The organism is Phenylobacterium sp. (assembly GCF_030645195.1).
In the GTDB taxonomy this organism is placed as follows: domain Bacteria; phylum Pseudomonadota; class Alphaproteobacteria; order Caulobacterales; family Caulobacteraceae; genus Phenylobacterium.
In genome coordinates, this window is record NZ_JAUSLW010000128.1 from 1 (window position 1) to 57,671 (window position 57,671).

The window sequence follows — 57,671 nt, forward strand, 5'->3', positions numbered from 1 at the left end:
CTCGGCGACCCAGGTCCGGGCGCTGGACACCACCGATGTGGCTGAACTGTCCTCGACCCAGGTCGGCGCCATGTCGGCGGCCCAGATCGGGGCCCTGTCCTCCACCAGCCTGGCCAGCCTGGACTCCACCCAGCTGGGCGCCCTGACGGCGGCCCAGGTCGGCGCCCTGTCGGCCACCAGCCTCTCGGGCCTGGACGGAACCCAGATCGGCTCACTGACCACCACCCAGGTGGGCGGCCTGACCACCAGCCAGCTCAAGTCCCTGAGCACCACGGACTTCGGCGAGCTCACCTCCACCCAGATCGGCGCCCTGAGCGCCAATCAGCTCGGGGCCCTGTCGGCCACCAACATCTCGGCTCTGGACGCCACCCAGACGGCGGCCTTGTCCACGACCCAGGTCAAGGGCCTGGCCACCACTCAGCTCTCCGCCCTGAACGCCACCGACATCGGCGAATTCACCGCCACCCAGATCGGCGCCCTGTCCAACGCCCAGATCGCGTCGCTGACGGCCACCAACATCTCGGCCCTCGACGCCACCCAGACGGCCGCGCTCTCCACCACCCAGGTCAAGGCGCTGTCGGTCAGCCAGCTGCGGGGCCTCGACGCCACCGACGTCGCTGAGCTCGCCGGCACCCAGATCGCGGCCATGGCCACGACCCAGATCGCGGCCCTGAGCTCCACCAATATCGGCGCGCTGGACGCCACCCAGCTGGGCGCCCTTACGGCTGCCCAGATCGGCGCCCTGTCGACCACCAGCCTCTCGACCCTGGACGCCACCCAGACCGGCTCGCTGACCACCACCCAGGTCGGCGGTCTCACCACCACCCAGCTCAAGAGCCTGTCGACCACCGACTTCGGCGAACTGACCTCGACCCAGATCGGCGCCCTGTCGGCCGCCCAGATCGGGGCCCTGTCGGCCACCAACGTCTCGTCGATGGACGCCACCCAGACGGCGGCCCTGACCACCACCCAGGTGAAGGGCCTGGCGACCACCCAGCTCTCGGGCCTCAACGCCACCGACATTGGCGAACTGACCACCACCCAGATCGGCGCGCTCGGCGGCAGCCAGATCGCGGCGCTCTCGGCCACCAACATCTCGGCCCTCGACGCCACCCAGGTCGCGGCGCTCTCCACCACCCAGGTGAAGTCCCTGACCACCGGCCAGCTCGCCGGCCTGTCCACCACCGACATCGGCGAGTTCGCCGACACCCAGATCGGGGCCCTGGCCACCGGCCAGCTGGCCTCGCTGACCGCCACCAACCTGTCGGCGCTGAACGCCACCCAGGTGGCGGCCATCAGCACCACTCAGATCAAGGCGCTCACCTCCACGCAGCTGAGGGCGCTGGACACCACCGACGTCAGCGAACTGTCCTCGACCCAGGTCGCGGCCATGTCGGCGGCCCAGATCGGCGCCCTGTCCTCCACCAGCCTCGGCAGCCTGGACACCACCCAGCTCGGCGCGCTCTCGGCGGCCCAGATCGGCGCCCTGTCGGCCACCAGCCTCTCGGGCCTGGACGCCACCCAGATCAGCGGTCTGACCACCACCCAGGTGGGCGGTCTGACCACCACCCAGGTGAAGGGGCTCTCCGCCACGGACTTCGGTGAGCTGACCTCGACCCAACTGGGCGCACTCTCGGCCGCCCAGGTCGGCGCCCTGACCACCACCAATCTCTCCAGCCTGGACGCCACCCAGACGGCGGCGCTCTCCACCACCCAGGTCAAGGGCCTGGCGACGACCCAGATCTCCGCCCTGAGCGCCACCGATATCGGTGAGTTCACCGCCACCCAGATCGGGGCCCTGGCCGGCACGCAACTGGCCGCCCTGACGGCGACCAACGTCTCCAACCTCGACGCCACCCAGGTCGCGGCGCTGTCCACGACGCAGGTGAAGTCCCTGACCACCGGCCAGCTCGCCGGCCTGTCCACCACCGACATCGCCGAGTTCGCCGACACCCAGATCGGCGCCCTGACTCCGAGCCAGCTCGGCGCCCTGACCGCCACCAACATCTCGGCGCTCGACGCCACCCAGGTGGCGGCGATCAGCACCACCCAGATCAAGGCGCTCTCGGCGACCCAGGTCCGGGCGCTGGACACCACCGATGTGGCTGAACTGTCCTCGACCCAGGTCGGCGCCATGTCGGCGGCCCAGATCGGGGCCCTGTCCTCCACCAGCCTCGGCAGCCTGGACACCACCCAGCTCGGCGCCCTGACGGCGGCCCAGATCGGGGCCCTGTCGGCCACCAGCCTCTCGGGCCTGGACGCCACCCAGATCAGCGGCCTGACCACCACCCAGGTGGGCGGCCTGACCACCAGCCAGCTCAAGTCCCTGAGCACCACCGACTTCGGTGAGCTCACCTCCACCCAGATCGGCGCCCTGAGCGCCAATCAGCTGGCCTCGCTGACCTCGACCAATCTCTCGGCCCTGGACGCCACCCAGGTCGCGGCCCTCTCCACCACCCAGGTGAAGGGTCTGGCGACCACCCAGCTCTCGGCCTTGAGCGCCACCGACATCGGGGAGTTCACCGCCACCCAGATTGGCGCGCTGTCGAACGCCCAGCTCGCGTCGCTGACCGCCACCAACATCTCGGCCCTCGACGGGACCCAGGTGGCGGCGCTCTCCACCACCCAGGTCAAGGCGCTCACCACGACCCAGCTGAAGGGCCTGGAGATCACCGACATCGGTGAATTCTCCGGTGAGCAGATCGGCGCCATGACCGCCACCCAGGTCGGCGCCATCACCTCCACCAACCTGGCGGCGATCGATGCGACGCAGATCGGCGCCCTCACCGCGGCCCAGGTCGGCGCCCTCTCCACCGCCAGCCTCTCGGCCCTGGATGCGACCCAGATCAGCGGCCTGACCACCACCCAGGTGGGCGGCCTGACAACCACCCAGTTGAAGAGCCTGTCGACCACGGACTTCGGTGAGCTGACCTCGACCCAACTGGGCGCGCTCTCGGCGGCTCAGGTCGGCGCCCTGACCGCCACCAATATCTCCAGCCTGGACGCCACCCAGACAGCGGCGCTGACCACGACCCAGGTCAAGGGTCTGGCGACGACCCAGCTGTCGGCCCTGACCTCCACCGACATCGGGGAACTCACCTCGACCCAGGTCGGCGCGCTCGGCGGCAGCCAGCTGGCGGCGCTGACGGCGACCAATGTGTCGGCCCTGGACGCCACCCAGGTGGCCGCGCTCTCGACCACCCAGGTCAAGGCGCTGACCGCGGTCCAGCTGAAGGGCCTGTCCACCACCGATATCGCCGAGTTCGCCGACACCCAGATCGGGGCCCTGACGCCCAGCCAGATCGGCGCCCTGACGGCCACCAACATCGCCGCGCTCGACGCCACCCAGGTGGCGGCGATCTCGGTGACCCAGGTCAAGGCTCTGTCGACCACCCAGCTCAAGGCGCTGGACACCACCGATGTGGCCGAACTGTCCTCGACCCAGGTCGGCGCCATGTCGGCGGCCCAGATCGGCTCCCTGTCCTCCACCAGCCTGGCCAGCCTGGACACCACCCAACTCGGCGCCCTCACGGCCGCCCAGATCGGCGCCCTGTCCAACACCAGCCTGTCGGGCCTGGACGCCACCCAGATCAGCGGCCTGACCACCACCCAGGTGGGCGGCCTCACCACCAGCCAACTCCGGGGCCTGAGCACCACCGACTTCGGGGAGCTGACCTCGACCCAGATCAACTCGCTGTCGGCGGCCCAGCTGGGGGCGATCACGGCCACCAACATCGGCTCTCTGGACGCCACCCAGGTCGCGGCCCTGTCGACCACCCAGGTCAAGGGTCTGGCCACCACCCAGCTCAGCGCGCTGAGCGGAACCGACGTCGCCGAATTCACCGCCACCCAGATCTCGGCGCTCAGCACCGCCCAGATCGCGGCGGTGACCTCCACCGGCATCGCGGCCCTGGACGCCACCCAGACGGCGGCCTTGTCCACCACCCAGGTCAAGGCGCTCACCACGACCCAGCTCAGGGGTCTGGACAGCACCGACATCGGGCAGTTCACCAGCACCCAGGTGGGGGTGCTCACCAGCAGCCAACTCGGCGCCCTGACCACCACCAACATCACCGCCCTGGACGCGACCCAGGTCGGCGCCCTCACGGCCGCCCAGATCGGTTCGCTCTCGGCGACCAACCTCTCGGCCCTGGACGCAACCCAGACCGGCGCCCTGACCACCACCCAGGTGGCCGGCCTGACCACGACCCAGCTGCGGTCGATGTCCACCACCGACTTCGGTGAGCTGACCTCGACCCAGATCGGCTCGCTCTCGGCTGGCCAACTCGGCGCCCTGACGGCCACCAACCTGGCCAGCCTGGACGCCACCCTGGTGGGGGGCCTCTCCACCACCCAGGTCAAGGGTCTGGCGACGACCCAGCTCAGCGCGCTGTCGGCCACCGATATCGGCGAGTTCACCTCGACCCAGATCGGCGCCCTGGCGGCGAACCAGGTCGGCGCCCTGACGGCCAACGCCTTCTCGGCTCTGGACGCCACCCAGGTCGCGGCCCTCTCCACCACCCAGGTGAAGGGCCTCACCACGACCCAGCTGAAGGGCCTCGAGACCACAGATATCGCCGAACTCTCCGCCGACCAGGTCGGGGCCCTCAGCGCGACCCAACTCGGCTCGCTGACCGCCACCAACATCTCGGCCCTGGACGCGACCCAGGTGGCCGCGCTCTCCGTCACCCAGGTCCGCGGCCTGAACGCCACCCAACTGAAGGGCCTCGACACCACCGACATCGGTGAGCTCTCGGCCACCCAGGTGGGCGGCCTGACGGCGGCCCAGATCGGGGCGCTCTCGGCCACCAGCATCCAGACTCTCGACACCACCCAGATCGGCGCCCTGGCCACCACCCAGATCTCGGCCCTGACCAAGGAAGCCCTGTCGGCTCTCGACGCCACACAGACCGCCTCCCTGACCACCACCCAGGTCGGCGCCCTGACCACCAGCCAGGTGGCCAACCTCTCGGCCACCGACTTCGGCGAGCTGACCTCGACCCAGATCGGGGCGCTGTCGGCCAACCAGGTCGGCGCCCTGACCAGCACCAACCTCTCCAGCCTGGACGCCACCCAGGTGGCGGCGCTCTCCACCACCCAGGTCAAGGGCCTCACCACCACCCAGCTGAAGAGCCTGCAGGCCACCGACATCGGCGAGTTCACCGCGACCCAGGTGGGCGCGCTGAGCACCGCGCAGGTCTCGGCCCTGACGGCCACGGCGCTCTCGACCCTGGACGCCACCCAGGTCGCGGCGCTCTCCACCACCCAGGTGAAGGCGCTGACCACCAGCCAGCTGGCCGGCCTCTCCACCACCGATATCGGCGAGTTCGCCGCCACCCAGATCGGGGCCCTCAGCGCCAGCCAGTTCGCGGCTCTGACCGCCACCAATATCGGAGCCCTGGACACGACCCAGATCGAGGCCCTCTCCACGGCGCAGATCGGGGCCCTGTCGGCCGCCAGCCTCTCGACCCTGGACGCCACCCAGGTGGGCGCGATCTCCACGACCCAGGTCGCGGGCCTGACCACCACCCAGCTGAAGACCCTGACCACGACGGACTTCGGCGATCTGAACTCGACCCAGATCAACGCCCTCTCGGCGGCGCAACTCGGGGCGCTGACGGCGACGAACATCTCGTCGCTCGACACGACCCAGTTCCAGGCGCTCTCCACCACCCAGGTGAGGGGCCTGACCTCGACCCAGCTTTCGGGCCTGAGCGTCACCGACGTGGCCGAGTTCGCCGACACCCAGATCGCGGCCCTGACGGCGGCCCAGATCCCCGGCCTGACGGCGACGGCGGTCTCCGCCCTCGACTCGACCCAGACCGCGGCCCTGAGCACCACCCAGGTCAAGGCCCTGACCACCACCCAGCTCAGGGGCCTGTCCATCACCGACGTCGGCGAACTGGCCACCACCCAGTTCGGGGCGCTCTCCTCGACCCAGGTGGGCGCGCTGTCGGCCACCGTGATCGCCGGCTTCGATGCGACCCAGGCCAACGCGCTGGCGACGACCCAGATCACCGGGCTTACCGCCACCCAGCTCGATGGACTGTCGGCGACCAGCATCTCGGGCATGGACGCCACCCTGCTGAACGCCATGACCGCCACCCAGGTGCAGAGCCTGGATAACGATCAGGTCGCCGCCTACATCGCCTCCACCTGACCAAGGCGGGCGTGATCTTCCGCGCCGGGCCTTCGGGCTCGGCGCGGATGGTCGCATTGCGGTTCCCGGTCTGGAATCCAGGCTCCGGAGGCGCCACAACAGGGTGACGGGATCCCCTGGCCGAGTCGCCGGCCGAGCGGGTCCGGCACGGCTGGAAGGGCAGGCGCGAGACCATAATGTCCCAGGATCTCTTCCTCGCAGCGCTGCAGAAGGCCACGGCGGAGACCCTCGGTCTGGCCGAGCTGATCAATACCGCCAATGCCCTGAGCGGGGCGGGCAGGGGCGACCTGGCCCAGCAGCTCTACAAAGTCTGGGCCGCCCTCAACCCCACCCATCCGCAGCTCTATGTGGCCCATTTCAACCGGGGCTGCCTGCAGACCCAGTCCGGCGACCTGCCCGGCGCCATCGAGGCCCTGACCGCCGCCATCACCCTCGATCCGGACTTCATGCCGGGCTACATCAACCTGGGCGGCGTGCTGGAGCGCAGCGGCCAGCCCGACGAGGCCATCGCCCTGTGGCAGACCGCCCTACAGAAGGTCTCCGCCATCACCGGCCAGGGGTTCGGCTACAAGCTGTCGACCCTCAAGCAGCTGGCCCGCATCCTCGCCGACACCCAGAAGATCGAGGCCGCCGAACAGGTCCTGCGCGAGACCCTGACCCTCGATCCCACCCAGCGTGACGTGATCGAGCAGTACCTGGCCATGCGGCTGGTCCAGTGCAAATGGCCGGTGGTGGAGCCGCTGCCGGGCCTGGAAAGCGCCGACCTGGTCACCAACATCCACCCCCTCTCCATGGCGGCCTATACTGACGATCCCCTGCTGCAGCTGGCCGCCGCCGCGCGCTATGTCGGCCTCACCGCCGAGACGCCCCTGGCCTCGGCGGGCGAGGATCGCCGGCACGCGCCCATCGACGTCCAGGGCCGCCGCCTGCGGGTGGGCTACATCTCCTCGGACCTGCGCGACCACGCGGTGGGCTATCTGATGGCCGAGCTGTGGGAGCTGCACGACAAGGCCAAGGTCGAGGTCTTCGCCTATTACTGCGGCATCCCCTCGGTGGACGCCCTGAGCCTGCGCACCCGCGCGGCGGTGGAGCACTGGACCGACATCCGGCCGATGAGCGACGCCCAGGCGGCGGCGAAGATCGCGGAAGACGGCATCGACATCCTGGTGGACGTCAACGGACACACCCGCGAGTGCCGCACCGGCGTCTTCGCCCTGCGGCCGGCCCCGATCCAGGTCAACTGGCTGGGCTATCCCGGCACCATGGGCAGCCCCTACCACCACTACATCATCGCCGATGGCTGGATCGTGCCGCCGGGCTCGGAGATCTACTATTCCGAAAAGGTCGTGCGGCTGCCCTGCTACCAGCCCAACGACCGCAAGCGGGTGGTGGCGGCCGAGCGTCCGACCCGGGCCGAGGCCGGCCTGCCCGACGACGCCTTCGTCTTCTGCTGCTTCAACGGCGCCCAGAAGATCAGCCGCGCCACCTTCGAGCGCTGGCTGACCATCCTGAAGCGGGTGGAAGGTAGCGTGCTCTGGCTGCTGGAGAGCACCGCCGAGACCCATGCCCGCTTGCTGGCTTTCGCGGCGGGGCAGGGGGTGGCGCCCGAGCGCCTGATCTTCGCCCCCAAGCTGCACAACGCCCTGCACCTGGCCCGCTACCCCCTGGCCGACCTGTTCCTCGACACCGGAGCCTACGGCGCCCACACCACCGCCTCCGACGCCCTGTGGATGGGGGTGCCGATGGTCACCCTTTCGGGCCGTGGCTTCGCCGCCCGGGTCTGCGGCAGCCTGGTGCGAGCCTCAGGCCTGGTGGACCTGGTCTGCGCCAGCCCGGACGAATACGTCGAGCGCGCCGTCGCCCTGGGGCAGGACCGCGCCCAGATCGCGGCCTACAAGGCCCAGCTCGAGGCCAACCGCGACACCTGCGACCTCTTCAACATGGAGAAGCTGGTGAGCAGCCTGGAGGACCTCTACGCGACCATGGTGGTGGACTATCAGCAGGGCGCCCTCCCGCGCCCCGACCTCACCAATCTCGACGCCTATATGAAGGCCGGCGTCGATCATGATCACGAGGGCCAGGAGGTCCTGGCCATCGAGGACTACCACGGTCTCTACAAGGCCAAGCTGGCCCGGCGGCACCTGGCCCGGCCCATTCCCCCCGACGCGCGCCTCTGGACCCAACAGGACATCGCCCTGGCCGAGGGCGAACCGCCAGTGCCCGAACCCCAGGCCCGCCTTCGCCGCGCCGCGGCCGACTGACCGCCCAGCGCCCGCGCGCGCCTGAACTGGAAGACGCATGACTCGGAAGGTTCTCGAAGCGCTCCGCGACCAGGGCTATGAGCCGGCCTCGATGCTGGACGTCGGCGCCAACATCGGCGGGTTCACCGAGGGGTTCCTGCAGGTCTATCCCGACTGCGTCCCGACCCTGGTGGAGCCCAATCCCTATTGTGAGCCCGAGCTGGTGAAGCTGGGCTTCGAACGGCACATGGTGGCCGCCTCCGACACGGCGGGCGTGGCCGAGCTGTTCCTCAGCAAGGACTGGCTGCAGTCCACCGGCGTCTCCCTCTACCGCGAGGACACCCACTATTTCAGCGAGGAAAAGGTCCTCAAGCACGCCGTGCCCAAGGTGCGGATCGACGACCTGTTCGCCGGTCGCCGCTTCGACTTTGTGAAGATCGACACCCAGGGCGCCGAGGTCGACGTGCTGAAGGGCGGGGCCACCGTCCTGGCGCAGGCCGACTACATCCTGCTCGAGGTCTCGATGGTCGAGTACAACATCGGCGGCGCCAAGGCCGAGGATGTGTTCGCCCAGCTGGACGCCATGGGCTTCCACTGCGCCGAGATCGTCGAGTTCCATCGCCTGGACGACGTGCGCCAGAACGGCCTGCTGCAGATCGACGTGCTGTTCGAGCGCCGCAGCAAGCGGGACAGCGCCTCGACACAGGCCCTGTTCCAGCTGGGCCAGGCCCTGGCGGCCGAGGGCCGAACAGCCGACGCCCAGACGGTCTTCGAAAACCTGATCGCCCTGCGTCCGCACGACGAGCCGGCGCTGTGGGCCCTGATCGAGATCTACACCGCCCAGGACCGGACCCTGGATGTCCTGCGCGCCCTGCGGTTCATCCGGCAGGGCAGGGCCAATCCCAACAGCCTGCTGGAGGAGATCCAGACCCGCGCCATGCCGGCGATCGGCAAGTTCAACGCCCACCTGGAGGCCGGCGAGACCGTCGAGGCCGAGCGCTACGCCGCCGCCCTGGTGGCCTTGATCCCCAACAGCGAACCGATGCTGACCGCCGCGATGAGCTGCAACCAGGTGCTAAAGCGGTGGGGCGAGGTGGAGCGCTACGCCCGCGCCCTGCTGAAGGTCGATCCCTCCAACCATGTCGCCCAGATCGTCATGGCCGCCGCCACCCGCACCTTGCCGCCCCCAGCCGCGCCGCCGGTCGCCGCCGATCCGGCCCTGGCCGAGATCGCCGAGAAGATGGCCCTGGCGCTCGCGCCCGGTGACCTGCACCCGCTGCTGCGTCTGCGCGACATCCATGATGTGGTCAGCCTGATCCTCTGCCGGCCCCTGACCCCCAGCAGCGAGGCGCAGATCGCCGCGCTTCTGGCCGCCGCGGCCGCGCTGGAGGTGGTGGTCGAGCCTGGGTCGGAGTGGGAGGGCTGGCATAAGCACTACCGCCTGCTGCTGGACGCCGTGGACCTGGCGGCCGTCAACGCCCCGACCCCAGCCCCGGCCCCGGAATCCGAGCTCGCCTTCGTGTCCTCCACCGGCGCCGCCCTTGACTGGAACAGCGTGCGCGCCACGGCCGATCGGCTGGGCGCCCAGGCGGTGTTCTTCGCCGCCGCCGACGAGACCTATGTCGACCTCTACGCCCGCTGGTATGCGCTTTCGGTGCTCAAGTACTCCGATGTGCCGAGCCTGATCGTCATTCACGTGATCGGCGGCAAGGATCGGCTGGCGGCCATCGCGGCCGGGGTCGGGATCAGCGACGAGCGGCTGATCTTCGCGGGCGACGACTTCGACGCCGCTGCTGTGACCACCAAGGTCTATGACGCGCCGCCCAAGGGCTTCATCGCCCGCCCGGTCGCCCACTTCCAGTGCGTGCGGTTCCAGCGTCTGGGAACCCTGCTGGCGCGCCTGGAGCGCCCGGTCTTCGTCTCGGATATCGACCTGATCCTGCAACGCGGCGTGGCCGACCTGCTGGCCCGCGCCGCGCCCGCCGATGTGATGTTCAACGAGAACGAGATCAGCTTCAACGCTGGCTCCCGCCTGACCGCCAACCTCCTGCTGGTGAACCCCACGGCCGGCGCCCAGGTCTTCCTGGCCTTCCTCCGCGACTACATCGAACGCGAGCTGGCCCGGCCTGCGGTGACCCGCTGGATCGACCAGGTCGCCCTGATCTTCGCTCGCCATCACCTCGTGGCCCGGGGCGCCTCGCCGACCCTCGCCTATTTCGACACCACCACCGACATCAACAACGTCATGTACCCGTCCTATCAGGCCAATCCGTTCCGCTTCCTGTCCCTGTTCCATGGCTTCGACACCTCGAGCCTGGAAGGGGTGGGGGAGGGCGCGGCCGCGCAGTGACGCCCAACCCACGGCGCGGAGACTCAGTCTAGGTTGGGGGTTTCAAGGCGGGGCGGACGGCATGAAGCGCATACTTGTGACCGGCGGCGCCGGCTTTGTCGGCTCGCACCTCTGCGAACGCCTGATCGAGGCTGGCCACGAGGTCCTGTGCGTCGACAACTATTACACCGGCTCGCGGCGCAACGTGGCCCATCTGCTGGCCAATCCGAACTTCGAGCTGATGCGTCACGACGTGACCTTCCCGCTCTTCGCCGAGGTGGACGAGATCTACAACCTGGCCTGCCCGGCCTCGCCGATCCACTACCAGTTCGACCCCGTCCAGACGACGAAGACCAGCGTGCATGGCGCCATCAACATGCTGGGCCTGGCCAAGCGCCGGAAGGCCAAGATCTTCCAGGCCTCCACCAGCGAGGTCTATGGCGACCCCACCATCCATCCGCAGGTGGAGGAGTACTGGGGCAATGTGAACCCCATCGGCATCCGCTCCTGCTACGACGAGGGCAAGCGCTGCGCCGAGACCCTGTTCTTCGACTACCACCGCCAGCACAAACTGCAGATCAAGGTGGCGCGGATCTTCAACACCTACGGCCCGCGCATGCATCCCAATGACGGCCGCGTGGTCTCCAACTTCATCATGCAGGCCCTGAGGGGCGAGCCGATCACCCTCTATGGCGAGGGCCTGCAGACGAGGTCCTTCTGCTATGTCGATGACCTGGTGGAGGGCTTCATCCGGCTGATGGCGACGGGCGACGAGGTCACCGGCCCCATCAACTTGGGGAATCCCGGCGAGTTCACCATCAAGGCGCTTGCCGAAATGGTGGTGGCCCAGACCGGCTCGGCCTCGAAGATCACCTACCAGCCCCTGCCGTCCGACGACCCCAAGCAGCGCCAGCCCGACATCTCCAAGGCCCGCGCCCTGCTGGATGACTGGCAGCCGACCATCGCCCTGGAGCAGGGCCTGGCCCGGACCATCGTCTATTTCGACGGCCTACTGAAAAACGGCCTGGCCTGACTTCGTTCAGCGGTTCTCGGGGCAGGCGCAGATGGACATCAAGGAACACGCCGACCTCAACACCCACATCTACCAGTTCGCGCAGGGCTATCTCGAGACACGCGGCTGGTTCGACAGCCTGGACGGCATCCCGCGCAACAAGGATGGCGTGGTGCCCTGGATCACCTATCCGGCCTTCATCCAGCTCTCGCGGATCGTCCGGCCCGACTTCAAGGTGTTCGAGTACGGCTGCGGTGGGTCATCCCTCTGGTGGTCGGGCAAGGTCGCCGAGGTCACCAGCGTCGAGCACGACAGCCGCTGGGCCGCCCACGTGGCCGAGGGCGCGCAATCCAACCTCAGGATCGTCGTGCGTGAGATGGACGAGGCGGTCGACGAGGCGCGCCGTGCGGCGGTCGCCCCCTTCTTCGCCGATCCGCCCAATCTGCCCCTGTCCCCCAAGGAGGCGCACAACAGGCTGCACGGCCTGATGTCTGAGGAGTTCGTCGCCTACGCCACCGAGATCATGGCCTTCCCCAAGGCCCACTTCGACGTGATCGTCATCGACGGGATGGCCAGGGTCCTGAGCACCTGGGTGGCGATCTCCCATCTCAAGCCGGGCGGCTTCATCCTGTTCGATAACTCCGACCGCTGGCAGTACAACGCCGCCTACCAGATGCTGCACGCCGCGGGCTTCCGCCGGATCGACTATTACGGTCCCGGACCGGTGAACAAGCTCGAGTGGTGCACCTCGCTGTTCGTCCGTGACCTGAGCGTCTTTGAAGCCGCGGTCGACAGTGCGTCCACCGTCTCCGACATGGGCTGGTAGCGGCCAAGCCACCCCGCCCCTTCAAGTATCTTGCTCCACTAGGCAGAATCGAGTCCTGCCGGAGGGGGCGTTGCTTTCCTCCCGGCAAGTCATGCCGAGGCGGCAAATCATCCCCGGTATGATTAATTCGCCTCCCCACGGGCGGAAATATTATTCAATAAAATCAGCATCTTAAAAAGTGAACGCGCGGCCAGAACTGGCCCGCCGCTTGCGAGGGTGTTGGCAAGGCGAAAAACCCGCCCCGCAGGCAAAAGCCGCAAACTCTCTCCCGACCAGAATGGAAGGATCCCAAATGCCGTTTAATTCGGTGAACACCAACGTGGGCGCGATGGTCGCGCTCCAAAACCTCAATGCGACCAACTCCGACCTGGCGATGGCTCAGAACCGCATCAACACTGGCAAGAAGGTGGCGAACGCCAAGGACAACGGCGCTATCTGGGCGATCGCCCAGAACCAGCGCGCGGCGTCCGGATCGTTGAACGCCGTCCGGGATTCACTGCAACGCAGTCAGTCCACGGTCGACGTCGCCATTGCTGGTGGGGAAACGGTTTCCGACCTTCTGCTTCAGATGAAGGAAAAGGCTCTGGCGTCCTCTGACAGCAGCCTGGATAGCGCGTCCCGCAATGCCCTGAACGAAGACTTCATGGCCCTGCGCGACCAGATCCAGAAGGCGGTCGGGAATGCATCGTTCAACGGCGTGAATATGTTGAACGGAGCGGGTGTCGGTGGTGCGGTGACGATCTCGGCCCTCGCCGATGAATCTGGAATTTCCAGGCTCACGGTGCTGGCTCAGGATATGTCCCTCAACACTCCCGGCAGCGCGGTGGGGCTGTTGTCGACCGACTCCATTGGGACCCAAGTAGGCGCCACGGCTATGATCACTTCGGTTGCGACCGCTATTGCGAATGTCTCGACCGCTCTGTCAAAGCTGGGCACCGGTTCCAAGTCGCTCGCCAACCACCTGACCTTCATCAACAAGCTACAGGACGCGGTCGACGCCGGCGTGGGCAACCTCGTCGATGCCGACCTCGCCAAGGAGAGCGCAAGGCTCACCTCGCTACAGACAAAGCAGCAACTCGGTGTCCAAGCGCTGTCGATCGCCAATCAGATGCCACAGACGATTATGTCTCTGTTCCGCAGCTAGTTGGTCGCAGCGCCGGGCGGGCGCCCCCCGAAAGGGGTGGCCCCGCCCGGCGAGCTCTTTGAACTGCTGGGCGCCGTTTGCCGCATGAGGTCGGCAATTTCTGCCCAAGCGCCGTTGAGGTAGGCAAGTCCTGCCGTGCGCAAACGTCCCTAACAAGGGTTTAATCCAACCATTTCAATATTTTGTGGCGGGCCGATAGCCCGTGGGCGCTGGCCCTGACCTGGCCCGAAATTTGCTTTTAACCACGTGGGCAAAATGCCTGCGGTCAGCAAAATGCAGACCGGTGACCTGAGAAAAAGGACACCTCTGATGCCGAATAGCGTCAATACCAACGTCGGGGCGATGGTCGCCCTTCAAAACCTCAACGCCACCAACGCCGACCTGATGACGGTTCAAAACCGCGTCAACACCGGCAAGAAGATCGCCTCGGCGAAGGACAACGGCGCCATCTGGGCCATCGCTCAGAACCAACGCGCCACCTCCGGCTCCCTGAATGCGGTCAAGGACTCCCTTCAGCGCTCGCAATCCACCGTCGATGTCGCCATCGCCGGCGGTGAAGCTGTCTCCGATTTGCTTCTGCAGATGAAGGAAAAGGCCTTGGCCGCCTCCGACTCCAGCCTCGACACCGCTTCGCGGACCGCCCTGAACGACGACTTCAACGCCATGCGCGACCAGATCGCGAAGTCGGTTTCGAACGCCACGTTCAACGGCGTGAACATGATCAGCGCCACCGGCACCACCATCGCCGCCCTGGCCAATGACGACGGCAGCTCGAAGATCACGGTCCAGGCCCAGGACCTTTCCCTGGCCGGCATCAGCCTGGACACCGGGTCGATTTCGACCCAGGCGACAGCTGAAGCCATGATCGCCACCGTCGGCGCCGCCATCACCACGGTCTCGACCGCTCTGTCGAAGATGGGAACGGGCTCCAAGTCGCTCGGGGCCCACCTGACCTTCATCGGCAAGCTGCAGGACTCGATCGACGCCGGGGTGGGTAACCTCGTCGACGCCGACCTGGCCAAGGAAAGCGCCCGCCTCACCTCGCTGCAGACCAAGCAGCAGCTGGGTGTCCAGGCGCTCTCGATCGCCAACAGCTCTTCCTCGGGTCTGCTCAGCCTCTTCCGCGGCTAGGGCAGGCGCGCGAGGCGGCGACGCCTCGTCACCGGCGGGACCTGGCGGGGAGGGCGAAGTCCTCCCCGCCGATTTCGGTCAAACAGGGACGTTCACGGGCAACCCCCGTCAACGAAGGGAGAAATGGAAACCAAGGCTACAAAACTGGCGTCGATCACCGACCGGACCCTCAACCAGCAACCGCAGGTTCACGCCGCACCCGCACCGCTCGCGGTCAGGATCGCGGCCGGGGACGAAAGTCAGGCGGACTTCCGGCTGGTCATTGAGGAACACGCCGGCTCCTACGTCTACAAGACAGTCGACCGGCGGACCGGTGACATTGTGGCGCAGTATCCGAGGGAAGAACTCCTGAAGATGCGGGAGGAAGAGGATTACGCCGCCGGCACGGTAATCCGCGCCAAGGTCTGACGAGGCTCAACAGCCTCTGAATCTGCATGGTCTCACTGCCCCGGGAAACCGGTCGGCAGCCGCTCGCATATGGGCGTTAACCTTCTGGACACCATGATTCCATAGCTTCCAGCGCAGGAAGACCGGTCCCACCGACTCGCAAAAAGAGACGGTTGAAGGGGTCGGGCGCGCCAAGGAGGCCGGGTAGTGTCAATCAGCGTTCATACCAACAAGTCAGCCCTCGTCGCGCTGCAGAACCTGAACAAGACCAACGATGAACTGAGTGACGTTCAGAACCGTATCAATACGGGCCTGTCGATCGCGAACGCCAAGGACAACGCCTCGGTGTGGTCCATCGCCCAGGGGCAGCGCGCCGACATCGGCGCCCTCTCGGCGGTGAAGATGAGCCTGGACCGCGCCCAGTCCATCGCCGAGGTCTCCATGGCCGCCGGCGAATCCATCTCCGACCTGCTGGTGCAGCTGAAGGAAAAGGTGGTCTCCGCCCAGGACCCTTCCCTCGACGCCAACTCCCGCGGCGCCCTGGACGCCGACTTCAAATCGATCCTGCGTCAAATCGCCCAGGTCGGCCAGAACGCCTCCTTCGACGGCGCCGACATCCTGGACGGCACCACGCCCTCGATCCGCTTCCTGGCCAACGCCGACGCCAACGCCTACATCACCCTGTCTGGCCAGGACATGAGCCTAGGCGGTCTGATCATCACCCTGGCCACCACCGCCTCGATCTCCACGGTCACCGACGCCCAGACGGCGCTCGCCGACCTCACCACCTCGATCGCCAACGTCAACCAGGCGCTGGGCAACCTCGGCGCCCAGGCCAAGCAGATCGAGAACCACAACAAGTTCGTCTCCAAGCTGACCGACGTGCTGCAGGCCGGGATCGGCAACCTGGTGGACGCCGACGTCGCCAAGGAAAGCGCCCACCTCCAGGCCCTCCAGGTCCAGCAGCAACTCGGCGCCCAGGCCCTGTCGATCGCCAACCAGGCGCCCCAGATCATCCTGTCGCTGTTCAAGTAATTGAACCCCGTCCCACAGTCCGGGCGTCTTGAGGCTCGAGCCATCCAGGCTCGGGCCTTTGCTGTTCAAGCCAAAGGGCTTGAACAGCAAGAAAAGGCCCGATCTTCAAGGATCAGAGCGTGACCGGCGCCGAAACCGGAGACCACTTTCGGCTGTCACGCTCTGGCGCCTTTTGCGTCTTAACGCTGCGGCTTAACGTCCCGTCATCCCTGGCCGTGGCAAGGTTGGCCGGCGGAACCCTGTCCGCGGACGGCGGATCATGACGATCACCTTCGACACCAGCATCCTGGTCAACTACTACGCGGCGCGCTCGGGCGTGTCGTCGGGTGGGACCACGACCGCTTCGGGGACCAGCACCGCCAAGAAATACGCCCCCAGCGCCCCCTGGCTGCCCGGAGCGAAGACCGCCTCCAACACACCGGCCTTGATGACCACGGCGGTCAAGAAGGCCATGCTGGGGCACAAGTTGATCGACGAGAACGCCGCCCAGCTCGACCTGGCCGGCGCCAGTTCCGACTACAAGAAGCTGTTCGCCCTATATCAGGGCCTCGACACCCTGGCCGGCGTCGTCGACCAGATCGGCGGCAAGGGCCTGACCAGCGTCGACAAGGATCGGATCAAGTCGGTGTTCGGCAAGGGCCTAGCCGAGGTCACCGCCTATACCGACCAGCTGGAGATGGACCAGATCCGCCTGACCCGCGCCGAGGTGACCGACAAGGCCAAGTCCAAGCTGGGGGTGGCCAAGGCCAAGACCGACTACACCACCCCGCCCCTGGTCTCCGGGGACGTCTCGGCCCCCGTCGACGCCTTCCAGGGCGACGTGAAGTTCAACATCTCGATCAAGCGCGTGGGCGTGACCCACGACATCACCATCGACCTGGCCGACATGGGCGCCACGCCCCGGAACATGTCCAACGTGATGTCCTACATCAACACCCAGCTCAGCGACGCCGGCGTCGGCACGCGGGTGGCCTCCCTGCGCATCCCCGGCGGCGACCGCACCGTCCAGGTGGCCGGCAAGGCGGTGAAGGTGGGGGTCAATCCCGACCAGTGGGCGATGAAGTTCAACGTCGATTCCGGCGACACCCTGACCTTCTCTGCGCCGAAGACCGAACCGGCCATCTACCTGGCCCAGAGCGTCGGCAACCCCGATCCGGACGGCAAGGCCTCCACCAAGGACGGCGTGGTCCTCAGCCAGCTGATGAAGGTGCAGACCGACACCGTCGACGTGACGCCGCCGCCCCAGGCCACCGGCGACGCAAACTATGTCGACGGTCGGGTCTGGGCCAAGGACATGGAAAAGACGGTGGGGACGGTCCATGCCACCCAGGTCGGCTCCGATGGTTCGGTCTATGTGCTGGCCGACGTCACCGGCAAGACCTCGGGTCAGGACATCAAGGGCGATCAGGACGTCGCCCTGCTGAAATACGACTCCGCCGGCAAGCTGCTCTTCACCCGCACCCTGGGCGCCTCGTCCAACGCCAGCGGCCTGGCCCTGGCGATCTCCGCCGACGGTCAGATCGCCGTCGCCGGCAAGGTCACCGGGGGCTTGAGCGGGGCGACCGAAGGGGCGCTGAATTCGGGCGCCACCGGCAGCTTCGCCACCAGTTCCGACAGCTTCGTCACGGTGTTGAACACCGAGGGCGAGGAACTCTGGACCCAGCGCCGCGGCGCGCGCCAGAACGACGAGGCCACCCAGATCGCCTTCGGCGCCGACGGGGCGGTCTATGTCGCCGGCCGCGCCCAGTCGAGCCTGCCGGGAACCACCGCGCTGGGCGGCTGGGACGCCTATATCGAGGGCTTCAAGGCCGACGCCGCGGGCAAGGTCTCCACCCTTTTCACCCAGAGCGTGGGCTCGGCCGGCTCGGACCGGCCCGGCGGCCTGGTGGTGGACGGCTCGACCCTGCACCTGGCCAACAACGAGGACGGCCATGCCGTCCTGCACCGTTTCGACCTCTCCGGCGGAACCCCGGTGGAGACCGCCTCCCGCGACCTGGGCGACCTCTCCGGCGGCGAGATCGCGGGCCTGGCCCTGGACGGCGGCCAGCTGGTCATAGCCGGATCGACCCGCAACGATTCCATGGCGGCCGGGGCGGTCACCCGCGGCTATAGCGGCGGGACCGACGGCTTCGCCGCGCGGATCGCGGCCGATCTCAGCCTCAACGCCAGCGACCGCATGGCCTATTACGGCGGCGCCGGCGACGACCGGGTCTCGGGCCTGGCCATGGCCGAGGGCCGCATCTATCTCACCGGCCAGGCCGGGACCGACCTGCCGGGCGAGGATCCGGTGGCCAAGAAGGACGGCTTCCTGGCCGAGCTGGACGTCAACAGCGGCGCTGTGGGCTTCTCCCGGCGCTTCAGCGGCAAGGACGGTTACGCCACCCCCACGGCCATCGCCATCGACGCCTCCGGGGCCAGCGCGCTCGATCGCCTGGGCCTGCCCAAGGGGCTGCTGGACCTGAGCGACTCCCCGCAGCTCACCGCCGTCAGCTCGGTGCGGGCCGGCGACCAGTTCCAGGTGCGCACCGGCGAGGCCGGCGCCTTCAAGACCATCACCATGGAGGCCAACGACACGTTGGAGACCCTGGTCACCAAGCTGAAGCGCGGCCTGAACTATCAGGCCAAGGTGGAGATCGTCACCTCGGGCGGCGTACGGTCCATTCAGGTCAAGCCGCTCAACGCGCGCACCATCCTGGAGTTCTCCGCCGGCAAGACCGGCAAGGACGCCCTGGACCTGTTGGGCCTTCCCGAGGGCGTCGTGCGCGCCACCGTCACCGACAAGAAGGGCAAGACCACGCCGGCGGACGGGAAGGGGGCCTTCTACGGCCTGGGCCTGGAAAAGGACCTCAACCTCGACGACGCCGACGGCGTCTCCCACGCCAAGGCCGCCCTGGCCACGGCCCTGGGCGTGATCCGCAACGCCTACAAGGACCTCAAGGAGGCGGCCACGCCGCTCAGCCAACGGGCGTCCGAGAAGGCCAAGGCCGAGGGGCCGGTGCCGGCCTATCTGACCAACCAGATCGCCAACTACCAGGCCGCCCTCGACCGCCTGGGTGGCGGCAGCTGACGGCGCGTCCGATCACGAACGCTTGAAACCGTCACACGCGCGGTCTAGCGAGGGGGCATGGATATCTTCAACGACCGGCGAATTGTTCTCGCCTTGATCGGCGGGGCGCTCGCCCTCCTGGCTGGCCTCGGCATCGCCATCGGCATGGTCTCCAAGACCCGCGGCGAGAAGCACGCCGCCCCGCCCGCCTCCCAGGGCGGCCTGGTGGTGGAAACCACCGCGGTCGACGACGGCGGCATCGATCCCGCCCGGCCGCTACGCTGCTTCGTCGCCGGCCAGTATGTCGGCGAGGTCACCCTGGCGCAGTGCGCCCAGAAGAACGGCGTGGCCACCGGCGCCCTGGATGTCGGCGTCGATTCCAGCGGCAACCTGGCCGCCGCCGACCAGGCCGGCACCGTCCTGACCCCCCTGCCGCCGGTCCAGACCGAGCCTGTCCTGGCCCAGGCGCCCGCCGCCGCCGCCGCGCCGAGCGCCGCCAGCACGCCGACCACCCCCGCGGCCGGCGGCCCGGCCGGAACCTGCTGGCGCTATTCGGGCGCGGCCTGGTCCAAGCTGCCCTCGGAAATGTCGCTCGGCGCCTGCGTCCAGGCCCTGTTCGCCGGCCACTGCGAACGCTCCGGCGGCGCGACCTATGGCCGCTGGATGGCCCAGACCCTGCGTCTGGTTCCGGGCAAGGTCGAGGTCTCCGGCGACAACCGCAGCTTCCGCACCCTGGTGGAGCAGGGCCCCGGCTGCGCCATCCCGTCGATCGGCTAGAGCCCTTTCCGATCTGATTGTTTCAATCAGATCGGATGAAAAGGGCTCTACTTCCAAAGGTTAGAGCATTTTTCGATCCGATAACCGTTTCACACTTATCGGAAAATGCTCTAGCACAAAGGCCACTCGCGCGCCGCAATCGGGCTGTGTAGTCTGACGCCATGGTTCGCAATCTCCTCCTGCTCGGCGCCGCCCTCATCGCTCTCGGCGCCTGCGCCAAACGCACCGTGCCGCCCGGCGACGTGGGCGTCTGCTACGTGGTCCAGTTCCAGAAGGACGGGACGCTGAAGTACAACAAGCTGGTGAGCGGCCTCTCGGATCTCGAGCACTGCGCCGCGTCCCTGGAAGCCATGCGGGTCAAGTTCCTGCGCATGGGTGGCAGCCAGTACGAGATCACCGGCGCCTATCAGGGCAACTTCATCTTCCTCCAGAAGGAGGGGGTGCTGACCGCGCCCTCCCTGGAGGCCCACCGCTATGTGGCCCTGGTCCGCACCGGCGACGGCCGGCTCGCCGTCCCCGGCGCCATGCCGCGGGAATAGGCGCGCGACCCTACGCCACGCGCCGCCGAGCCAATGGGCTGTGGACGGTCTGCGCCAAACGTGAACGAAGGCAGAACATTAACATTGATCGCGCGCGACGCCTCGTCTAGCGTGCCGCGCATGGACCGACGGTCCGCATCTACGGAAAAGACAGGAACAGCGACATGGCGGGCAGCGTCAACAAGGTCATTCTGGTCGGCAATCTGGGCGCCGACCCCGAAATTCGCAGCCTCGGCTCGGGCGATCGCGTCGCCAATCTGCGCATCGCCACGTCGGAGACCTGGCGCGACAAGAGCTCGGGCGAGCGCAAGGAAAAGACCGAGTGGCACCGGGTGGTGATCTTCAACGAGAACCTCGTGAAGGTGGCCGAGAACTATCTGAAGAAGGGCTCCAAGGTCTATATCGAGGGCTCGATTCAGACCCGCAAATGGACCGACCAGTCGGGCGTGGAGAAGTTCTCCACCGAGATCGTGCTGCAGAAGTTCCGCGGCGAACTCACCATGCTGGACGGCCGCGGCGACGCCGAACGCGACGAAGGTGGCGGCTATGGCGCCTCCGATCGCGGCGGCTTCTCCTCCGGTCCCCGCGCCCAGAGCTCGGCCCCCCGGGAGGACTTCTCCGCCGACCTGGACGACGAGATCCCGTTCTAGGCTTACGCCCTAATCCTCCACCGGCTCCGTGCCCTCCAGGCTCCCGAGGTTCGCCCGCCGGACCTCGGCGGCCTCGGCGTCGTAGAGGAAGGGCAGGAAGGCGTAGCGGCGGCCCTTGGTCACCGGCGTCGCCTCATGCAGCAGGGCGCAGGAGAACACCACCGCTCCGCCGGTGGGCGGGCGATAGGTCTTGCTGCCGAATTCCGCGAAGGTCAGATTCCCGCCCTCGAAGTCCTCGGCGTTGAGGTTGATGGAACAGGCGAAGCGGCGGTGGGCGGTCCCCGGCGTGGTGTCGTCGCGATGCGGCTTGAAGTAGCCGCCCTCCTCGGCGCTGTAGCAGGCCACCAGATAACGCTCGATGTGGGTGACCTTGAACTGGAACACCTTGCGGATCTGCGGGATCAGCCGGTGGGTCAGGGCCAGCCGGGTTTCCCGCGCCAACTCGGGATCGCTGATCATTGTGTCGCGGCGTTTCTTGTAGTCGTCGAGCATGCCGACCGTCTTGCCGCCGATCTCCCGCATCACCCCTGACGGGGTCCCGCCGTCGGCCTCGTAGTGGGCGATCAGCCGCCGGCAGAGGTCGGGCTCGAAGATCCGCGGGGCGATCAGCACCGGGGCGTGCAGCGGGACCCCGGCATGGTCCTCCGGGGCGGGAAGCCTGCGCAGCAGCTCGAACAGCCGCTCGGCCTTGTCTATGTCGGTGATCCCCAGGATGCACTCGGCCGGGTCCAGCAGCACCCAGCGGGGCCGGGCCTGGCCCTGGGCGTCCAGGGCCTCGAAAAGCCGGCTCACCGCCCCGTCGCGATCCAGGAACCAGCGCAGGCCCTGCTGGTCGCGCGCCATGGCGATCGCGCCTTCGTCGCGCAGCACGCCATAGGCCGACAGGCGGACGTCGTCGAACAGGTCGCGGTGGGCCACGATCTGGGCCAGGGCCTGACGCCGGCCCGCCTCGTCGGTCGGCAGGAAGCCCAGCAGGATGTAACGGCCCCCGAAGGCGGCTGAGGTGTAACGCGGATTGCTGGTCGTCGGGCAGACGAACCGCGGCGCTAGGGCGCCCAGAACCATAGCCATTCTTGAGGTTGCGGCCCGGCGCTCACGGTTGCAAGGCGTCTGTGAGCGCCGGGACCCCGCGCCTACCCCTTCGAAATCGCGCCGCAGGCTATGCGCGGGCCCGCGCCGCCGATGGGCTGAGTCTTGTGGTCGTCGGGATTGGCGTGGATCACCAGGGCCGAGCCGTCGGCGTCCATCAGCTCGGGTTTGGCCCCGCCGCCCCCCAGGGTGACATAGGGGGCGAACAGCTCGGCGGTTCCGGTTCCATCGGCGGCGACATGGAGGTTGGGCAGGTCGCCGGCCTCGTTGCCGTCGGGGTTCAGCAGGCCGTGCGCGACGCCGGCCTGGCCGTGGACGTGGGCCCCGGCCGAGGTGAAGCCGCTCGCCGAGCAGTCGCCCTTTTCATGGAAGTGCAGGCCGTGCCAGCCCGGCGCCAGGCCCTTGACCTCCAGCTTCAGCAGCACGCCGTTCGGGGCCCCGGAGAGGGTTGCGGTTCCGGCTGAGCCGCCGGTGGAATTCTTCAAATCGATCCGAAGGTTGGCCGGAGGCGTGGCGGCGAGCGCCGCGGTCGCGGTCAGGCCGGCGATCAGTCCGGGCAGGGCATATCTCATGGCGGCTCCAAAGGCGTTTCCCGGGCTCACGAAGGTTGGCCTCGGGGGTCCTGGGATGTTAACAACTGAACTCTGATTTCCAGTCCGATTCCAACGGCGAAAAATTCCCCTTGAGCGACGACAGCACCATCCCTCCGGACGACGGCCGGCGCGGGGGCATCGCCCCTATCGCCATCGAGGACGAACTCAAGAAGTCCTACCTCGACTACGCCATGAGCGTCATCGTCAGCCGCGCCCTTCCAGACGTGCGCGACGGCCTGAAACCGGTGCATCGCCGCATCCTGTTCTCGATGAGCGAGCAGGGGCACACCCCTGACCGCTCCTATGTGAAGTCGGCCCGCGTCGTCGGCGACGTGATGGGTAAGTATCACCCGCACGGCGACCTCGCGATCTACGACACCCTGGTCCGCCTGGCCCAGCCGTTCTCCATGAGCCAGCTGCTGATCGACGGTCAGGGCAATTTCGGCTCGGTGGACAACGACCCGCCGGCGGCCATGCGCTACACCGAGTGCCGCCTGACCAAGGCGGCCATGGCCATCCTGGCCGATCTCGACAAGGACACGGTCGACTTCAAGGACAACTACGACGGCTCCGAGCACGAGCCCGTGGTCCTGCCCTCGCGCATCCCCAACCTGCTGGTGAACGGCGCGGGCGGCATCGCCGTCGGCATGGCCACCAACATCCCGCCCCATAACCTGGGCGAGATCGTCGACGCCTGCCTGGCCTATGTCGACAATCCCGAGATCGGGACCGACGAGCTGCTGGACATCGTGCCCGGCCCCGACTTCCCCACCGGCGGCGAGATCATCGGCCGCACCGGGGCGCGCAACGCCCTGATGACCGGGCGCGGCTCTGTGATCATGCGCGGCAAGGCCGCCATCGAAGAGGTCCGCAAGGACCGCGAAGCCATCATCATCACCGCCATCCCCTACCAGGTGAACAAGGCCTCCCTGGTGGAGCGCATCGCCGAACTGGTGCGGGAAAAGCGCGTCGAGGGCGTCGCCGACCTGCGCGACGAGAGCGACCGCCAGGGCATGCGCGTGGTCGTCGAGCTCAAGCGCGACGCCTCGGCCGACGTGGTGCTGAACCAGCTCTACCGGTTCACCCCGCTGCAGAGCTCCTTCGGCGTCAACATGCTGGCCCTGAACCGCGGCCGTCCGCTGCAGATGGGCCTGCGCGAGATGATCGTGGCCTTCATCGAGTTCCGTGAGGAAGTCGTTGTCCGCCGCGAGAAGTTCGAGCTCTCCAAGGCCCGCGACCGCGGTCACGTCTTGGTGGGCTTGGCCATCGCCGTGGCCAATATCGACGAGTTCATCCACATCATCCGCTCGTCCAAGGACCCGGCCGAGGCGCGCGAGCGCATTGTCGCCAAGGGCTGGCCGGCGAGCGACATGATGCCCCTGGTTGAGCTGATCGCCGACCCGCGCACGGTTCTGGAAGCCGGCGGCCTGATCCGCCTGACCGAGGAGCAGGCGCGCGCCATCCTGGCGCTCACCCTCTCGCGCCTCACCGGCCTTGGCCGTGACGAGATCTTCGGCGAGGCCGAGACCCTGGCCGGCGCCATCCAGGGCCACCTGAGCCTGCTGTCGTCGCGCGACAACATCATGGCCGTGGTCCGTCAGGAGCTGGTGGAGGTGCGCGCCGCCTTCGCCGTGCCGCGCCGCACCGAGATCGTCGACGGCGACGCCGACGTCGAGGACGAGGACCTGATCGCCCGCGAGGACATGGTCATCACCGTGACCCACGGCGGCTATGTGAAGCGCACCCCGCTGGTGACCTACCGGACCCAGCATCGCGGCGGCAAGGGCCGCTCGGGCATGTCCACCAAGGACGAGGATGCGGTCACCCGCGTCTTCTCGGCCAACACCCATACCCCGATGCTGTTCTTCTCCTCCGGCGGCAAGGTCTACCAGCTCAAGGTCTGGCGTCTGCCGGTGGGCACGCCGACCTCGCGCGGCAAGGCCTTCGTGAACCTGCTGCCCATCGAGCCCGGCGAGAGCATCACCTCGATCCTGCCCCTGCCCGAGGACGAGGCCACCTGGGATCAGTACGACGTCATGTTCTCCACCCGCTCCGGCGGCGTGCGACGCAACAAGCTGTCGGACTTCGTCGGCATCAAGCGCAACGGCAAGATCGCCATGAAGCTGGACGAGGGCGACTCCATCATTGGCGTCGGCGTCTGCAACGCCCAGGCCAACGACATTCTGCTGACCACCGCGCTTGGGCGTTGTATCCGCTTCGCCACGGAGGAGGTCCGGGTCTTCGCCGGCCGTGAATCCACCGGCGTGCGCGGTATCCGCCTGGCCGAAGGCGACAGCGTCATCTCCATGGCCGTCCTGCGGTCTGTCACCGCCACGCCCGCCGAACGCGCGGCCTATGTGAAGCACGCCAACGCCATGCGCCGCGCCGTCTCCGGCGAGGGCGAGGATATCGAGGACGCCGCGGCGCCCGAGGACGACGACGAGGCCGGCGAGGAAGCCGCCCTGTCGGGCGATCGGATCGCCGAACTGGGTGCGGCCGAGGAGTTCATCCTCACCGTCTCCACCGAAGGCTACGGCAAGCGCAGCTCGGCCTACGAGTTCCGCCGCACCGGCCGGGGCGGGCAGGGGCTGCTGGCCCAGGACCTCACCAAGAAGGGCAAGGGCGGGCGTCTGGCCGCCTCCTTCCCGGTGGAGGAGTTCGACGAAATCCTGCTGGTCACCGACCAGGGCCAGCTCATCCGCACCCCCGTCGCCCAGGTCCGCGTCATCAGCCGCAACACCTCCGGCGTGACCATCTTCCGCACCGCCCAGGACGAGCACGTCGTCTCCGTCGAGCGCCTCGCCGACCAGGGCGGCGGCGAGGATGAGGGCGCCGAGGAAGCCTCCGAAGGCGGGGGCGACCAAACTTAGCGCTTGCCATCGCCGGTCCGCCCGGCCAAAGCCGAGCCTAAGAACAGTTGGGGAAGACAGGCGAATGGCCACCCGCGTCGGGCTCTATCCGGGCACCTTCGACCCGATCCACAATGGCCACACCGACATTATCGGGCGGGCCGTGAAGCTGGTGGACAAGCTGGTGATCGGGGTGGCGATCAACGCCGGCAAGGGCCCGATGTTCGACCTTGAGGAACGTGTGGCGATCCTGCGGGACCAGACGGCCAGCCTCTCCGGCGCCACCGAGGTCGTGGTCCAGCCCTTCAAGGGCCTGCTGATCCACTTCGCCCGCGAGGTCGGGGCCTCGATGATCGTGCGCGGCCTGCGCGCCGTGGCCGACTTCGAATACGAATTCCAGATGACCGCGATGAACCAGCAGCTCGACCGCGACATCGACACCGTGTTCCTGATGGCCGACCCCCGTCACCAGGCGGTGTCCTCGCGCCTGATCAAGGAAATCGCCATCCTGGGCGGCGACGTCAGCAAGTTCGTCAGCCCCGGCGTCAAGGACGCCCTGATGGCCAAGGTGGCCGCGGCCCAGGCCTAGTTCTTTCGTCGAACGAACTTGCCCGCCGCGGGTGGCGGTCTTGGCCGCGCGCGGCTAGGAGAGAAGCCATGATCCGCACCCTCCTGATCTCCGCCGCGGCCCTGGCGCTCGCCGGCGCCGCCACCGCCGCCCCCAAGGCCAAGACTCCGCCGGCGCCCGTCGCGCCCCCGGCTCCGGGCGCACCCTCCGCCGCCGACTGGCGCACGCCTGATCCCGAGAACGTCCTGGTGATCGACACCACCAAGGGCCGCATCCTGGTCGAGCTGTCCCCCGAGGTCGCCCCCACCCACGTGGTCCGGGTCAAGGAGCTGACCCGCACGGGGCTCTATGATGGCCGCCTGTTCTTCCGGGTGATCGACGCCTTCATGGCCCAGACCGGCGACCCCAAGGACACCGGGGAGGGCAATTCCGACAAGCCCGACCTGGCCGCCGAGTTCAGCTTCCGCCGCGGCCCCGCCACCCCCTTCGTCCAGGTCGCCGACCAGACCGTGGCCGAGATCGGCTTCGTGGGCGCCCTGCCGGTCATGACCCAGAGCTCGATGCTCATGCCCATGACCACCGACGGCAAGGTCTCCGGCTGGGGCCTCTACTGCCCCGGCGTCGCCGGCATGGCCCGCGGCGAGGCCAATGACAGCGCCAATAGCCAGTTCTTCCTGATGCGCCAGGCCTATCCGTCTCTGGAGAAGCGCTACACTGCCTTCGGACGAGTGATCTCGGGCCTGGACGTGGTGCGCGCCATCAAGATCGGCGAACCTGTGGTCGATCCCGATAAGATGTTGAAGGTCCGCGTGATGGCGGATATTCCGGCCGCCGAACGCCCCAAGGTCCGGGTGATCGACCCCAACAGCGCCTGGTTCAAGGCCGAGGTCGCCAATGTGCGCGGCGCGATGGGCGCCGATTTCACGGCCTGCGCAATCAAGATTCCCTCAGAGGTGAAGTAATGGACGCCGAAAATACCCTGATCATGACGCTGGAAAGCGGCCCGGTGACGATCAAGCTTCGCCCGGACCTGGCGCCCGGCCACGTCGAGCGGATCAAGGAACTCGCCCGCGAGGGCTTCTATGACGGCGTGGTCTTCCACCGCGTGATCCCGGGCTTCATGGCCCAGGGCGGCGACCCGACCGGCACCGGCACCAGCGGCTCGGACAAGCCGAACCTGACCGCCGAGTTCTCCAAGGAGCCTCACGTCCGCGGCGTCTGCTCGATGGCCCGCACCAACAACCCGAACTCCGCCAACAGCCAGTTCTTCATCTGCTTCGACGACGCCAAGTTCCTGGACGGCCAGTACACCGTCTGGGGCGAAGTCACCGAGGGCATGGACCTGGTGGACGGCCTGCCCAAGGGCGAGCCCCCGCGCGCGCCCGGCAAGATCGTCTCCATGAAGGTCGCGGCCGACGCGTGACCCCGGACCTGGAAGCCGCCTACGCGCAGCCGCATAGGCGCTACCATACGCGGGCCCATATCGAGCAGTGCCTGGCGCTGCTCCACCAGGTCCCCGACCTGATGGACTCCGAGCGCCAGGTGCTGACCTACGCCATCTGGTGGCACGATGCGGTCTATGACCCGACCGCCTCGGACAACGAGGCCAGGAGCGCGGAGATGGCCAAGCGCGATCTCCGCGACCTCGACGTTTCCCTGCATGCTCGCGAGGAGGTGGCCCGGCTGATCCGCCTCACCGCCGGCCATGTGGTGGAGGAAGAGGACCGGCTAGGCGAGATCCTGGTCTCCATCGACCTGGCCATCCTCGCCGCCGCGCCGCTGGACTACGACGCCTACGCCCGTCAGGTGCGCGAGGAGTACATCCACGTCCCCGACGAGGCCTGGCGCGCCGGCCGCAGGCAAGTGATGCAACGCTTCCTGGAGGCCCCGGTCATCTATCCCGACCCGGCCTTCCGCCGCCTGTTCGAGGCGGTGGCCCGGGCCAATATCGCCCGGGAAATCGCCTCTCTCGCTTAACTGGCCCGCGCGAGGGTGACGATCACCGGATAGTGGTCCGACCCCAGCCTGGGGCCCCGCTTGACGCTCACGGTCCGCCAGGCCTTGCCGGCATAGACATGGTCGATGGGCAGGAAGGGGAAGGGGACCTTCACCCGCTCGCGGGAGACCTCTCCGGCCGGCCAGGAGAACAGGGCCCGTGTCCGCCGCTCCAGTCCGAACATCCGGTCCTCGCGCCGACGCGAGAAGGACCACGGCGTGGAGTTGAAATCCCCCGCCAGGATCATGGGGTCCTTCGGGTACTGGTCGAGGATCCAGGCCAGGCGCTGGCCCTGCTGCTGTTGCAGAGAGCCCTTGGTGGGCCAGGTGTAGTGGGCGCCCACCACGGTGAAGTCGCCAGACGCGCCGCGATAGGCTCCGCGCGCGATCGGCGGTCGCGGCAAGCCGTGGGGCGTGTCGACGACCCCGCTGTCGATGGTCGGCAGTTTGCTGAAGATCATCACCTGGCACTTTCCGCAGACCACATGATAGGCGCGGCGCTGCAGGATGGCGTCGCGGATGGCCGGCGTGGCCTCCTCGATCACCACCACGTCGGGGTCCTGGTCGACGATCCATTGGGCGGTGTCGGACAGGTCGTTGTTGCGGCCCCAGACGTTGAACTGGATCAGTTTCAGTTGATACGGCGCGCTGGCCGGGGCGCGGGGGCTCATGGGGCGCACGTACTCCGGCAGGACAAGCGATCCGGCGGCGATGACCCCCATCCCGCCCAGGGTCAGGAAGATGGTCCTCAGCGGCCTCGGCGCCAGCAGCAGGGCGTAGGCCACCACCACCAGGGCGCCCGCCAGCCAGAACGGCGCGAAGTGGGTCAGGATGTCCAGGCTGGGCCGGATGCGCCCGCCCTGGGCGATCAGGGCGGCCACGGCGCAGGCCAAGCCCTGGGCGAACATCAGGCCGGCGACCAGGCCGGAAATCGCGACTCGGAGGAATCCCATGCCTCGCCTCTAGCATGGTCTGGCGCTTGACGCGTGACGGCGCGCATGGCCTTCACGCCCCCACATGCAACTCGCCGATTTCGACTTCGACCTGCCCGACGACCACATCGCCCTGCGGCCGGCCAGCCCGCGGGATTCCGCCCGCATGCTGCGGGTCGCGCCGGGCCAGCCCCTGGCCGACCTGACCGTGGCCGATCTGCCCGAGCAGCTCCGGGCGGGAGACATCCTGGTGCTGAACGACACCCGTGTGATCCCCGCGCGGCTGAAGGGGATCCGCTACCGGGAAGAGCGCCAGGTGGCCTGCGAGGCCACTCTGCACCGCCGTCTGTCTCCCAGCCGCTGGACCGCTTTCATGCGGCCGGGCAAGCGCCTGGCCGTGGGCGACCGCGTCGCCTTCGGAGAGACCGACGACCAGGCCTGCCTGCTGGGCGCCTTGGACGCCACCATCGTCGAGAAGGGGGAGGGCGGGGAACTGACCCTGTCCTTCGATCTGGCCGGCCCCGATCTCGACGCCGCCATCGCCGAGCGCGGCGCCATGCCCCTGCCGCCCTATATCGCCGCCAAGCGCCCCGAGGACGCCCGCGACCGGGCCGACTACCAGACCATCTACGCCAAGGACGACGGCTCGGTCGCCGCCCCCACGGCCGGGCTGCACTTCACCCCGGAGCTGATGGCGCGGCTGCAGGCCAGGGGCGTCGGCGTCGCCTTCGTCACCCTGCACGTGGGCGCCGGCACCTTCCTGCCGGTGAAGACCGACGACCTGGCCGACCACAGGATGCACGCCGAGTACGGTGAAGTGGTTCAGGAAACCGCCGACGTCCTCAACGTCGCCAAGGCGGCCGGCGGCCGCGTCGTCTGCGTCGGCACCACCTCCCTGCGCCTGCTGGAGAGCGCGACGGGGGAGGACGGCGTGGTCCGCCCCTTCGCCGCCGAGACGGCCATCTTCATCACCCCCGGCTACCGGTTCCGCGTCGTGGACGGGCTGATGACCAACTTCCATCTGCCCAAGTCGACCCTGTTCATGCTGGTCTGCGCCTTCGCGGGGTTCGAGACCATGCACGCGGCCTACGCCCACGCCATCGCCACGGGCTACCGGTTCTATTCCTATGGCGACGCCAGCCTGCTCTGGAGGGCGAACCCTTGAGCGCCTTCCCCTTCGAGATCACCGCCACCGAGGGCAAGGCCCGCACCGGGGTGCTGAAGACCGCCCGCGGCGACATCCGCACGCCAGCCTTCATGCCGGTGGGGACGGCGGCCACCGTCAAGGCGCTGACCGTCGACCAGGTGGCCTCCACCGGCGCCGACATCATCCTGGGCAACACCTATCACCTGATGCTGCGCCCGGGCGCCGAACGGGTCGCCCGGCTGGGCGGCCTGCACAACTTCATGCGCTGGGACAAACCTATCCTCACCGACAGCGGCGGCTTCCAGGTGATGAGCCTGTCGAAGATCGCCAAGGTCACCGAGCAGTCGGTGGCCTTCCAGAGCCATATCGACGGCTCCAAGCACGTGCTGACGCCGGAGCGCTCCATCGAGATCCAGGCCGACCTGCTGGGCTCGGACATCGTCATGCAGCTGGACGAATGCGTCGCCTGGCCGGCCGAGGAGAACCGGGCGCGGGAGGCCATGCTGCTCTCGGCCCGCTGGGGCCAGCGCTCCAAGGCCGCCTTCGGCGAGCGCGACCGCCAGGCCCTGTTCGGCATCCAGCAGGGCTCCACCTTCGAGCACCTGCGCCGGGAGTCCGCCGAACGCCTGATCGAGACCGGCTTCGACGGCTACGCCCTGGGGGGCCTGGCGGTGGGGGAGGGGCACGAGGCCATGTGCGAGGTGCTGGACTATGCGCCCGACCTGCTGCCCGCCGACCGGCCGCGCTATCTGATGGGGGTCGGCAAGCCCATCGACCTGGTGGAGGCCGTGGCCCGGGGCGTGGACATGTTCGACTGCGTCCTGCCCACCCGTTCGGGCCGCCACGGCCAGGCCTGGACCTGGGAAGGCTCCGTCAACCTGAAGAACGCCCGCTTCGCCGAGGACGATACACCGCTGGACGAGACCAGCCCCTGTCCGGCCTCCAGCCACTATTCCAAGGCCTACCTGCACCACCTGGTGAAGTCCGAGGAGATCCTCGGCCAGGTCCTGCTCTCCTGGCACAACATCGCCTTCTTCCAGGCCCTGACGGCGGCCATGCGGCACGCCATCGCCGAGGGGCGGTTTGAGGCGTTCCGGAAAGACTTCAAGAGCCGCTTGGCGGTCTAGCGGATCGGGAACCGGGGCTTCAGGGTCTCGCTCATCGGCGGCTCGCGCTCCATCAGGCTGTGGGCGGGGGTCGCCGGCGGCTTGCAGCCGCGGGACTCCCCCAGGCCCTTCAGATAGGCCCTGCGCACCGCGCCGGCATTGATCGCCGCGGTGACCAGGCCGTCGTGGCGTTCGGCGCCGGAGAGCTTGCGCACCCAGCCCCGGAAGGGGATCAGGCCGGAGGCCGCGCTCGCCACCGCCCCCAGGGCCGCGCCGCGCCCGCGCACCATCAGGTCGTCCTCGTCCACCTGCGGCTCGTCCAGGTCCGCCCCCAGCGCCCCGTTCAGCGGCAGGATCAGGCCGGTGATCCGCGCGCAGTTGGTGGGGACCGGCAGGGCGTAGGGATCGGCCATGGCGTCCAGCAGCACCTGGGGGATCTTGGTCCTCAGGACATTGACGTCCCGCAGGGGTGAGACGACCGCGCCCTGCATGCTTTCCCGGTTGGCGGCCGATCTCGTCTGGATCTCCGGTGATCCGTCGGCCGGCGCGGTGGTGCAGGCGCCGGCGAGGGCCAGGATCGGAAGGGCGGACAGGGCGGCGCGCATGAGCCAATTGTACAGCTTGGCTCCGCGCCTTGGAAAGCCCGCGCGCGGCCTTGCCCAGGGCAGGGACGCACCCTATGGTCCGCGCCGCTTCGCCCGGCGCGCATCTGCACGCCGCGCTTAGGGCCGGTAGCTCAGTGGTAGAGCATTCGACTTTTAATCGAATGGTCGTGGGTTCGACCCCCACCCGGCCTACCAAACCGTCGGACGTGTCGTCGCCGGGGCGGGAAGATGTCCTTGCGGGTCATCGGCTTCACGACGCACTTATTGTCGTTCAAGAGCCTGACCGCGAACGCCGCCGTCTTCCGCCAAGGGATGAACCATGGATCTCGCCGCCCTTGTCCGCGCCGGCCGTCAGGCCGAGCTCTTCGCCGATCTTGAGCCCAGGTCGAAGGCCGGCGATCACGCGGCGTCCAACAACCTGGCCCTCGTGCATCGCTGGCTCGGCAACCAGATGCTGGAGCTGGCCTATGCGCTGCGGGCCTTCCAGCAGGATCCCTCGTCCCTTGCGGGGATCAACACCCTGTTCCGGGCGCTGGGGGCCGCCGCCCAGTTCCGGGTTCTGACCGACATCTATGCCGGCCTGCCCAACAAGCGGTTGCTCAATCGCCACCAGAAACTTCTCGTGGCGATCGCCTATCGTGAATGCAATCGCCTCGCCCAATCCCAGGCGGTTCTCAAGGGCGTCCCCGACTTCCCGCAGGAGAACGCGGTGGAGCTGGACGTGGCGATGCGGTTCGCCCAGGCCGCCTCCGACCACGCCTCGGCGCTAGCCCTGATCGACCGCCTGGAGGCGGTGGGGGTCGATGGGCGCCGGCAGCGCCTGTCCGAACGGTTCACCTCCGGCGACATGGCCGGCGCCCTGCAGATCTACGAGGACGGCTGGCGTAGCGATCCCGACTTGGTCGAGGACGCCAAGACGGCCCTGTTCTGCGCCATCGCCCTCGATGACCGCGCCATCGTCGAGCGGCTGGCGCCCAGCATGGTCGGCGGGGCCCGCGAGGTGGCGAGACTCTATCTTGAGGGCGCCCGCGAGGTGGTGGTCCAGGGCGCCGCCCGCACCTATCGCTTTCCGTTCGAACCGACGAACCTGTCGATCGCCCTGCGTCACGCCGCGGGGCAGTTCTACGAGATTCAGACCCTGCAGCGCCTGGCGCCGCTGCTGTCGCCGGGGGACGAGGTGGTCGACGTCGGCGCCAATATCGGCAACCACACCATCTACTTCGCTGGCGAACTCGGGTGCCGGGTGACGCCCTTCGAGTGCAATCCCAGGCTCGCGCCGCTGCTGTGCAAGGTGGTGGAGGACGCGGGCCTCGCGGGCCAGGTGGACCTCCGCCACGTGGGGAAGGCCGTCTCCGACGGGGCGGGCGAGGTGTTCTTCAACTATATCCGCAACGACTATTCCAACGTCTCCAAGGACTCCGACGGCGGCCGAACCGGGGTTCCGGCCATGGCCCTGGACAGCCTCGACCTGCCGTCCTGCCGCCTGTTGAAGGTCGATGTGGACGGCGGGGAGATCGGGGTGCTGCGTGGCGCGGAAGCCTTCCTGGCCAAGCACCGCCCGCTCCTGGTCATCGAGGTGATGAACTTCAACACCGCCGAAGCCCTGAGCCTGATTGAGAAGGCGGGCTACGCCATGATCCGCGAGAACGTCGAGGCCCGGACCCACAGCGACTTCGTGTTCTCGCCGGTCGAGCGTGATCCGCCCTTGCTCTAGCGTCGGTGGGGGCGGGGCGGCGCGCAGATGGCGTAGGGCGGCGCCAAACGTGATGAACAGGGAATGACCACGGCCGTTCAAAGCCGGTTCAGCGCCCGAGTCGCACCTTGGGGACAACGCCGACAGCCCTCCGGCTTGAGGCTCCCGAAGGACACGCTCATGAAACGCGCAATCGCCGCCGCCCTGGCCATCTCCCTGCTGGGCGGCACGGCCGCCATGGCCCAGCCTGCGCAGTATCAGCGCGACTATCAGGGTCAGTATCAAGGCCAATACCAGGGCCGATATCAGCAAGGCTACGCCGACCAGCGCGACGATCGCTACAACGACCGCCGCGACAACCGCTACGGCGACCGTCGCGATGACCGGCGCGGCGGCTGGGACAATCGCGGCGGCCAGCGCCATCACGGCGGCCATTCCTGGCGCCGGGGCGAGCGTCTGCCGAGCCAGTATCGCAGCGCCAACTACTACGTGAACGACTATGGCCGTTACGGCCTGCGTCAGCCGCCGCGCGGTTACCGCTGGGTCCGCGCCGACAACGACTACGTCCTGGCCGCCCTGGCCACCGGCCTGATCGTCCAGGTGCTGAGCAACGGTTACGGCCGCTAGGTCCAAAGCCCATCCTAGCGTGTCGGCAGCCCCGTCCTCACCATGAGGGCGGGGCTTTCTCGTGGGCGGTGGTCAGGCTTTCAGGCCTCGCCCTCAGAAATGCGATATTGGCTACAGATTAGCTAGGAATTAGCTCGTGTCTCCGCCGCCGGTCGGCGATTCCGGGATTCGCGCTCAGCCTGGGCGTCACGGTCACCCTCCTGTCGACCATCGTCCTGATCCCGATGCTGGCGGTCGCGCTGAAGGCCACGCAGCAGAGTTTCCCGGAGTTCCTGGACGCCGCCTTCTCCGAGCGGGCGCTCGCCGCCTACCGCCTGTCCTTCGGTGCGGCCCTCATCGCGGCCCTGATCAATGGCGCGTTCGGCCTGGCCACCGCCTGGGCCCTGGTCCGCTATGAGTTTCCCGGCAAGGGGGTGGACGAGGAGGAGGCTTCGGTGTCCCTCGGCGCCTCGGGCCTGCGCACCTTCTGGAGCGTCACGGCCCCCAATATCCTGCTCTAAGGCGTCCTGCTCTGCAACGCCCGCGCCATGGGGGAGTTCGGGGCGGTGTCGGTGGTCTCGGGCCACATCCGGGGCCTGACCAACACCATGCCGTTGCATGTGGAGATCCTCTACAACGAGTATGACTTCGTCGGCGCCTTCGCCGTCGCCGCCCTTCTCTGTTTCCTGGCCATCGTCACCCTCGCCCTTAAGACCCTGCTCGAGATGGTCCAGCCGCAGTCGCGGCCGGCCCGTCACTGACTAAGAGACGAACCGTCCCATGACCATTTCCATCCGCTCGGTGGAGAAGACCTTCGGCCGCTATCCGGCGCTGAACGGCGTGAGCCTGGAGATCGCCGACGGCGAGCTGCTGGCCCTGCTGGGCCCCTCGGGCTCGGGCAAGACCACCCTGCTGCGGGCCATCGCCGGCCTGGAATTCCCGGAGAAGGGCCAGATCCTGTTCGACGGCCAGGACATGACCTATGCCAGCGCCGCGGCGCGCCAGGTGGGCTTCGTCTTCCAGCAGTACGCCCTGTTCCGCCACATGACGCTCGCCCGCAACATCAGCTTCGGTCTCGACGTCCGCAAGGGCGCGGCCAAGCCCTCCAAGGCGCAGATCGCCGGGCGGGTGGAGGAGCTGCTCAATCTTGTGGAGCTGCCGGGCCTGGGAAAACGCTACCCCGCCCAGCTCTCCGGCGGCCAGCGCCAGCGGGTGGCGCTCGCCCGCGCCCTCGCCGTCAGCCCCAGCGTCCTGCTGCTGGACGAGCCCTTCGGCGCCCTGGACGCCACCGTGCGCAAGTCCCTGCGCAAGGAACTGCGCCGCATCCACGACGCCACCGGCGTCACCACCATCTTCGTCACCCATGACCAGGAGGAGGCCCTGGAGCTGGCCGACCGGGTCGCCATCCTGAACCACGGCGTGATCCAGCAGGTGGGCACGCCGCAACAGGTGCACGACGAGCCGGAAGGCGCCTTCGTGGCCGGGTTCGTGGGCGAGGCCAACCGGCTGGAGGGGATTGTCCGGGCCGGCCGCTTCCAGGCCGGGGAGATCGCCGTTCCCGCGCCGGCCGCGGCCGAGGGCGCGGCGATCGGCTACATCCGCCCACACGACCTGATCCGCGCGGCGGCCGGCCAGGAGAGTTTCTACATCACCGCCGATCGGATAAATGTGCAGGGTCCTGTGGCCCGGATCGAGGGCAGGACCCCGGGCGGCCAGAGGATCGAGGCGGCCTTCGAGCGCAATGCGTCCGAGGGCCTGGCGCCTGGCGCGCGCATCGGATTGACCGTCCAGCGGTCATACATCTTCAGCGCGTAACGACATCAGCTCAACTTTAACGAGAGATTCACTATTTGGCGGCGTTATGCCGCACATGGATCATCTACTCCGATTTCTCGTGACCCTCCGCACCTCGCCACGGCGCGCGATGATGGTCGAGATCGGCTTCATCGCGGTGGGCGCCTTCCTGCTCGGACTGACGCTCTTCCGCTTGGTGTAGCCGACCTCGCACCCCGCTGATTGAGGGGGCCGACACGTCCGCGATCGCTCAAGGCGCCGCCTCAACGGCAGCCGGCCTTGGTTCGCCCATGACCGGCCCTTCTGGCGTCAGCAGTCCCGCCAGGGTCTCGCCCAAGTCCGAACGCTGAAAGGGTTTCTGCAAGACCGGGCAGTCTCTGTAGGCGGCCAGCAGCCTGTCCTTGGCATAGCCTGTCGAGAAGACGAAGGGCACGCCGCGTGCCGTGAGCGCGTCGGCGATGGGGTAGCTGAACTGTCCATTGAGGTTCACGTCGAGCACCGCCGCGCCGATGGCCTGGGCGTCGATGATCGCCAACGCCAGATCGATGCGCGCGACAGGGCCAACCACTTCGCAGCCCAGCTCGTTGAGCATGTCTTCCAGCATCCAGGACACGATCATCTCGTCCTCCACCAGGAGGACGCGGCAGCCGGTGAGGGGACTATCCATGGGTTGGGGCCTGGGGCAGCGGCATGACGATCTCGCAAGTCAGTCCGGTGCGCGCATAGTCGAGGCGCACCTGTCCGTCGATGGCCTGCGCCAGTCCGGTCTGGATCAGGCGCGACCCGAAGCCCTTGTGGAGAGGCGCCGTCACCGGCGGCCCGCCGCTTTCCCGCCACTGCAGCCGCATCGAGCGCCCCTGCGGACTTGGCTCAACCTGCCAGCTGATGTCGATCTGTCCGCCGCCGTTGGAGAAAGCCCCATGCTTCACGGCGTTGGTGGCCAACTCGTGGAACACCATCGCGAGGGTCAAGGCGGCCTTGGGAGGCAGCGTCATGTCCTCGCCCTGGAGGACGAACCGCGTGACCCGGCGGTCGCCGAGCCCAAAAGGCTCCAGTATCTGGTCGAGAACGTCGCGCAGGCTGAGCGCCTGCCAGTTCTCACGCCCCAGCAGGCCGTGGGCCTTCGACAGCGCCAGAATCCGGCCTTCGAACAGGTCGTAGACGTCCTTGTCGATCGCCGCGCGCAGGGTCTGGGCGGCGATCGCCTGCACGGTGGCCAGCGTGTTCTGTGTCCGGTGGTTCAACTCGTCCAGGAGAAAGCGGAGCCGGTCCTCCTCTCGCTTGTGCCGGCTGAGGTCGGCCAGCGAGACAAAGTGCTCCACGATCGCGCCGACCTTATCGCGGACTGGACTGATGAAGGTGGAGGCCCAGAACGTGCTGGCGTCCTTGCGGCGATACTCGACATCAAAGCCCGCGGCGCCACTGGCGAAGGCGGCCTTCACCTGCGTCAGCACCTGCGGGTCGGCGGCCTGCGCCAACAGGAAATTGAATCTCTGGCCCATCACTTCCTCACGCGCGTAGCCGGTGAGCGACAGATAGCTGTCGTTGGCGAAGATGATCGGGTTGCCGGCTTCCTTCGCGTTGGTGAACACCATCGCCATTCTGGTCGTCTCGGCGGCGACGACGAAGGGGCCGAGGCCGTCTTGAAAGCCCCCGACGTCGGCTTCGGCTCGTTCCTGCTTGATGGACTTCGCCTCTTCGCCGGGCATCAGTTCGCCAACTCCGGGGCGAACGACACGGTCATGGTCTTGCGAATGGGCATGAGGCGACGCCTCCAGGGAGCCACCCTGTGTCAAGGATTGACACGGCGATTGGTTCCACCCTGACGGGCGGGTGTTGGCGCCTCGCCTTAAGGAGGCCGGCCTACTGCTGTTGTTGCTGTTGCTGATCGTACTGCAGTGACCCGGGCGCGGCGCGTCGGCGGCCCGTGCGGTTGAAGGACGGCTGGGCCACCCGGATGAACTCAGGCTCGGTGAGCGCCGCCCGCGCCCGGCGCACCGACACCCCCACCGCCAGTTGGCTCTCGGCCTCGCCCTTGTAGACCCCCCGCGACGGCGGCACGTCGTTGTAGTCCCGGCCCACGGCGGCGGCGATGTGGCGCTCTCCGGCCTCGACATTGTTGGTGGGGTCCAGACCCACCCAGCGTAGGGAGGGCAGGAAGACCTCCACCCAGGCGTGCGTCGCGTCCGGGTCGGAGCGGTCCCCGCCCTTGCGGTCGGTGAACAGGTAGCCCGAGACATAACGCGCCGGGATTCCCCAGGAGCGACAGATGGCGATCATGATGTGGGCGAAGTCCTGGCAGACGCCGCGCTTGGCGTTCAGCGCCAGGTCGATGGGGCTCTCGGCGTCGGTGACGCCGGCCTCGTAGCCGAAGGACTGGTAGATGATGGTGGAGAGCTCGCGCACGGCGGTCAGCGGGTCGCGCACCCGCAGCTGGTCGATGCCGCTCTCGGCCACGAAGGTCCTCAGGGCCTGGGTTTCCACCGCGAAGCCGTGATGGTGCAGGAAGTCGAAGTTCTCGCCGCGCACGAAGTCGCTCTTCAGCCGGTCCCACTCGCCGGTGTCCAGGGCGATGGGGAGGGCGGCCGGCGCCTGGGTCTCCACCGCCGAGCGGGCCAGGATGCTCAGCCGGTCATGGGGCTGGGGCACGTCGAAATGGTAGACGGCGTTGCCGAAGGCGTCGGCGTAGGAGAACAGCTGGGCCGGCGGGTCCAGCTCCAGGTCGAAGCTCACCAGCCGCTGGCGGGCGCCCTTCTGGGGCTGCATCCACAGCTCCATGACGCTTTCGCGCACATTGGCGGCGTAGTGGTACTGGGTGACGTGGCGCACTTCCAAAAGCATCAGGCTGGCAACCGCATCTCGAGGGAATAGGCGACGAAGGTGTCGTAGATCGCGGTGTGGATCGCCTGGCACTCGTCCAGCACGGTCGACAGCAGGGCGCCGGCGCCCACCAGCTCCATGTTCTCCACGTCGGCATATTGCAGGCGGGCCTTCAGGCGACCGGCCAGGCGCTCGGGCCCGGCGTGACCGGCGTCCACATAGCGGCTGGCCGCCGACAGGTGTTCCTCGATGCGGGCGGTGGAGAAGCGGATCGAGCGGGGGAAATCCTCGTCGAACATCAGGAATTCCAGGATCAGCTCGGGCCGCACGTCGGCGGTGTAGCGCCGCAGATAGGGCTCCAGCGCGCAGCTCATGCGCAGCAGGCTGGTGAGCGCGAAGTGGTCGGTGAGCGGCCGGCGGCGGTCGCCGAAACAGACCTCCAGCAGGCGGCCGATCAGCTGGGCCCGCTCCAGATAGACCCCCAGCAACAGGAACCGCCAGCCCTCGCCGTGGCTCATGGTGGCGTCGGCGGCGCCCTTGAACAGGTGCAGGTCGGCGATGATGTCATGTAGGAAGGCCGAGGAGCCGTCGGCGAACTGCTTGGCCGCCCCCGGGCCGGTGACCCGCAGATAGATCAGGTTGAGCCGTTCCCAGGTCTCGCTGGTGATCTGGTCGCGCACCTGGCGGGCGTTCTCCCGGGCGCGGGACAGCGAGGTGGTGATCGAGCCGCCATCCTCCCGGTCCAGAGCCAGGGACAGGGCCGCGTCATAGGGCGCATTGGCCTTGGAGGGATCGTTGTCGCCCACGGCGGCCAGGACGATGCGGGCCACCTGGCTGGCGGCCTCGGTGCGATCGAGGGTGGCGTTGAGCATCACGTCCGACAGGCGGCACATGTGCTCGGCGCGCTCCACATAGCGCCCCATCCAGTAGAGGCTGTCGGCCACGCGGGCGAGCATCATGGCTGAACGTCCTTGCTGTCGCCGGCCAGGATCCAGGTGTCCTTGGAGCCCCCGCCCTGGCTGGAGTTCACCACCAGGGAGCCCTTCTTCAGGGCCACGCGGGTGAGCGCCCCCGGCGTCACGATGATCTTCTCGCCCGACAGGATGAAGGGCCGCAGGTCGACGTGGCGCGGGTCGATCTGGCCGTCGATCAGGCAAGGCGCGGTGGAGAGCTGGATGGTGGGCTGGGCGATGTAGTTGGCCGGATCGGCTCGCAGGGCGTCGGCGAAGTCGCTGCGCTCCTGGGCGCTGGCGTGGGGCCCGATCAGCATGCCGTAGCCGCCGGACGCGCCGACGGCCTTGACCACCAGCTTGTCGAGATTGGCCAGCACATGGCTCAGCTGGGCCGGCTCGCGGCAGAGGAAGGTCTCGATATTGGGCAGGATGGCGTCCTCGCCCAGGTAGTATTTGATGATCTCCGGGACATAGGCATAGACCGCCTTGTCGTCGGCCACTCCGGTGCCCGGCGCGTTGCAGATCACCACATTGCCGGCCCGGTAGGCGTTGAACAGGCCCGCGACCCCGAGGCCTGAGTCTCGGCGGAAGGTGAGGGGGTCGATGAAGTCGTCGTCCACCCGCCGGTAGATCACGTCGATGCGCCGCAGGCCGGTGGTAGTCCGCATGTAGACCATGTTGTCATGGACCACGAGGTCGCGGCCCTCCACCAGGGGCGCCCCCATCAGCCGGGCCAGATAGGCATGCTCGTAATAGGCCGAATTGTAGACCCCTGGCGTCAGCACCACGACCTGGGGATTGGGCCGCCAGTCGGCCGCCATGCCCTTAAGGGTCGAGAGCAGCAGGTCCGGATAACGGTCGATGGCCCGCACGTTGGAGGCGCGGAAGGTGCCTGGGAAGGTCCGTTTCGAGGCCTCGCGGTTGGCCAGCATGTAGGAGACGCCGGAGGGCACCCGCAGATTGTCCTCCAGCACGGCGAAGGCGCCGTCCGGCTGGCGGATCAGATCCGAGCCGCAGACATTGGCGTAGGCTTGGTGCGGCACATAGAGATTCTGCATCTCCCGCCGGTAGGAGGGGGCCATCAGCACCAGCTCGCGCGGCACCACCCCGTCCATCAGGATCTGCTGCTCGCCATAGATGTCGGCCAGGAACATGTTCAGGGCCCGCAGGCGCTGGGTCAGGCCCTTCTCGATGGTCGCCCATTCCTCGGCCGGGATGATCCGGGGCAGAAGGTCGGTGGGGATGATCCGTTCGGTGGAGCTCTCGGCCCCGTAGACGGTGAAGGTGATGCCCTGCAGCAGGAAGAACCGCTCCAGTGTCCTCTGCCGCTCGGACATGTCCTCCTGGGCCAGGGTGGCGATGCGCTGATCGAGGGCCGCGTAATGGTCGCGCACGTCGCCGGACGCCGTGATCATCTCGTCATAGGGCGTCGCCGCCCCGGATGGCGGCTCTACGGCGTTGGTGTCACCCGTTCTTCGCGCCGTCGCCACGCCCCACTCCACCTTGAGATAATCCTTCCGCCGCGACCTGGTTCCGACCCTAGGGAGCGCCTTGGCCAAAGGGGCGGCTTTTCGGAATCGGCGAGCGTCGTGGCGGGGACTGCCCACTATTTGGGCAGGCTTCCGCCTGGTTTGAAAGCACCTTCCGCGCGACGGGCGGGGTGACAATCTTAGGCGACCCGCTGTAGACCCCAGGACGGGGGCGGCAGGGGAATCTTGACGTTGGGACGACTGGTCTTCGCCGTCGCCGCCTCGGCGGCGCTTTGCGCTCAGGGGGCGGCGGGTTCCGCGCGCGCCGCGGCGCCGAAGGCCGCCGTCGAGGGCGAGCTGAGCGACAGCCTGCGCGCCGCTATTGGCGTCGCGGTGGGCGAGACCGACAAGCCTATCGAGAACCGCTTCGAAGCCCGCCGCCGCGCCCGCGAGGCCGCCGAGGACGCCGTCGCCGTCCTGCGCTCGGAGGGCTACTACGCCAACGCCGTCGAGGCCGACGTCACCGAGACCGAACCGGCCCAGCCCATCGTGCGGGTGACGCCGGGCCAGCGCTTCCGGATCCAGGATCCCAAGGTCGAGTGGATCGCCCCCGAACCCGATCCCGGCGTGCAACTGGCCGGGGAGGCGGTGATGGGCCTCGCCAACGGTCAGGCCGGCCGCGCCGCCGACGTCCTGGGCGCCGAGGGCCGCATCCTGGCCGCGGTCCAGAAGCGCGGCTATGCCGATGTCGCGCCGGGCGAGCGCCAGGTGATCGTCGACCACGCCGACCAGTCGGTGCGGCCCACCTTCCGCATCGTCTCGGGCGAGCTGGTGCGCCTGGACGGCGTCGAGCTGGTGACGCCGGGCCGCACCAACACCGCCTGGCTGAAGAACCTGGCCCCCTGGAAGGTCGGCGACGCCTACGATCCCGACGACGTCGGCGAGCTGGAGCGCCGGCTGCTGGATACCGGGGTCTATGACAGCGTTACCGTCGCCCTGGCCGGCAAGGAGAAGGCGACCCCCGACGGCCTGCGTCCGGTCATCGTCAGCATCGCCGACCGCAAGCGCCGGACCCTCGAACTGGGCGCCAGCTATTCCACCAGCGAGGGCGCCGGCGCCGACGCCCGCTGGACCCGCTACAACGTGCTGGGCCGCGCCGACACGCTCTCCTACTACGGCCGCGCCTCGACGGTGGACAGCCGCCTGGGCGCCGAGCTGACCCTGCCGCACTGGCGCCGCGCCCAGCAGACCCTGAAGGGCCAGGCCGGCCTCTACCGCGTCCGCACCGACGCCTATGACGAGACTGGGGTCGGGGTCCGCGCCGACGTGGAGCGGCGCTACGGCAAGACCTCCTATGTCACCGTGGGCGCCTCCCTGGACTACAGCCAGACGCAGGAGCGGCAGGCCGGGACCCTGTCGTCGCTGGGCCGCAAGCTGGTGACCGCCTCGGTGCTGGGGGCCATGGCCCTCGACCGCTCCGACGATCCGCTGGATCCCAAGCGCGGCTGGCGGGTGGAGGCGCGGCTGGAGCCGACCCTGATCGTGGGCGCCGACACCCTGCCGTACCTCAAGGCCCAGACCCAGGGTTCCATCTACGTCCCCTTCGACGAGAAGGGCCGCACGGTCCTGGCCGGCCGCCTGAAGGCGGGCTCCATCGTCGGGGGCCTGATCCCGGAGGTCCCGGCCTCCCGGCGGTTCTATTCCGGCGGCGGCGGCTCGGTGCGCGGCTACGCCTACCAGGCCATCGGTCCGCGCCTGGCCGACAACACCCCGCAGGGGGGACTGGCCGTGCTGGAGGCCTCGGTGGAACTGCGCCAGAAGATCGGCAGGCGCTGGGGCGTTGTGGCCTTCGTGGACGCCGGTTCCGTGGGCTCCGACCAGATCCCCAGCGGCAAGGACCTCAGCCTGGGGGCGGGCCTGGGCGTGCGCTACGACCTGGGCTTCGGCCCCATCCGCGCCGACATCGCCATCCCGCTGGAGAAACGCCGGGGTGACGCCCCGTTCCAGGTCTATCTCAGCATCGGACAGAGCTTTTGACCGGCCCGTCAGACATCGAGGAGACCGTCGCCGAGGTCGCCCACGAGGTGGCCGAGGAGGTGGTGAAGGTCGCCAAGAGCCGCGGCCTGCCCAAGGCCATCGTCGCCATCTGCGCCATCATCGCCATCGTCCTGGGCGGCGTCCTGCTCACCACCCGCTATGGCGTCCTGCTGCCCCAGGGGCGGCTGCTCATCGAGGCCCGCGCCAATGGGCTGAAGCTCGGCCGCTTCGGCAAGCTGCGGATCGAGGGCCTGGCCGGCGACGTCTGGCGCGACTTCACCATCGCCCGGCTGACCATCTCCGACGAGAAGGGGATCTGGCTCGAAGCCAGGAAGCTCGAAATCTCATGGCACTATGCTGAACTCCTTACGCGAAACTTCCATGCCGAGACGGTCACCGCCCAGCAGGTCACCGTCCTGCGCCGCCCGACCCTGACGCCCAAGCAGAAGTCGCGTGGCCTGCCGGTCTCCTTCGACATCGACCTGATCCAGGCCCGGCTGGAGATGAAGCCCGCCTTCTCCTCGGTGCGCGGCGTGTTCGACCTCACCGGCGACCTCGATGTCCGCCGCGCCGGCGGCGGCCAGCAGGGGATGATCTCCGTCCGCAGCGTGCTGCATCCCGGCGATCGCCTGGCGGTCCAGTTCGACGTCAACAAGAAGCGGCCTCTGCTGCTGGTGGCCAACGCCCACGAGGCCCAGGGCGGGGCGCTGGCCGGCGCCGTCGGCCTGCCCGCCGACCAGCCCTTCGACCTCCAGGTCAGCGCCACCGGCAAGACCTCGGAAGGCCGCCTGATCGCCTTCGCCAGCTCCGGCGTCACCAAGCCCATCGACATCCAGGGCGCCTGGACCCCGAAGGGCGGGGAGGCCAGCGGCAAGATCCTGCTGACCGCCTCGACCCTGACCCGCAAGCTGGCCGCGCGGCTGGGGCCCGAGGCCCTGTTCGTCCTCACCGGGACCCGGGCCGAGCCCGCCCTCTACGACCTGTCGGCCCGCGCGACCTCGGCCAACCTCGCCGTCACCGCCAAGGGCAAGGGCAATCTCGGCGAGCGCCGCCTGGGGCCCAAGGGCCTGGCGCTGACCCTGGACACCCCCAACCTGTCGCAGATCAGCGGCGGCCCCCAGATGGGCCCGTCCCGCGCCGTCGGCGTGCTCACGGGGACTCTCGACGACCTGCGCTTCGCCGGCGATGTGGCCATCACTGGCTTCAAGCTGGGATCCTACGGCCTGGATCGGATCACCGGTCCGCTGCAGCTCACCCGCAAGGCCAAGGTCTGGGGCGTCAAGGCGACGGCCACGGGCGCGGGCGGGCAGGGGACCGGCCTGCTGGCCGCGGTGCTCGGCGCCAAGCCGGTGGCGACCTTCGATGGCCAGCGCCTGGCCGATGGGCGGCTTGCCCTGCGCGATCTCCAGGCCACGGGGGCGGGGCTGAAGGTCCAGGCCAGCGGCGGCCGCGGTCTGATCGGCGGCCTCAACTTCAAGGGTCGCGCCGAGGTCTCGAACCTGGCCGCGGCCCGGCCCGGCGCCAGCGGCTCGGCGCTCGCCACCTGGAGCGCCACCCAGTCTGGCCCCGGTAAGCCCTGGACCCTGTCGGCCGACGCCAAGGGCGCCAGGTTCGCCTCCGGCTACGCCGAGCTCGACCGCCTGCTGGGCGGCGCCCCCAGCCTCTCGGCCACGGGCAATATCGAGGGCGCCAAGCTCTCCCTGGCCAGCGCCGACCTCAAGGGCGCGGCCGTGAAGGCCTCCGGGGCCGGGGTGCGCGAGGCCGACGGCGCCCTGAAGTTCAAGCTGGACTGGACCGCCGACGGTCCCTTCCGCGCCGGTCCTGTGGAGATCACCGGCAAGGCCAAGGGCTCGGGCGCCATCACCGGAACCCTGGCCGAGCCCCGCGCCGACCTGCTGGCCGATTTCGACGCCCTCGACGTGCCCCGCCTGCCGCTCAAGGCCGCCCACATGACGCTCACCTTCATGCGCCGCCCCGACGGCTCCAGCGGCCTGGTCACCCTGGCGGCGGCCAGCGCGTACGGGCCCGCGGTGGGCAAGGCCGCCTTCCGCTTCCCGCAGGGCGGGGTGGACCTCAGCGACCTGGCGGTGGACGCCGGCGGGCTGAAGGCCTCGGGCGCGCTCTCCCTGCGCCGCAGCGCCCCGTCGTCCGCCGATCTCAAGATCGCGCTTTCCAAGGGCGCCTTCCTGGCCGCCGGAACCGTCACCGGGGCGGTGAAGATCGTCGACGCCCCAGGCGGCCCCCGCGCCAGTCTCGACCTGCGCGCCGAGAAGGCGATTCCCCCCGGCGCCCAGCTGGAGATCCGCACCGCCCACGTCACCGCCGATGGCCTGCTCGCCCGGCTGCCCTATCAGGCCCAGGCCGCGGGGATGTCGCGCAACGGCGGCTGGAGCCTGGATGGCCGGGGCCTGCTCACCGACACCAAGCCCGGCCGCCTCCTGACCTTCGACGGCCAGGGCCGCTACGGACGCCGCGACCTGAAGACCGTGGAGACCGCCACCTTCCGCTTCGGCGGGCCCGAGCGCAGCGCCCGGCTGCGGCTGGCGGCCGCCGAGGGCGGTCAGATCGACCTGGACGCCAAGCTGGCCGGCGACAGCGCCGAGGTCCGCGCCCAGATCCGCCAGCTGGGCCTCGGTTTGTTCAACGAGGACCTCACCGGCAAGGTCGACGCCAGCCTGTCCCTGTCGGGCCGGGGCGCCCGCCTGGACGGCGTGATGACCGCCAGGCTGGACGGGGCGCGGGGCCGGGGCTCGCCGACCTCCCAGGGCCTGGACGGCACGCTGAACGCCCGGCTGGCCGACAGCAGCATGACCCTCGACGCGGCCTTCACCAATCCTTCCGGCCTGAAGGCCAACGCGAATCTGGTGTTGCCGGCGGAGGCCTCGGCCGCGCCCTTCCGCGTCGCCATCAATCGCCAGAAGCCGCTGCGCGGCCACGTCTTCGCCGACGGCGAGGTCAAGCCGCTCTGGGACCTGCTGGTGGGCGGGGAGCGGGAGCTGGCCGGCCGCGTGCGCCTGGACGGGACCCTGAGCGGCTCCCTGGCCGACATCAGGACCCGGGGCGAGGCTTCGGTGGATGACGGCCGGTTCTCCGACGGGGCGACCGGTCTGGTCCTGCGCGAGGTGGTCATGCGCGCCACCCTCACCGACAACGTGATCAATGTGACCCGCGCCACCGGCGCCGACGGCCATGGCGGCTCGGCCACCGGCTCGGGCCGGATCAGCCAGGACGGGGTCAGCACCTTCAAGCTCGACCTCATAGGCTTCCGGCTGATCGACAACGACCAGGCCACCGCCTCGGCCAGCGGCCAGGTCACCCTGGACCGCGACGCCGGCGGCAAGGTCCGCCTGGCCGGCAAGCTGCTGGTGGAACGCGCCGACGTCTCTGCCCGCACCCCGACCCCCTCCGGCGTGGTCCCCATGGACGTCATCGAGGTCAACAAGCCCATCGACCTGGGGACGGCCCAGCAGGCCGTGGTCCGCCAGGGGTTGGGGATGAATCTCGACGTCACCCTGACCGCCCCGCGCCGGATCTATCTGCGCGGCCGCGGCCTGGACGTGGAGCTGTCCCTCGACGCCCATGTCGGCGGCACCACCAACAAGCCGGTGCTGTCGGGCGTCGCCCGCGTGGTGCGCGGCGACTACGACTTCGCCGGCAAGCGGTTCGAGTTCGACCAGCGCGGCGTGGTCTATCTGGCCACCTCGCCCCGCGACATCCGCCTCAGCCTGTCGGCCACCCGCGACGACCCGGCGCTGACAGCCGTGGTCAGCATCCGCGGCACGGCGGCCAAGCCGGAGATCACGCTCACCTCCACCCCGGTCCTGCCCAATGACGAGGTGCTGTCCCAGGTGCTGTTCGGCCGCTCGGCCTCGCAGCTCTCCCCCCTGGAGGCCGCCCAGCTGGCCTCGGCGCTCTCGTCCCTGGCCGGCGGCGGCGGCTTCGACGTCATCGGCAACCTGCGCACCTTCGCCGGCCTCGACCGCCTCGCCCTGGGGGGCGGCGGCGAAAGCGGTATGACAATTTCCGGCGGCAAGTATCTGACCGACGACGTCTATCTGGAACTCACCGGCGGCGGCCGCACCGGCCCCTCGGCCCAGGTGGAGTGGCGCATCGGCAAGAACCTGTCCATCATCTCCAAGCTGGCCGGCCAGGGGGACGGCAAGCTCGCCGTGCGTTGGCGCAAGGACTACTGAAGATGCGGGCGGTTGTGATCGGGTCGATCCTGCTGGCGCTCGCCGCCTGCGACAGGCCGCTGAAGCCCCCGACCCACACCGGCGTCTGCTGGCGGCTGGCCGAGGGCATGAACGGCGCCCAGGACTTCAAGCCCATGACCAACAGCGTCGAGAACCTGCAGGCCTGCGCCGTCCAGCTCGAGGGCCTGCGCCTGAAGCACAAGATTCCCATGACCGGCGCCTATCAGGGCCAGATCATCTTCGTCACCGACCAGGAGATCAGCGCCGCGGCCAGCACGAAGGCCAGGCGCTACCCCCTGTTCACGCCCGAGCAGCGGGCGGAGATGGATCGCGGCTTGGAGCTGCTGCTGGAGCAGGAGGGGCGCTAGGCGTGACAGCCTGAAGTGGCTGCCGGTTCAGGCGCCCGTCACGCTCTACACATTAACAGGCTCTAGCCCCCAAACTGCGCCAGGTTGCGGGTGTCCCCCGCTTGGCCGCGGGCCAAGTCATGGCCGCTGGCCTTGCCCGTCAGGGCCTGGGCGATCCGCGCCTCCAGCTGGTCTGAAGCCCCCGCCCCCGCCTCGGCCGCCAGCAGATCGCGCAGATCCACCCCGCCCTGCCCGAACAGGCACAGCCGCAGGAGGCCCTGGGCGGTGACCCGCAGGCGGTTGCAGCCGTCGCAGAACCCGGCGCCATAGGGGGCGATCAGGCCGATCCGTCCGGCGAAGTCCGGATGCTCATACTCCGTCGCCGGGCCATCGTCGGAGGCCCGCGCCCGGGCGCTCCAGCCCCCCCGCGCCAGCCAGGCCTTCAGGCTCTCGCCGCTGACATGCTGGTCGGCGAAATAGGCGGCGTTGTCGGCCGTGCGCATCAGCTCGATGAAGCGGACGGCCACGGGACGCCGGCGGACGAACTCGGCGAAATCGGCGAAGCCGTTCTCCAGGCTGTCCCGAAGCAGAACCGCGTTGACCTTCACGCTCGGGACCCCGATGGCCAGGGCCTGGTCCAGGCCGGCCACCACCTGGCCGAGGCGGTCGTGGCCCGTGAGGCGGGTGAAGGCGTCTCGGTCCAGGGTGTCGATGGAGACATTGAGATTGGTCAGGCCCGCGGCGCGCCAGCCGGCCACATGGCGGTCCAGGTTCCAGCCGTTGGTGGTCATGGCGACCTTGGCGATCCCGGGGACCTCGGCGACCCGGGCGATGATCTGGCCGATGTCCTTGCGAACCGTCGGCTCCCCACCGGTCAGCCGCACCTTTTCGATCCCCAGCCGCTGGAAGGTGGAGGCCAGGGCGCCGATCTCGTCGACGCCGAGGAAGGCGGGCCCGGCGATCTTCCGATAGCCGTCGGGCAGGCAGTAGGTGCAGCGGAAGTTGCAGACCTCAGTCACCGAGAGACGCAGGTAGCGGAAGCGGCGGCCGAACCCGTCGATCAGGGGGTCCATGGGACAGGTTCCTCACGGGACAGAAGAGGCGCCGGTTTCCCGGCGCCCCAAGACCCGGCGGTTCGCCGGTGTCGACGTCACCCAAGCCGACGCCGGAGGGAGGAATGGCGTCGCGCACAACGGGCGGATCAAGGGTGAGCCTAGGGGGCCGCGGTCGCCCTGGGTATGACGGCTGAGGGCCCGCGCCTTGACTTCGGTTAAGCCGGCATGGCCCCGCGACGCGGACGGGCGGGCCAGCCCAGCAGCATTGGCCCATAGGCCAGGGCGAAGCCGCCATAGGCGGCGCTCCACAGGACGCCGGAGGTCGCCAGCAAGACCGGCGGCCCGCCGAAGCCGGCGCAAACCCGCACCAGGGCCCCGGTGTTGACCAGCAGATAGATGGCCAGCGTCCAGCCGTCGGCGACCAGGGGCCGCCCGCTGTGGCCGCGGGTGGCCCGGGTCATCATGGCGAGCGTCATGACCCCCACCGCGCCGGCGGTGAGGGCGTGGACGCCCCCCGTGCGCGGAACGATGTCGGGCGCCAGGATGGTGAGGCCGATCAGGATCAGGCCGACCCCCAGCCAGGCGTAGCCAAGGTGGAGGACCCAGACCAGGGGCTCGGTCAGGGTCCGCAGGCCCTGCCAGCGCGCCAGGCGGGCCAGGGCCGCGAGACCCGAAGCGGTCAGCAGCGCGCCGGCCAGGGGGGTTTCGGGAGCCGCCACCCAGGCGGCCACCGCCAGGGTGGTGAGGATCAGGGCGGCCATGTCGGCCCGGTCGGCGGGGGCGGGCAGCGGGCCAGCGTCACGCTGGCTCAGCCAGTTACGGGTGAAGCTGGGGGTGACCCGGCCGCCGATCAGGGCGATCAGCAGGGCGATGGCGCCGAGCGCGGCCCGCTGGCCTGCCGCCTCCGGCGCCAGGGCGCCCAGGTGGAAGGCGATGTTGGCGCAGGCGAGCACGGTGACCAGGCCGCAGACGGCCAGATTGCGCCAGTTGCGCCCAGCCAGGACCTCGCGCCAGACCACGCCTGCGAACACCACCAGGAAGGCGCTGTCGATCACGCTGGCCCAGACCCCCAGTTCGATCGCCGCCAGCATGGCCAGGCGTCCAGCCAGCCACAGGGCCGCCAGGGCCGCCAGCGGCGCCCCCATCACCGGCATGCGGCCGGTCCAATTGGGGACGGCGGTCAGCAGGAAGCCGGCGACGATGCCGGCCAGCACCCCGAACAGCATCTCGTGGATGTGCCATTCGCGGGAGAGCGCGGCCCAGGGCAGATAGCCGGTGAAGGACAACAGCCAGAGGGGGACAACGAGCGCCGCCCAGATCGAGGCGGCGAGGAAGAAGGGGCGGAAGCCATAGCTGAAGAGCTTGGGCCCCCGGTAGGCGCGCCGATCGGCGGCGGTGGCCATGACGGACTCCGGACGTTTTCTTATGTTTGGAGCGTGACGGACGCCTGAACCGGTATCCACTTCAGGCTGTCACGCTCCAGGGGACAGGCCCTCCTTCTAGCCCCGTCTCCGCCCGCCGCGCTTGTCGGACATCAAGCGCCGGCGCAGCTCACGCGCATTTGGAGTAGCCGCAGCCGAAACAGGTGTCGCAGCCCTCCTTGCGGACGAGTTCGAGCCCGCCGCACTGCGGGCAGCAGGCCTTGCCGGAGGTGTGCGCGTGAGGAACCGCCGCGGCATGGGCCGGCGCGGCGGCGGCCTCGATCCTCAGGTGGCGCTCGATCACCCCGCCGATGGCCGCCGGCAGCGAGGGCACGTAGCGCCCGTCGATCCAGCCGCCGCCGCTCGGATCGAACACCGCTTTCAACTCCTCGGCCACGAAGGAGACGTCGCCGCCCCGGCGGAACACCGCCGAGATCATCCGCGTCAGGCCCAGCGTCCAGGCGTAGTGCTCCATGTTCTTGGAATTGACGAAGATCTCGAAGGGCCGCGGCCCCTCGCCGGTGTCGGCGTCGTTGATGGTCACATAGACCGCGTGCGCGCTCTGGGGCCATTTGATCTTGTAGGTGGCGCCTTCCAGGACGTCGGGCCGGGGCGAGAGCTTTGGCTCGGGCGCAGGCGCCGCTTCTGGCGCGGGGGCGACCGACAGCACCGAGCCGGTGACGGCGTTGGGCCGATAGGTGGTCAGGCCCTTGCAGCCCAGGCGGTAGCCTTCCAGGTAGATCTGCGAGAAGTCGGAAAAGGCGATGTCTTCCGGGCAGTTGACGGTCTTGGAGATGGAGCTGTCGATGCAGGCCTGGGCCGCGGCCTGCATGCGCAGATGGTCGGCGGGCGTCAGGTCCTGGGCGCTGACGAACAGCTCCGGCGGCGGCGGGGCGTCGCCCTTCAGCCCCCGCCAGACGGCCAGGGCATAGTCCTCCACCTGCTCGTCGCGCGACGACCCGTCGGGCTGACGCACCTTGCGGGTATAGGCATAGGCGAAGACCGGCTCGACGCCGGAGGAGACATTCCCCGCCAGCAGCGAGGTGGTGCCCGTCGGCGCGATGGAGGTCAGGCAGCCGTTGCGCAGCCCATGCCGGGCGATCAGGGCGCGGGTCTCCTCGTCCAGGCTCAGCAGGTTGGGTCGGTCGAGGATTTGCGGGTCGTAGAGCGGGAAGCAGCCCTTCTCGGCGGCCAGCTGCGCCGAGGCGCGATAGGCCTCGCGCTTGATCACTCCAAGCCAGCGCTGAGTCAGGGCCACGGCCTCGTCCCGGCCATAGCGGGCGCCGCAGAACAGCAGGGCGTCGGCCAGGCCGGTGACGCCGATGCCGATCCGCCGCTTGGCCCGGGCCTCGGCGGCCTGGGCCTCAAGCGGGAAGCGCGAGATGTCGATGACATTGTCCAGCATGCGCACCGCCGTCCGGGTCAGTCCGCCCAGACGCGCCTCGTCCAGCACCGCGGCGTCGGAGAACGGCGCCTCCACCAGCCGCGCCAGGTTGAGGGATCCCAGCAGGCAGGCGCCATAGGCCGGCAGCATCTGCTCGCCGCAGGGATTGCTGGCCAGGATCTCCTCGCAATAGGCCAGGTTGTTGTTGGCGTTGACCCGGTCGATGAAGATCACGCCGGGTTCGGCCGCGTCGTAGGTGGCGGTCATCAGCCGCGCCCAGAGGTCGGCGGCCCGCACATTGCGGTGGACCTTGCCGTCGAACACCAGCGGCCATTCGGCGTCCGCCGCCAGGGCCTGCATGAAGGGGTCGGTCACCAGGACCGAGAGGTTGAAGTTGCGCAGGCGGCCAGGCTCGCGCTTGGCGTCGATGAAGGCCTCGATGTCGGGGTGGTCGATGCGCAGGCAGCCCATCATCGCCCCGCGGCGCTGGCCCGCCGAGAGGATGGTGCGGCACATGGAGTCCCACACATCCATGAAGCTGAGCGGCCCCGAGGCGTCGGCGCCGACGCCTCGGACCAGGGCCCCGCTCGGCCGCACGGAGGAGAAGTCCATGCCCACCCCGCCGCCCTGCTGGAGGGTGACGGCGGCCTCGCGGACATGCTCGAAGATGGCGCCCAGGTCGTCGGGGATCACCCCCATGACGAAGCAGTTGAACAGGGTCACCGACCGCTGGGTGCCGGCCCCCGCGAGGATGCGGCCGGCCGGCAGGAACCTGTAGTCGGTCAGGGCCTCCATCACCTCGGCGCGGAAAGCCTCGCGGCGCTCGGGCGCCTCGGGCTCGCTTACCGCGCGGGCGACACGGGCCCAGGTCTCGTTGAGGGTGGCGTCCCCTCCCCCGCCGGGCGGGGCGAAGCGGTACTTGCTGGACCAGATTTCTCCGGCGAAGGGATTGTCGAAGGCCATGGCGGTCTCTCTGCGTGGGAGAGCGAGGCTGTCCGATTCCCTGCGGCGTCCCGGACGCGCAATGGGTGTCGCAGGCCGCCAAATCGGCCAGGCCTCCACTTGGCGAAGATCAAGCCAGCGTCCGGCCACGTTCAATGCGCGCGCGACGAGGGCGGCCTAGGCTGACCTCATTGAGGAGGCCGATATGATCCCGATCCCCACCCCCGGACTCAACCTCTGGGCCCGCGAGCTGGTCAAGCGATCCCCCGAGGCCAATGACATCTTCCGCGTCCAGGGTCCCCTGACGACAGTGGAGAAGCTTGAGCGCGACCTGACCCTGGCCGGCCGGGGCGACAAGGCCGCCCACCGCGCCGTCGCGGGGCTGATCGAGCACATCCTGGAGCGTTATCACGAGACCCATCGCCGGGAGTTCCCCAAGGCGATCGATCTGGCGCGCACCGTCGAGCGAGTCCACGCCGCCGATCCCGCCTGCCCCCGAGGCCTCGCCGACCACCTGGCGATCATGTCCGACGACCTGGAGGGCCACCAGCGCAAGGAGGAGAACATCCTCTTCCCCACCATGCTGGCCGGCTCCTGCGGCGTGTTGCGCTTCCCTATCTCGCGCATGATGTCCGAGCACGGCGACGTCTATGAGCAGCTGGCCCGCCTGGAGACCCTCACCAAGGACTTCACCCCTCCTCAGGGCGCCTGCCAGACCTGGCGCGCGCTCTCCCAGGCCTGCCGCAAGCTCGACCGCGACCTGCGCGAGCACATGCGCCTGGAGAACGACGTCCTCTTCCTTCACTTCCTGTGAGCCCGGCCTGAGGCTCTTCAGAAATCGAGAACCTCGACCCTGTCCCCAATCGCGGCGGCGGGGTCGCCGGGGCGACGGCGGATGAGCGCGTCGGCAAGGGCCAGCGCCTTCTGCGACGAAGAATCCTGGTCCGGCAGGGGCGCGACACCAGCTGGTGTGTTCCGCGCCCGCACGAAGGTTTCCCGATCGCCGCACGCCGCCAGGGCCAAGGCCAGGGGCGCCTCGCGCCAAGCCAGGGCCCGGTTCGGATCCTGCCCGCCCAGGCCCGCGATCAGGGGCGCCAGCAGCAGGCGCGCCGTCACCAGGGCCGCGGTGGGATTGCCGGGCAGGCCCACCACCAGCCTGCCGCCGGCGCGTCCGAGCCAGACAGGTTTTCCGGGCTTGATGGCCACCTTGGCGAAGGCGCAGTCCAGGCCGAAGGGCGTGAACATCGCCTTGGCGTAGTCCCGCTGCCCGACCGAGGCCCCGCCGGTGACCACCACCAGGTCGGCGGCCCGCAGGGCTTCGCCCGCCGCCGCCTGCAAGACGGACAGATCATCGCCGGTCCGCCGACGCCCGATCACCTCGCCGCCCCAGGCGCGGACCAGGGCGGCCAGACCGAAGGAGACGCTCTCGGGGATCGACGCCCCTCCGCCCGGGCCATGCCCGGGTTCATGCAATTCGTCGCCGGTGCTGAGGATCATCACCCTCGGCCGTGCCACCACCTCAAGTTCGGCCAGGTCGGCGGCGGCCGCGGCGACCAGGCGCTGCGGGGTCAGGCGCAGGCCCGCGGCCACCAACTGGTCGCCGGCCTGGAAATCACAACCGACGGCGCGAAGGTGCCGCCCCCCGCACGGAGCTTGCGGAAAGAAGGCCAGTTCGCCCTCGTCGCCCACCGCCTCCTGCATGACGACGCGGTCGGCCCCGGCCGGCACGGGGGCGCCGGTGAAGATCCGCACGCAGGCGCCGGGCGCGAGCGGGCCGTCGAAGCCTCGGCCCGCGAAGGCGGTCCCCATCACCGGAAGCCGGACGGCGCCCAGGGAGACATCGGCCTCCCGCACCGCATAGCCGTCCATGGCCGACACCGCCGCGGCCGGCGACGCGTGGCGCGCCAGGAGGGGCGCGGCCAGGACCCGGCCGTCGGCCTGGTCGAGCCTCACCCGTTCGCTCGGGAGGGCGCGGGCCAGACCCGCGACCAGGGCCGTGGCGTCGTCGAAGCTGATCAATTGCAGACGCCCCGATAGCGCGGGATCTGGCCCACCAGGGAACAGGGGCGGAAGCGGCTGTCGAACTCCTCGGCCAGCACCAGGTCCCAGGCATCCTTGCAGGCGCCGGTCGAGCCGGGCACGCAGAAGATGAAGGTCTCACCGATCTGGCCGGCCAGGGCGCGCGACTGCAGGGTCGAGACCCCCACCGTGTCCCGGCTGGCCTGGTGGAACACCACCGAGAAGCCGTCCATGGTCCGGTCCAGCAGGGGCTGGACCGCCTCGGGCGTCACGTCGCGCGGCGAGAATCCGGTGCCGCCGGTGGTCAGGATGACGTCGACCTCGGCCGCCGCCGCCCAGGCGCGGACCTGGGCCGCTATGGCCTCCACCTCGTCGGCCACGATGGCCCGACCAGCCAGGACGTGACCGGCGCTTGTCAGACGATCGACCAGCAGGCCGCCGGAGGTGTCGGTGACCTGGGTCCGGGTGTCGGAGATGGTCAGGACCGCGATGTTCAGCGGGTGGAAGGGCAGCCGCTCGTCGATGCCGGTCTTCATGGGAGATCAGGTTCCAGAATTTGTGGGTCTAGGCCGGCTTCGGGACCTGCCCGGCGTCCAGCGGCGCCCCGTCGCGCCAGGCCCTCAGGCGGGCGCCGTGGCGGCCCATCTCCAGCTTGGCGATGGCCCGCTTATGCACCTCGTCGGGGCCGTCGGCGATCCGCAGGGCGCGCATGCCGGCATAGGCCCGGGCCAGGCCGAAGTCCTCCGACATCCCCGCCCCGCCGTGGGCCTGCATGGCGGCGTCCAGCACCTTCAGGGCGGTGCGCGGCGCGGCCACCTTGATCATGGCGATCACCAGCTGGGCGGCCTGGTTGCCCACCTTGTCCATCATGTCGGCGGCCTTCAGGCACAGCAGCCGGGTCATCTCGATCTCCAGCCGCGCCTCGCCGATCCGTTCCTCCCAGACCGACTGGTCGGCCAGCCTCTTGCCGAAGGCCACGCGGGAGAGCAGGCGGTCGACCATCTTCTCCAGGGCCACCTCGGTGGCGCCGAGCGCGCGCATGCAGTGGTGGATGCGGCCGGGGCCGAGCCGCCCCTGGGCGATCTCGAAGCCGCGCCCCTCCCCCAGGATCAGGTTCTCCACGGGAACGCGGACGTCGCGCAGCATCACCTCGGCGTGGCCGTGGGGGGCGTCGTCATAGCCGAAGACCGGCAGCATGCGCACCACCTCGAAGCCCGGCGCGTCGGTGGGGATCAGGATCTGCGACTGCTGGGAATGGCGGGCGCCCTCGGGGTCGGTCTTGCCCATCAGGATGGCGAGCTTGCAGCGCGGATCCCCGATGCCCGACGACCACCACTTGCGGCCGTTGATGACGTAGCTGTCGCCGTCGCGGCGGATCGAGGTCTGGATGTTGGTGGCGTCGGAGGAGGCCACGTCTGGCTCGGTCATCAGGAAGGCCGAGCGGATCTCGCCGTCCATCAGGGGACGCAGCCACTGGGCCTTCTGGCGGGCCGAGCCGTACTGGCGCAGCACCTCCATGTTGCCGGTGTCCGGCGCCGAGCAGTTGAACACCTCCGAGGCGAAGCCGACCCGGCCCATCTCCTCGGCGCACAGCGCGTATTCGAGGTTGCTGAGGCCCGGCCCCTTGAACTCGTCGTCGTCCTGCTCCGACGGATTGAGGAACAGATTCCACAACCCCTCGGAAAAGGCGCGCGCCTTCAGTTCCTCGACGATCGGGATGACGCTCCAGCGGGCCGCGCCCTCGCGGTCGGTCTGCTTCTGATAGACCGGGATGGCGGGATAGACGTGGGCCGCCATGAAGGTCCGCACGCGGTCGCGCCACATGGTCTCACGCTCGGAAAGGCCGAAGTCCATGGGCAGGCTCCCTCAAGGTCGATGGCAACCCTTAGGCCGAGCGCGCGCCATACGCCTTGATGGCGGTCAAACCGCCCCTCGACCATGATCACCCGCCTCGCCGTAAGCCGGCTTTCCCATCCGCGCCCCGCGGGCGACTCGGCCGTCAACAAGTTGCGGCGCGATCACCAATGTTTCTCGCCAGCGTGACCTAATCGAATCGGTGGCCCCCTAGACGTGATCTCCTCACCGGAGGGGTCAACATGAAGTTTCGGCACAGTCATCGCGAGGCCGCGCTTTGCGGCGCGGCGTTATCAGTCCTCATCCTGGCCGGCGCATCGCCCGCCTGGGCGGCGGACGCGGCGGACGCCGACGGGGCGGTTTCGGAATTGGTGGTCACAGCGCCGATCCGCGAAAGCCTGGAAAAGTCGCTGGCCATCCAGAAGGAAGCCGACAACGTCGTCAACGTCATCGCCGCCGACACCATCGGCCGCTTCCCCGACGCCACGGCCGCCGGCGCGCTGGCCCGCCTGCCCGGCATCGGCGTGCAGCGCGACCAGGGCCAGGAGCGCTACATCCAGATCCGCGGCGCGCCGACCCGCTGGACCACCGTCGCCCTCGACGGGATCAACGTCCTGGGCGCCGAGGACCGCATCTTCCGCTTCGACTCCGTGCCGGCGGCCCAGATCAGCCAGGTGGTGCTGAACAAGACCCTGCTGCCGGACATGCCGGCGGAATCCCTGGCCGGCCGGGTGAACATCGAGACCTTCTCGCCCCTGAGCATGCCCGGCTTCCACGGTACGTTCGACGCTGGCGGCGGTTTCGTCGATCTGGGCGACGGACCAGTGAAGCAGTATTCCGGCCGCCTGTCCTGGGCCAACGACACCTGGGGCTTCAGCCTGATCGGCTCGCACTACTCCTTCGAGCAACAGACCGACAATTCGG

At 68.9% G+C, this 57,671-nt stretch carries 45 protein-coding genes and 1 tRNA gene (1 of these 46 running past the window's edge); 31 read left to right on the top strand and 15 right to left on the bottom strand.

What is annotated here, in order from left to right:
- Positions 1-22 precede the first annotated feature (22 nt).
- The 13 genes from Q7T09_RS10885 (at position 23) to ssb (ending at position 21,276) form a co-directional block, all read left to right on the top strand.
- Positions 23-6,160: an ice nucleation protein gene (locus Q7T09_RS10885; protein ID WP_304699692.1), complete on the top strand. Its 6,138-nt coding sequence runs from the start codon at positions 23-25 to the stop codon at positions 6,158-6,160.
- Between the two features lie 176 nt (positions 6,161-6,336).
- Complete coding sequence (locus Q7T09_RS10890; RefSeq protein WP_304699622.1) at positions 6,337-8,421, top strand: tetratricopeptide repeat protein; 2,085 nt, start codon at positions 6,337-6,339, stop codon at positions 8,419-8,421.
- A 37-nt stretch (positions 8,422-8,458) separates the two neighbouring features.
- Positions 8,459-10,750 carry an FkbM family methyltransferase gene (locus Q7T09_RS10895; RefSeq protein WP_304699623.1) on the top strand — a complete coding sequence of 764 codons (2,292 nt, stop codon included), beginning with the start codon at positions 8,459-8,461 and terminating at the stop codon, positions 10,748-10,750.
- A 61-nt stretch (positions 10,751-10,811) separates the two neighbouring features.
- Positions 10,812-11,762, top strand: a complete 951-nt coding sequence (locus Q7T09_RS10900) for a UDP-glucuronic acid decarboxylase family protein (protein WP_304699624.1) — start codon at positions 10,812-10,814, stop codon at positions 11,760-11,762.
- Between the two features lie 31 nt (positions 11,763-11,793).
- A complete protein-coding gene (locus tag Q7T09_RS10905; protein WP_304699625.1) occupies positions 11,794-12,567 on the top strand; it encodes a hypothetical protein in 774 nt (257 codons plus the stop codon).
- 292 nt (positions 12,568-12,859) lie between these two features.
- Entirely contained in the window at positions 12,860-13,711 is an 852-nt protein-coding gene (locus tag Q7T09_RS10910; protein WP_304699626.1) for a flagellin, read from the top strand.
- A 309-nt stretch (positions 13,712-14,020) separates the two neighbouring features.
- Entirely contained in the window at positions 14,021-14,842 is an 822-nt protein-coding gene (locus tag Q7T09_RS10915; RefSeq protein WP_304699627.1) for a flagellin, read from the top strand.
- 123 nt (positions 14,843-14,965) lie between these two features.
- Positions 14,966-15,250, top strand: coding sequence for a hypothetical protein (locus Q7T09_RS10920; protein ID WP_304699628.1), 285 nt, complete (start codon positions 14,966-14,968; stop codon positions 15,248-15,250).
- 186 nt (positions 15,251-15,436) lie between these two features.
- Positions 15,437-16,264, top strand: coding sequence for a flagellin (locus Q7T09_RS10925; protein WP_304699629.1), 828 nt, complete (start codon positions 15,437-15,439; stop codon positions 16,262-16,264).
- Positions 16,265-16,523: 259 nt separating this feature from the next.
- The gene (locus Q7T09_RS10930) at positions 16,524-19,331 is read left to right on the top strand and encodes a hypothetical protein (RefSeq protein WP_304699631.1); all 2,808 of its coding nucleotides are present in this window, start codon (positions 16,524-16,526) and stop codon (positions 19,329-19,331) included.
- Positions 19,332-19,388: 57 nt separating this feature from the next.
- Complete coding sequence (locus Q7T09_RS10935) at positions 19,389-20,087, top strand: hypothetical protein (RefSeq protein ID WP_304699633.1); 699 nt, start codon at positions 19,389-19,391, stop codon at positions 20,085-20,087.
- A 161-nt stretch (positions 20,088-20,248) separates the two neighbouring features.
- Positions 20,249-20,626 (top strand): hypothetical protein, encoded by a 378-nt coding sequence (locus Q7T09_RS10940; RefSeq protein WP_304699635.1) that lies wholly within the window; start codon positions 20,249-20,251, stop codon positions 20,624-20,626.
- 164 nt (positions 20,627-20,790) lie between these two features.
- Positions 20,791-21,276: a single-stranded DNA-binding protein gene (gene ssb, locus Q7T09_RS10945; protein ID WP_304699637.1), complete on the top strand. Its 486-nt coding sequence runs from the start codon at positions 20,791-20,793 to the stop codon at positions 21,274-21,276.
- A 9-nt stretch (positions 21,277-21,285) separates the two neighbouring features.
- Here the strand turns inward: ssb and Q7T09_RS10950 are convergent, their stop codons facing one another.
- Both Q7T09_RS10950 and Q7T09_RS10955 read right to left on the bottom strand, forming a co-directional pair.
- Complete coding sequence (locus Q7T09_RS10950) at positions 21,286-22,347, bottom strand: 2OG-Fe(II) oxygenase (protein ID WP_304699638.1); 1,062 nt, start codon at positions 22,345-22,347, stop codon at positions 21,286-21,288.
- A gap of 62 nt (positions 22,348-22,409) precedes the next feature.
- On the bottom strand, positions 22,410-22,937 hold the full coding sequence (locus Q7T09_RS10955; protein WP_304699639.1) for a superoxide dismutase family protein: 528 nt from the start codon (positions 22,935-22,937) through the stop codon (positions 22,410-22,412).
- Positions 22,938-23,047: 110 nt separating this feature from the next.
- On the opposite strand from Q7T09_RS10955, the gene gyrA reads away from it, so the two are divergent.
- From gyrA to Q7T09_RS10980, 5 genes are all read left to right on the top strand, one after another.
- Positions 23,048-25,828: a DNA gyrase subunit A gene (gene gyrA, locus Q7T09_RS10960; RefSeq protein WP_304699640.1), complete on the top strand. Its 2,781-nt coding sequence runs from the start codon at positions 23,048-23,050 to the stop codon at positions 25,826-25,828.
- A 64-nt stretch (positions 25,829-25,892) separates the two neighbouring features.
- The gene (gene coaD / locus Q7T09_RS10965; protein WP_304699642.1) at positions 25,893-26,396 is read left to right on the top strand and encodes a pantetheine-phosphate adenylyltransferase; all 504 of its coding nucleotides are present in this window, start codon (positions 25,893-25,895) and stop codon (positions 26,394-26,396) included.
- A gap of 68 nt (positions 26,397-26,464) precedes the next feature.
- A complete protein-coding gene (locus Q7T09_RS10970) occupies positions 26,465-27,337 on the top strand; it encodes a peptidylprolyl isomerase (protein WP_304699643.1) in 873 nt (290 codons plus the stop codon).
- The gene (locus Q7T09_RS10975; RefSeq protein WP_304699645.1) at positions 27,337-27,798 is read left to right on the top strand and encodes a peptidylprolyl isomerase; all 462 of its coding nucleotides are present in this window, start codon (positions 27,337-27,339) and stop codon (positions 27,796-27,798) included. Before Q7T09_RS10970 ends, Q7T09_RS10975 begins: the two co-directional genes overlap by 1 nt.
- Positions 27,795-28,352, top strand: a complete 558-nt coding sequence (locus Q7T09_RS10980) for a phosphohydrolase (protein WP_304699646.1) — start codon at positions 27,795-27,797, stop codon at positions 28,350-28,352. Before Q7T09_RS10975 ends, Q7T09_RS10980 begins: the two co-directional genes overlap by 4 nt.
- Here the strand turns inward: Q7T09_RS10980 and Q7T09_RS10985 are convergent.
- Positions 28,349-29,323: an endonuclease/exonuclease/phosphatase family protein gene (locus Q7T09_RS10985; RefSeq protein ID WP_304699647.1), complete on the bottom strand. Its 975-nt coding sequence runs from the start codon at positions 29,321-29,323 to the stop codon at positions 28,349-28,351. The genes Q7T09_RS10980 and Q7T09_RS10985 overlap by 4 nt on opposite strands.
- A gap of 64 nt (positions 29,324-29,387) precedes the next feature.
- Here Q7T09_RS10985 and queA point away from each other — a divergent pair, with 64 nt between their 5' ends.
- The gene (gene queA, locus Q7T09_RS10990) at positions 29,388-30,467 is read left to right on the top strand and encodes a tRNA preQ1(34) S-adenosylmethionine ribosyltransferase-isomerase QueA (RefSeq protein WP_304699650.1); all 1,080 of its coding nucleotides are present in this window, start codon (positions 29,388-29,390) and stop codon (positions 30,465-30,467) included.
- Positions 30,464-31,576: a tRNA guanosine(34) transglycosylase Tgt gene (gene tgt, locus Q7T09_RS10995; RefSeq protein ID WP_304699652.1), complete on the top strand. Its 1,113-nt coding sequence runs from the start codon at positions 30,464-30,466 to the stop codon at positions 31,574-31,576. Before queA ends, tgt begins: the two co-directional genes overlap by 4 nt.
- Here the strand turns inward: tgt and Q7T09_RS11000 are convergent.
- Positions 31,573-32,160, bottom strand: a complete 588-nt coding sequence (locus Q7T09_RS11000; RefSeq protein WP_304699654.1) for a hypothetical protein — start codon at positions 32,158-32,160, stop codon at positions 31,573-31,575. The genes tgt and Q7T09_RS11000 overlap by 4 nt on opposite strands.
- Positions 32,161-32,280: 120 nt before the next feature.
- On the opposite strand from Q7T09_RS11000, the gene Q7T09_RS11005 reads away from it, so the two are divergent.
- From Q7T09_RS11005 to Q7T09_RS11025, 6 genes are all read left to right on the top strand, one after another.
- Positions 32,281-32,355, top strand: a tRNA-Lys gene (locus Q7T09_RS11005).
- A gap of 124 nt (positions 32,356-32,479) precedes the next feature.
- On the top strand, positions 32,480-33,874 hold the full coding sequence (locus tag Q7T09_RS11010) for an FkbM family methyltransferase (protein ID WP_304699655.1): 1,395 nt from the start codon (positions 32,480-32,482) through the stop codon (positions 33,872-33,874).
- Positions 33,875-34,033: 159 nt separating this feature from the next.
- A complete protein-coding gene (locus tag Q7T09_RS11015) occupies positions 34,034-34,480 on the top strand; it encodes an RcnB family protein (RefSeq protein ID WP_304699656.1) in 447 nt (148 codons plus the stop codon).
- A 224-nt stretch (positions 34,481-34,704) separates the two neighbouring features.
- Positions 34,705-34,980: a hypothetical protein gene (locus Q7T09_RS20485; protein WP_370689233.1), complete on the top strand. Its 276-nt coding sequence runs from the start codon at positions 34,705-34,707 to the stop codon at positions 34,978-34,980.
- 27 nt (positions 34,981-35,007) lie between these two features.
- Positions 35,008-35,220 (top strand): hypothetical protein, encoded by a 213-nt coding sequence (locus Q7T09_RS20490; RefSeq protein WP_370689234.1) that lies wholly within the window; start codon positions 35,008-35,010, stop codon positions 35,218-35,220.
- A 19-nt stretch (positions 35,221-35,239) separates the two neighbouring features.
- Positions 35,240-36,274, top strand: a complete 1,035-nt coding sequence (locus tag Q7T09_RS11025) for a sulfate/molybdate ABC transporter ATP-binding protein (protein ID WP_304699658.1) — start codon at positions 35,240-35,242, stop codon at positions 36,272-36,274.
- Between the two features lie 229 nt (positions 36,275-36,503).
- Here the strand turns inward: Q7T09_RS11025 and Q7T09_RS11030 are convergent, their stop codons facing one another.
- The 5 genes from Q7T09_RS11030 to Q7T09_RS11050 form a co-directional block, all read right to left on the bottom strand.
- Positions 36,504-36,920: a response regulator gene (locus Q7T09_RS11030; RefSeq protein WP_304699659.1), complete on the bottom strand. Its 417-nt coding sequence runs from the start codon at positions 36,918-36,920 to the stop codon at positions 36,504-36,506.
- A complete protein-coding gene (locus tag Q7T09_RS11035; protein ID WP_304699661.1) occupies positions 36,913-37,962 on the bottom strand; it encodes an HWE histidine kinase domain-containing protein in 1,050 nt (349 codons plus the stop codon). Before Q7T09_RS11035 ends, Q7T09_RS11030 begins: the two co-directional genes overlap by 8 nt.
- A gap of 154 nt (positions 37,963-38,116) precedes the next feature.
- Positions 38,117-39,094, bottom strand: coding sequence for a transglutaminase family protein (locus tag Q7T09_RS11040; protein ID WP_304699663.1), 978 nt, complete (start codon positions 39,092-39,094; stop codon positions 38,117-38,119).
- Positions 39,094-40,032: an alpha-E domain-containing protein gene (locus Q7T09_RS11045; protein WP_304699665.1), complete on the bottom strand. Its 939-nt coding sequence runs from the start codon at positions 40,030-40,032 to the stop codon at positions 39,094-39,096. Before Q7T09_RS11045 ends, Q7T09_RS11040 begins: the two co-directional genes overlap by 1 nt.
- The gene (locus tag Q7T09_RS11050; RefSeq protein WP_370689236.1) at positions 40,029-41,441 is read right to left on the bottom strand and encodes a circularly permuted type 2 ATP-grasp protein; all 1,413 of its coding nucleotides are present in this window, start codon (positions 41,439-41,441) and stop codon (positions 40,029-40,031) included. The genes Q7T09_RS11045 and Q7T09_RS11050 overlap by 4 nt, the downstream gene beginning before the upstream one ends.
- A gap of 300 nt (positions 41,442-41,741) precedes the next feature.
- Between Q7T09_RS11050 and Q7T09_RS11055 the strand changes: the two genes are divergently transcribed.
- From Q7T09_RS11055 to Q7T09_RS11065, 3 genes are read left to right on the top strand one after another with little or no spacing between them, the layout of a single operon-like run.
- Positions 41,742-43,532 (top strand): autotransporter assembly complex family protein, encoded by a 1,791-nt coding sequence (locus Q7T09_RS11055; protein WP_370689235.1) that lies wholly within the window; start codon positions 41,742-41,744, stop codon positions 43,530-43,532.
- Positions 43,529-47,725 (top strand): translocation/assembly module TamB domain-containing protein, encoded by a 4,197-nt coding sequence (locus tag Q7T09_RS11060; RefSeq protein ID WP_304699667.1) that lies wholly within the window; start codon positions 43,529-43,531, stop codon positions 47,723-47,725. The genes Q7T09_RS11055 and Q7T09_RS11060 overlap by 4 nt, the downstream gene beginning before the upstream one ends.
- A 2-nt stretch (positions 47,726-47,727) precedes the next feature.
- Positions 47,728-48,093 (top strand): hypothetical protein, encoded by a 366-nt coding sequence (locus Q7T09_RS11065; protein ID WP_304699669.1) that lies wholly within the window; start codon positions 47,728-47,730, stop codon positions 48,091-48,093.
- 62 nt (positions 48,094-48,155) lie between these two features.
- On the opposite strand, the gene moaA is transcribed toward Q7T09_RS11065, so the two are convergent.
- The 3 genes from moaA to Q7T09_RS11080 form a co-directional block, all read right to left on the bottom strand.
- Positions 48,156-49,145, bottom strand: a complete 990-nt coding sequence (gene moaA / locus Q7T09_RS11070) for a GTP 3',8-cyclase MoaA (RefSeq protein ID WP_304699671.1) — start codon at positions 49,143-49,145, stop codon at positions 48,156-48,158.
- 197 nt (positions 49,146-49,342) lie between these two features.
- The gene (locus tag Q7T09_RS11075) at positions 49,343-50,530 is read right to left on the bottom strand and encodes an NnrS family protein (RefSeq protein WP_304699672.1); all 1,188 of its coding nucleotides are present in this window, start codon (positions 50,528-50,530) and stop codon (positions 49,343-49,345) included.
- A gap of 148 nt (positions 50,531-50,678) precedes the next feature.
- A complete protein-coding gene (locus Q7T09_RS11080) occupies positions 50,679-52,895 on the bottom strand; it encodes an adenosylcobalamin-dependent ribonucleoside-diphosphate reductase (protein ID WP_304699673.1) in 2,217 nt (738 codons plus the stop codon).
- Between the two features lie 184 nt (positions 52,896-53,079).
- Between Q7T09_RS11080 and Q7T09_RS11085 the strand changes: the two genes are divergently transcribed.
- Positions 53,080-53,688 (top strand): hemerythrin domain-containing protein, encoded by a 609-nt coding sequence (locus tag Q7T09_RS11085; protein ID WP_304699675.1) that lies wholly within the window; start codon positions 53,080-53,082, stop codon positions 53,686-53,688.
- A gap of 17 nt (positions 53,689-53,705) precedes the next feature.
- Here the strand turns inward: Q7T09_RS11085 and Q7T09_RS11090 are convergent, their stop codons facing one another.
- The 3 genes from Q7T09_RS11090 to Q7T09_RS11100 are packed head-to-tail and all read right to left on the bottom strand — an operon-like array spanning position 53,706 to position 56,747.
- Positions 53,706-54,893, bottom strand: a complete 1,188-nt coding sequence (locus tag Q7T09_RS11090; RefSeq protein WP_304699677.1) for a molybdopterin molybdotransferase MoeA — start codon at positions 54,891-54,893, stop codon at positions 53,706-53,708.
- Complete coding sequence (gene moaB / locus Q7T09_RS11095; RefSeq protein ID WP_304699679.1) at positions 54,890-55,429, bottom strand: molybdenum cofactor biosynthesis protein B; 540 nt, start codon at positions 55,427-55,429, stop codon at positions 54,890-54,892. Before moaB ends, Q7T09_RS11090 begins: the two co-directional genes overlap by 4 nt.
- Positions 55,430-55,457: 28 nt before the next feature.
- The gene (locus Q7T09_RS11100) at positions 55,458-56,747 is read right to left on the bottom strand and encodes an acyl-CoA dehydrogenase family protein (protein ID WP_304699681.1); all 1,290 of its coding nucleotides are present in this window, start codon (positions 56,745-56,747) and stop codon (positions 55,458-55,460) included.
- 242 nt (positions 56,748-56,989) lie between these two features.
- Here Q7T09_RS11100 and Q7T09_RS11105 point away from each other — a divergent pair, with 242 nt between their 5' ends.
- Positions 56,990-57,671, top strand: the 5' portion of a protein-coding gene (locus Q7T09_RS11105; RefSeq protein WP_304699682.1) for a TonB-dependent receptor. 2,000 nt of this gene lie beyond the right edge of the window; the window shows 682 of its 2,682 coding nt (coding positions 1-682); it begins with the start codon at positions 56,990-56,992; its stop codon lies beyond the right edge, outside the window.

What these genes read in the sequence shown, in the direction of transcription:
- Q7T09_RS10890 (WP_304699622.1), top strand. Translation starts at nt 6,337, where the DNA reads ATGTCCCAGGATCTCTTCCTCGCAGCGCTGCAGAAGGCCACGGCGGAG.
- Q7T09_RS10895 (WP_304699623.1), top strand. Translation starts at nt 8,459, where the DNA reads ATGACTCGGAAGGTTCTCGAAGCGCTCCGCGACCAGGGCTATGAGCCG.
- Q7T09_RS10900 (WP_304699624.1), top strand. Translation starts at nt 10,812, where the DNA reads ATGAAGCGCATACTTGTGACCGGCGGCGCCGGCTTTGTCGGCTCGCAC.
- Q7T09_RS10905 (WP_304699625.1), top strand. Translation starts at nt 11,794, where the DNA reads ATGGACATCAAGGAACACGCCGACCTCAACACCCACATCTACCAGTTC.
- Q7T09_RS10910 (WP_304699626.1), top strand. Translation starts at nt 12,860, where the DNA reads ATGCCGTTTAATTCGGTGAACACCAACGTGGGCGCGATGGTCGCGCTC.
- Q7T09_RS10915 (WP_304699627.1), top strand. Translation starts at nt 14,021, where the DNA reads ATGCCGAATAGCGTCAATACCAACGTCGGGGCGATGGTCGCCCTTCAA.
- Q7T09_RS10920 (WP_304699628.1), top strand. Translation starts at nt 14,966, where the DNA reads ATGGAAACCAAGGCTACAAAACTGGCGTCGATCACCGACCGGACCCTC.
- Q7T09_RS10930 (WP_304699631.1), top strand. Translation starts at nt 16,524, where the DNA reads ATGACGATCACCTTCGACACCAGCATCCTGGTCAACTACTACGCGGCG.
- Q7T09_RS10935 (WP_304699633.1), top strand. Translation starts at nt 19,389, where the DNA reads ATGGATATCTTCAACGACCGGCGAATTGTTCTCGCCTTGATCGGCGGG.
- Q7T09_RS10940 (WP_304699635.1), top strand. Translation starts at nt 20,249, where the DNA reads ATGGTTCGCAATCTCCTCCTGCTCGGCGCCGCCCTCATCGCTCTCGGC.
- ssb (WP_304699637.1), top strand. Translation starts at nt 20,791, where the DNA reads ATGGCGGGCAGCGTCAACAAGGTCATTCTGGTCGGCAATCTGGGCGCC.
- Q7T09_RS10950 (WP_304699638.1), bottom strand. Translation starts at nt 22,347, where the DNA reads ATGGCTATGGTTCTGGGCGCCCTAGCGCCGCGGTTCGTCTGCCCGACG.
- Q7T09_RS10955 (WP_304699639.1), bottom strand. Translation starts at nt 22,937, where the DNA reads ATGAGATATGCCCTGCCCGGACTGATCGCCGGCCTGACCGCGACCGCG.
- coaD (WP_304699642.1), top strand. Translation starts at nt 25,893, where the DNA reads ATGGCCACCCGCGTCGGGCTCTATCCGGGCACCTTCGACCCGATCCAC.
- Q7T09_RS10970 (WP_304699643.1), top strand. Translation starts at nt 26,465, where the DNA reads ATGATCCGCACCCTCCTGATCTCCGCCGCGGCCCTGGCGCTCGCCGGC.
- Q7T09_RS10975 (WP_304699645.1), top strand. Translation starts at nt 27,337, where the DNA reads ATGGACGCCGAAAATACCCTGATCATGACGCTGGAAAGCGGCCCGGTG.
- Q7T09_RS10985 (WP_304699647.1), bottom strand. Translation starts at nt 29,323, where the DNA reads ATGGGATTCCTCCGAGTCGCGATTTCCGGCCTGGTCGCCGGCCTGATG.
- queA (WP_304699650.1), top strand. Translation starts at nt 29,388, where the DNA reads ATGCAACTCGCCGATTTCGACTTCGACCTGCCCGACGACCACATCGCC.
- Q7T09_RS11000 (WP_304699654.1), bottom strand. Translation starts at nt 32,160, where the DNA reads ATGCGCGCCGCCCTGTCCGCCCTTCCGATCCTGGCCCTCGCCGGCGCC.
- Q7T09_RS11010 (WP_304699655.1), top strand. Translation starts at nt 32,480, where the DNA reads ATGGATCTCGCCGCCCTTGTCCGCGCCGGCCGTCAGGCCGAGCTCTTC.
- Q7T09_RS11015 (WP_304699656.1), top strand. Translation starts at nt 34,034, where the DNA reads ATGAAACGCGCAATCGCCGCCGCCCTGGCCATCTCCCTGCTGGGCGGC.
- Q7T09_RS20485 (WP_370689233.1), top strand. Translation starts at nt 34,705, where the DNA reads ATGCTGGCGGTCGCGCTGAAGGCCACGCAGCAGAGTTTCCCGGAGTTC.
- Q7T09_RS20490 (WP_370689234.1), top strand. Translation starts at nt 35,008, where the DNA reads ATGGGGGAGTTCGGGGCGGTGTCGGTGGTCTCGGGCCACATCCGGGGC.
- Q7T09_RS11025 (WP_304699658.1), top strand. Translation starts at nt 35,240, where the DNA reads ATGACCATTTCCATCCGCTCGGTGGAGAAGACCTTCGGCCGCTATCCG.
- Q7T09_RS11030 (WP_304699659.1), bottom strand. Translation starts at nt 36,920, where the DNA reads ATGGATAGTCCCCTCACCGGCTGCCGCGTCCTCCTGGTGGAGGACGAG.
- Q7T09_RS11035 (WP_304699661.1), bottom strand. Translation starts at nt 37,962, where the DNA reads ATGCCCGGCGAAGAGGCGAAGTCCATCAAGCAGGAACGAGCCGAAGCC.
- Q7T09_RS11040 (WP_304699663.1), bottom strand. Translation starts at nt 39,094, where the DNA reads ATGCTTTTGGAAGTGCGCCACGTCACCCAGTACCACTACGCCGCCAAT.
- Q7T09_RS11045 (WP_304699665.1), bottom strand. Translation starts at nt 40,032, where the DNA reads ATGATGCTCGCCCGCGTGGCCGACAGCCTCTACTGGATGGGGCGCTAT.
- Q7T09_RS11050 (WP_370689236.1), bottom strand. Translation starts at nt 41,441, where the DNA reads ATGATCACGGCGTCCGGCGACGTGCGCGACCATTACGCGGCCCTCGAT.
- Q7T09_RS11065 (WP_304699669.1), top strand. Translation starts at nt 47,728, where the DNA reads ATGCGGGCGGTTGTGATCGGGTCGATCCTGCTGGCGCTCGCCGCCTGC.
- moaA (WP_304699671.1), bottom strand. Translation starts at nt 49,145, where the DNA reads ATGGACCCCCTGATCGACGGGTTCGGCCGCCGCTTCCGCTACCTGCGT.
- Q7T09_RS11075 (WP_304699672.1), bottom strand. Translation starts at nt 50,530, where the DNA reads ATGGCCACCGCCGCCGATCGGCGCGCCTACCGGGGGCCCAAGCTCTTC.
- Q7T09_RS11080 (WP_304699673.1), bottom strand. Translation starts at nt 52,895, where the DNA reads ATGGCCTTCGACAATCCCTTCGCCGGAGAAATCTGGTCCAGCAAGTAC.
- Q7T09_RS11085 (WP_304699675.1), top strand. Translation starts at nt 53,080, where the DNA reads ATGATCCCGATCCCCACCCCCGGACTCAACCTCTGGGCCCGCGAGCTG.
- moaB (WP_304699679.1), bottom strand. Translation starts at nt 55,429, where the DNA reads ATGAAGACCGGCATCGACGAGCGGCTGCCCTTCCACCCGCTGAACATC.
- Q7T09_RS11100 (WP_304699681.1), bottom strand. Translation starts at nt 56,747, where the DNA reads ATGGACTTCGGCCTTTCCGAGCGTGAGACCATGTGGCGCGACCGCGTG.